This window comes from Actinomyces minihominis, assembly GCF_900187855.1.
GTDB classification, from domain to species: Bacteria; Actinomycetota; Actinomycetes; order Actinomycetales; family Actinomycetaceae; genus Scrofimicrobium; species Scrofimicrobium minihominis.
Genome location: NZ_FYEG01000010.1, coordinates 1 through 48,465, shown reverse-complemented (window position 1 = coordinate 48,465; position 48,465 = coordinate 1). Strand labels below are relative to the sequence as shown.

General features: G+C 58.7%; 42 protein-coding genes and 1 rRNA gene. 29 read left to right on the top strand and 14 right to left on the bottom strand.

The window, feature by feature from the left end; genetic code table 11:
- Window positions 1-114 (top strand): 5S ribosomal RNA (gene rrf / locus CS903_RS08680); the annotation flags it as partial.
- 82 nt (window positions 115-196) lie between these two features.
- Here rrf and CS903_RS08675 read toward each other — a convergent pair.
- On the bottom strand, window positions 197-448 hold the full coding sequence (locus CS903_RS08675; protein ID WP_207203802.1) for a GlsB/YeaQ/YmgE family stress response membrane protein: 252 nt from the start codon (window positions 446-448) through the stop codon (window positions 197-199).
- Between the two features lie 332 nt (window positions 449-780).
- Between CS903_RS08675 and eda the strand changes: the two genes are divergently transcribed.
- Entirely contained in the window at window positions 781-1,419 is a 639-nt protein-coding gene (gene eda, locus CS903_RS08670) for a bifunctional 4-hydroxy-2-oxoglutarate aldolase/2-dehydro-3-deoxy-phosphogluconate aldolase (protein ID WP_099333159.1), read from the top strand.
- A 16-nt stretch (window positions 1,420-1,435) separates the two neighbouring features.
- Here eda and CS903_RS08665 read toward each other — a convergent pair whose 3' ends face one another.
- Window positions 1,436-2,869, bottom strand: coding sequence for an alpha,alpha-trehalose-phosphate synthase (UDP-forming) (locus tag CS903_RS08665; RefSeq protein WP_099333158.1), 1,434 nt, complete (start codon window positions 2,867-2,869; stop codon window positions 1,436-1,438).
- Between the two features lie 115 nt (window positions 2,870-2,984).
- Here CS903_RS08665 and otsB point away from each other — a divergent pair, with 115 nt between their 5' ends.
- The 3 genes from otsB to CS903_RS08650 all read left to right on the top strand — a co-directional run bounded on the left by otsB (window position 2,985) and on the right by CS903_RS08650 (window position 5,495).
- Entirely contained in the window at window positions 2,985-3,875 is an 891-nt protein-coding gene (otsB, locus tag CS903_RS08660; protein ID WP_099333157.1) for a trehalose-phosphatase, read from the top strand.
- A 148-nt stretch (window positions 3,876-4,023) separates the two neighbouring features.
- Complete coding sequence (locus tag CS903_RS08655; RefSeq protein WP_099333156.1) at window positions 4,024-4,992, top strand: NYN domain-containing protein; 969 nt, start codon at window positions 4,024-4,026, stop codon at window positions 4,990-4,992.
- A gap of 92 nt (window positions 4,993-5,084) precedes the next feature.
- The gene (locus CS903_RS08650) at window positions 5,085-5,495 is read left to right on the top strand and encodes a DUF6941 family protein (protein ID WP_099333155.1); all 411 of its coding nucleotides are present in this window, start codon (window positions 5,085-5,087) and stop codon (window positions 5,493-5,495) included.
- A 69-nt stretch (window positions 5,496-5,564) separates the two neighbouring features.
- On the opposite strand, the gene CS903_RS08645 is transcribed toward CS903_RS08650, so the two are convergent.
- Entirely contained in the window at window positions 5,565-7,370 is a 1,806-nt protein-coding gene (locus CS903_RS08645) for an oleate hydratase (protein WP_099333154.1), read from the bottom strand.
- A 476-nt stretch (window positions 7,371-7,846) separates the two neighbouring features.
- On the opposite strand from CS903_RS08645, the gene CS903_RS08640 reads away from it, so the two are divergent.
- The 17 genes from CS903_RS08640 (at window position 7,847) to CS903_RS08565 (ending at window position 30,582) form a co-directional block, all read left to right on the top strand.
- Entirely contained in the window at window positions 7,847-12,985 is a 5,139-nt protein-coding gene (locus CS903_RS08640; protein WP_164996722.1) for a 5'-nucleotidase C-terminal domain-containing protein, read from the top strand.
- A 174-nt stretch (window positions 12,986-13,159) separates the two neighbouring features.
- Window positions 13,160-13,567, top strand: a complete 408-nt coding sequence (locus CS903_RS08635) for a hypothetical protein (RefSeq protein WP_129587642.1) — start codon at window positions 13,160-13,162, stop codon at window positions 13,565-13,567.
- A gap of 88 nt (window positions 13,568-13,655) precedes the next feature.
- Window positions 13,656-16,247, top strand: coding sequence for an HAD-IIA family hydrolase (locus CS903_RS08630; protein ID WP_164996721.1), 2,592 nt, complete (start codon window positions 13,656-13,658; stop codon window positions 16,245-16,247).
- Window positions 16,237-16,362 (top strand): hypothetical protein, encoded by a 126-nt coding sequence (locus tag CS903_RS09630; RefSeq protein ID WP_277984884.1) that lies wholly within the window; start codon window positions 16,237-16,239, stop codon window positions 16,360-16,362. Before CS903_RS08630 ends, CS903_RS09630 begins: the two co-directional genes overlap by 11 nt.
- Complete coding sequence (locus tag CS903_RS08625) at window positions 16,359-17,219, top strand: TlyA family RNA methyltransferase (protein WP_099333150.1); 861 nt, start codon at window positions 16,359-16,361, stop codon at window positions 17,217-17,219. Before CS903_RS09630 ends, CS903_RS08625 begins: the two co-directional genes overlap by 4 nt.
- A gap of 5 nt (window positions 17,220-17,224) precedes the next feature.
- Entirely contained in the window at window positions 17,225-18,136 is a 912-nt protein-coding gene (locus CS903_RS08620) for an NAD kinase (RefSeq protein ID WP_099333149.1), read from the top strand.
- On the top strand, window positions 18,090-19,805 hold the full coding sequence (gene recN, locus CS903_RS08615) for a DNA repair protein RecN (RefSeq protein ID WP_099333148.1): 1,716 nt from the start codon (window positions 18,090-18,092) through the stop codon (window positions 19,803-19,805). Before CS903_RS08620 ends, recN begins: the two co-directional genes overlap by 47 nt.
- Window positions 19,802-20,989, top strand: a complete 1,188-nt coding sequence (gene steA, locus CS903_RS08610; RefSeq protein WP_099333147.1) for a putative cytokinetic ring protein SteA — start codon at window positions 19,802-19,804, stop codon at window positions 20,987-20,989. Before recN ends, steA begins: the two co-directional genes overlap by 4 nt.
- Window positions 20,989-21,918: a copper transporter gene (locus CS903_RS08605; protein WP_099333146.1), complete on the top strand. Its 930-nt coding sequence runs from the start codon at window positions 20,989-20,991 to the stop codon at window positions 21,916-21,918. Before steA ends, CS903_RS08605 begins: the two co-directional genes overlap by 1 nt.
- 122 nt (window positions 21,919-22,040) lie before the next feature.
- Complete coding sequence (pyrG, locus tag CS903_RS08600; RefSeq protein WP_099333145.1) at window positions 22,041-23,753, top strand: CTP synthase; 1,713 nt, start codon at window positions 22,041-22,043, stop codon at window positions 23,751-23,753.
- Window positions 23,754-23,929: 176 nt separating this feature from the next.
- Window positions 23,930-24,628 (top strand): helix-turn-helix transcriptional regulator, encoded by a 699-nt coding sequence (locus CS903_RS08595; protein WP_099333167.1) that lies wholly within the window; start codon window positions 23,930-23,932, stop codon window positions 24,626-24,628.
- 169 nt (window positions 24,629-24,797) lie between these two features.
- Entirely contained in the window at window positions 24,798-26,204 is a 1,407-nt protein-coding gene (gene sufB, locus CS903_RS08590) for a Fe-S cluster assembly protein SufB (RefSeq protein ID WP_099333166.1), read from the top strand.
- Between the two features lies 1 nt (window position 26,205).
- Window positions 26,206-27,381, top strand: a complete 1,176-nt coding sequence (sufD, locus tag CS903_RS08585; protein ID WP_099333144.1) for a Fe-S cluster assembly protein SufD — start codon at window positions 26,206-26,208, stop codon at window positions 27,379-27,381.
- Window positions 27,382-27,421: 40 nt separating this feature from the next.
- Window positions 27,422-28,192, top strand: coding sequence for a Fe-S cluster assembly ATPase SufC (sufC, locus tag CS903_RS08580; RefSeq protein WP_099333143.1), 771 nt, complete (start codon window positions 27,422-27,424; stop codon window positions 28,190-28,192).
- Between the two features lie 84 nt (window positions 28,193-28,276).
- Window positions 28,277-29,641, top strand: coding sequence for a SufS family cysteine desulfurase (locus CS903_RS08575; RefSeq protein WP_099333142.1), 1,365 nt, complete (start codon window positions 28,277-28,279; stop codon window positions 29,639-29,641).
- Entirely contained in the window at window positions 29,638-30,123 is a 486-nt protein-coding gene (gene sufU / locus CS903_RS08570) for a Fe-S cluster assembly sulfur transfer protein SufU (RefSeq protein ID WP_099333141.1), read from the top strand. Before CS903_RS08575 ends, sufU begins: the two co-directional genes overlap by 4 nt.
- 12 nt (window positions 30,124-30,135) lie before the next feature.
- Window positions 30,136-30,582, top strand: a complete 447-nt coding sequence (locus CS903_RS08565; RefSeq protein ID WP_370737662.1) for a metal-sulfur cluster assembly factor — start codon at window positions 30,136-30,138, stop codon at window positions 30,580-30,582.
- On the opposite strand, the gene tgt is transcribed toward CS903_RS08565, so the two are convergent.
- Together tgt and CS903_RS08555 are read right to left on the bottom strand one after the other, a co-directional pair.
- The gene (gene tgt / locus CS903_RS08560) at window positions 30,556-31,995 is read right to left on the bottom strand and encodes a tRNA guanosine(34) transglycosylase Tgt (RefSeq protein WP_370737663.1); all 1,440 of its coding nucleotides are present in this window, start codon (window positions 31,993-31,995) and stop codon (window positions 30,556-30,558) included. The genes CS903_RS08565 and tgt overlap by 27 nt on opposite strands.
- Complete coding sequence (locus CS903_RS08555; protein WP_242491823.1) at window positions 31,985-32,656, bottom strand: queuosine precursor transporter; 672 nt, start codon at window positions 32,654-32,656, stop codon at window positions 31,985-31,987. The genes tgt and CS903_RS08555 overlap by 11 nt, the downstream gene beginning before the upstream one ends.
- A 56-nt stretch (window positions 32,657-32,712) precedes the next feature.
- Here CS903_RS08555 and CS903_RS08550 point away from each other — a divergent pair, with 56 nt between their 5' ends.
- Complete coding sequence (locus CS903_RS08550; protein WP_099333139.1) at window positions 32,713-34,323, top strand: ABC-F family ATP-binding cassette domain-containing protein; 1,611 nt, start codon at window positions 32,713-32,715, stop codon at window positions 34,321-34,323.
- Here CS903_RS08550 and CS903_RS09470 read toward each other — a convergent pair.
- The gene (locus tag CS903_RS09470) at window positions 34,320-34,631 is read right to left on the bottom strand and encodes a hypothetical protein (RefSeq protein WP_207203800.1); all 312 of its coding nucleotides are present in this window, start codon (window positions 34,629-34,631) and stop codon (window positions 34,320-34,322) included. The genes CS903_RS08550 and CS903_RS09470 overlap by 4 nt on opposite strands.
- A gap of 11 nt (window positions 34,632-34,642) precedes the next feature.
- Between CS903_RS09470 and CS903_RS08540 the strand changes: the two genes are divergently transcribed.
- Entirely contained in the window at window positions 34,643-35,191 is a 549-nt protein-coding gene (locus CS903_RS08540; RefSeq protein WP_099333138.1) for a SixA phosphatase family protein, read from the top strand.
- A 41-nt stretch (window positions 35,192-35,232) separates the two neighbouring features.
- On the opposite strand, the gene serB is transcribed toward CS903_RS08540, so the two are convergent.
- Window positions 35,233-36,084: a phosphoserine phosphatase SerB gene (gene serB, locus CS903_RS08535; protein ID WP_099333137.1), complete on the bottom strand. Its 852-nt coding sequence runs from the start codon at window positions 36,082-36,084 to the stop codon at window positions 35,233-35,235.
- Window positions 36,085-36,111: 27 nt separating this feature from the next.
- Window positions 36,112-37,347, bottom strand: a complete 1,236-nt coding sequence (glgC, locus tag CS903_RS08530) for a glucose-1-phosphate adenylyltransferase (protein WP_099333136.1) — start codon at window positions 37,345-37,347, stop codon at window positions 36,112-36,114.
- A 185-nt stretch (window positions 37,348-37,532) separates the two neighbouring features.
- Here glgC and glgA point away from each other — a divergent pair, with 185 nt between their 5' ends.
- The 4 genes from glgA (at window position 37,533) to CS903_RS08510 (ending at window position 41,051) form a co-directional block, all read left to right on the top strand.
- Entirely contained in the window at window positions 37,533-38,756 is a 1,224-nt protein-coding gene (gene glgA / locus CS903_RS08525; RefSeq protein WP_099333163.1) for a glycogen synthase, read from the top strand.
- Window positions 38,757-38,771: 15 nt separating this feature from the next.
- Entirely contained in the window at window positions 38,772-39,554 is a 783-nt protein-coding gene (locus CS903_RS08520; protein ID WP_099333162.1) for an ABC transporter ATP-binding protein, read from the top strand.
- A gap of 62 nt (window positions 39,555-39,616) precedes the next feature.
- Complete coding sequence (locus CS903_RS08515) at window positions 39,617-40,087, top strand: NfeD family protein (RefSeq protein ID WP_099333135.1); 471 nt, start codon at window positions 39,617-39,619, stop codon at window positions 40,085-40,087.
- Between the two features lie 73 nt (window positions 40,088-40,160).
- Complete coding sequence (locus CS903_RS08510) at window positions 40,161-41,051, top strand: SPFH domain-containing protein (RefSeq protein ID WP_099333134.1); 891 nt, start codon at window positions 40,161-40,163, stop codon at window positions 41,049-41,051.
- Between the two features lie 25 nt (window positions 41,052-41,076).
- Here the strand turns inward: CS903_RS08510 and CS903_RS08505 are convergent, their stop codons facing one another.
- The 5 genes from CS903_RS08505 to CS903_RS08485 all read right to left on the bottom strand — a co-directional run bounded on the left by CS903_RS08505 (window position 41,077) and on the right by CS903_RS08485 (window position 45,900).
- A complete protein-coding gene (locus CS903_RS08505) occupies window positions 41,077-41,868 on the bottom strand; it encodes an amino acid ABC transporter ATP-binding protein (protein WP_277984883.1) in 792 nt (263 codons plus the stop codon).
- Window positions 41,865-42,806, bottom strand: a complete 942-nt coding sequence (locus CS903_RS08500; protein WP_099333133.1) for an amino acid ABC transporter permease — start codon at window positions 42,804-42,806, stop codon at window positions 41,865-41,867. The genes CS903_RS08505 and CS903_RS08500 overlap by 4 nt, the downstream gene beginning before the upstream one ends.
- Before the next feature lie 14 nt (window positions 42,807-42,820).
- Complete coding sequence (locus tag CS903_RS08495; RefSeq protein WP_099333132.1) at window positions 42,821-43,750, bottom strand: ABC transporter substrate-binding protein; 930 nt, start codon at window positions 43,748-43,750, stop codon at window positions 42,821-42,823.
- A 188-nt stretch (window positions 43,751-43,938) separates the two neighbouring features.
- A complete protein-coding gene (locus tag CS903_RS08490) occupies window positions 43,939-44,646 on the bottom strand; it encodes a DUF4191 domain-containing protein (protein ID WP_099333131.1) in 708 nt (235 codons plus the stop codon).
- A gap of 24 nt (window positions 44,647-44,670) precedes the next feature.
- Complete coding sequence (locus CS903_RS08485) at window positions 44,671-45,900, bottom strand: MFS transporter (RefSeq protein WP_129587641.1); 1,230 nt, start codon at window positions 45,898-45,900, stop codon at window positions 44,671-44,673.
- A gap of 271 nt (window positions 45,901-46,171) precedes the next feature.
- Between CS903_RS08485 and CS903_RS08480 the strand changes: the two genes are divergently transcribed.
- Window positions 46,172-47,260: a hypothetical protein gene (locus CS903_RS08480; protein ID WP_099333129.1), complete on the top strand. Its 1,089-nt coding sequence runs from the start codon at window positions 46,172-46,174 to the stop codon at window positions 47,258-47,260.
- Between the two features lie 63 nt (window positions 47,261-47,323).
- Here the strand turns inward: CS903_RS08480 and sucB are convergent.
- Window positions 47,324-48,465: 2-oxoglutarate dehydrogenase, E2 component, dihydrolipoamide succinyltransferase (gene sucB, locus CS903_RS08475; RefSeq protein ID WP_099333128.1), on the bottom strand; the 1,142-nt coding region annotated here is incomplete at its 5' end.

The window sequence follows — 48,465 nt, the reverse complement described above, 5'->3', positions numbered from 1 at the left end:
GGGGGGCATAGCGTAAGGGAAACGCCCAGTACCATTCCGAACCTGGAAGCTAAGCCTTACAGCGGCGAAGATACTCCACTCCATAGGGTGCGGGAAAATAGCACCCCCCCGCAAATCAACCAAAAAGTAAGGTCCCAAGACTTCTAAAAGTCTTGGGACCTTACTTGTTTAAGCCGCAGGTTGACCTGGGCGGCGACTATCCGCGCTTCGAAGTTAAGGCGCCGTAGATCAGGAGCACGATAATTGAGCCGGCGATCGCAAGTAGCCAGGTTTGGATAGAAAAGAAGTTTTCTAGGGGTGCGTTGAAGAGCACTGATCCCAACCATCCGCCAAGGAGTGCACCGATCACTCCAAGGATTAGGGTTAGGAACCAACCGGCCCCTTGACGTCCTGGAAGTATCATCTGGGCTATTGCTCCGGCGATCAGTCCGAGTAGAAGAAATGCCAAAAATCCCATTGTGGGTCCCTTCTCGAGTCACTGCGTTTGCTTAGGGGTCCGTCTACGGAAGGCTACTTTCCGTGCCTTCTCTTCTCACTGCCTTTCGCGTGTCGAGCAGGTACAAGCGGAGGTCCTTCGCCGAATCCGCATGTGACCTAGGTCCCTTTCATGGTAGGCAGGTTTCGTTCCTTCGTGCAAGAAACAGTAAGGAAGGCTAGTCATTAGACGGTTGGGTTCAAGGTTCGACCTTCGGAATAGTCGGCGTCGAGTTGTCGGGGTATTCTGAGTGGCAGCAGATCGTCCAACACTCGTTGTCACATGCGGGTTACCGAAGGAAGTTCATGTCCATCTTGGATTTGTTGTCAGAAACCCTGATTGTTCCCATCGTTGTTCTTCACAAACCCGAGAATGCTGCTCGACTTGGGGACGCCCTCGTTGAGGGCGGCCTGCCACAAGCAGAGATTGCGTTTCGTAGTGATGGGGCGTCGGAGATAGTCCGTACGCTTGCCTCCAGGGGGGACATGCTGGTTGGTGCGGGGACCGTGGTCACCGTAGATCAGGTTGATGCTGCTGTAGAGGCAGGCGCTCAGTACATTGCCTCACCCGGAGTGAGCCTGCCTGTCCTCGAACGTGCGGCGGAACTCGGCATTCCGGCGATTCCCGGTGCAGCTACTGCGACCGAGGTGATCTCCGTGTTGGACCTGGGCTACTCCACCATAAAGCTTTTCCCTGCAGCAGCTATGGGAGGCGTCTCCGGAGTCAAGCTACTGGGAGAGGCATTCCCGGGCGTGGACTTTATCCCAGCGGGCGGGGTGGGTGCTGCCCATATCAGGGACTACCTCAGTCTTCGTTCGGTGCTCTGCGTCGGAGGATCATGGATGGTGCCCGGCCAGGCGCTCGGCCGTGAAGACTTCAAAGAGGTGCGCGATCGCTCAGCTCACGCAGTAAGACTCGCAAAGTCAGCCAAGCGCAAGCGCTAGTTCTGGGGGAGCGACACTAGGCTTCGTGCTCCGCAGACTGATCCGGCTTCGAGGTCTCCTCGAGTTGGGTGAGGAAGTTGGTGGCCCAGTCCTGAACAGTGTTGTTCCAGACCTGGCGCTGCATAGCCCTCCAACGTTTGGAGCGTTCAGCGTACGGATCATTGATGGCCTGCATGATCGTGGCTTTGAGGCCATCGAGGTCGTAAGGGTTGACCAGGTAGGCACGCTTCAGCTCGCGGGCTGCTCCGGCAAACTCAGAGAGCACCAGTGCTCCTGACCTGCCGGGGTGGCAGGCAATATACTCCTTGGCCACCAGGTTCATCCCGTCCCGGAGCGGGGTCACCAGCATCACTGAGGCGATTCGGTACATGGCCGCCATCGTTGCCCTCGGGAAACCTGCGTGGCGGTACGAGATTGCAGGACGACCTACACCGCCAACTGATGAGTTGATGCGTCCCACCATAAGGTCAATTTCGTCTCGCAGTACGCGGTACTGTTCGACGTCCTCCCGAGAAGGCGTTGCAACCTGCAGGAACACGGTTTCCTCGGGATCTAGTTCTCCCGATTCAAAGAGCTCTCCTACGGCCTGGATTCTCTGCTTGATCCCCTTCGTGTAGTCGAGGCGATCTACTCCGAGAATAATTGTCTTTGGATGACCTAACTGCTCCAGAAGCTCCTCGGACTCATCCTTGACAATATCTGACTGGGCGAGGGCGTGAAATCCTTCCACATCGATTGAGATGGGGAAGGCGCGCGCGGTGCAGGTGTGGCTGCCACCAAGCACGACGCGATTGCGTTCTACTCGATGCTCGGTCCTCTTCCTCACGAGGCGCAGAAAGTTCTTTGCGCCACCCGGTGTTTGGAATCCAACCAAATCTGCTCCCAACAGCCCGTTGATGAGTTGAGTTCGCCAGGGGATCTGTTCAAACAGCTCGACGGGTGGAAAGGGAATATGCAGGAAGAAGCCGATCTTCAGATCGGGGCGTAGCTCGCGGAGAATCTGCGGCACTAGTTGAAGCTGGTAGTCCTGAATCCAGACGGTAGCACCCGGTGCAGCAACCTCTGCGGTTACCTTTGCGAAACGGTGGTTGACCTTTTGGTAGGACTCCCACCACTCGCGGTGAAACTCTGGGAATGCGACTGCATCGTGGTAGAGCGGCCAGAGCGTCGCATTGGAGAATCCCTCGTAGTAGCGAGTGATTTCCTCGGCGCTCAGTTCGACGGGAACAATGTCGTAGCCCTCGTGTCTGAAGGGCTTGACTGTTTCATCTGGCGCGCCAATCCAGCCCACCCATGCGCCACCCGTTTGGCGCATCAGTGGTTCCAGGGCCGTCACCAGGCCTCCGGGTGCCGTCTGCCAAGATGACTGCCCCTTCTCATCCGTGACCCTGTTTACCGGCAGTCGGTTTGCCACAACCACGAAACTGGCGTTGGCCATCGACTTTGGCATCTTGCCTCCTAGATAGCTTTCACTCAAACGGTAACTCTTTGGGCGTGTGAACGCTATTAGACGTTTCGCCATGGAGGCTTTTTACCACATGGATGGGACCCGGTAGGGTTGAGCCATGACGGATCAGTGGACGGCTCGAACATCCGCCGGCGCAACATTCTCTCGCGCGATCAGGCGCGATCCGGCTCAGGCGCTACTGGTCTTTGACTTTGACGGGACCCTGTCCCACATTGTCTCTGATCCATCCCAAGCCCGAATGGTTGAGGCCTCAGCTGAAGCCATGAAGCGCCTCGCAAAGGCCAAGGTCCAAATGGCCATCATCTCGGGTCGTCCCGTATCAAGTCTCATCGAGCTCGCAGACGCCTACGATCGGCGCGGGTTGGCGAATGCGCATCTCTTTGGACAGTACGGGGCTGAGTACTTGAACATGACCACGGGGGAGTTTTCCAAACCCAATCCCAAACCGGAGATCATCAAAGCTCGGACAGATCTGGCAGCCCTCTCCCGGGTTTTCCCTGGATCCCATGTGGAGGACAAAGGCCTGGCCGTTGCTCTCCATGTTCGCAACACTGAGCACCCTGACTCTGTCTACGTAGCAGTTGAAGACGAGTGTCGAGAGATCGCTGGACGCTATGGACTGACGGTCGAACCCGGTCGTTACGTATGGGAACTACGGGGAGCCAGCGTCAACAAGGGGGATGCCCTACGTGAGCTTATCAGTGAACTCAAACCCGCCGCCGTGATGTTTGCGGGGGACGACTTGGGTGACATCGCTGCTTTCGAGGCTCTTTCCGAGATCAAACTCCATGGTGGGCCTGGGTCCAGCGAACTTCGGAGCACCTGCGCAGTCGTCTCAGCTTCCCCGGAGGCTCCGGATCTCATCAACTACGCGGATATTCTCTGCAAGGGGCCGGATGGTGTTGCAGCTTGGCTTGGATGGCTTGCCAGTGAGGTAACACGGAGATCACCTCGGGACACCGGGCTCGACCTCGAGCAGAACCTCTAATTCCCGACCAACCCCTGGTGAGTCGGATCGGCGCCACTCCAACCTCAAGCAGACGCGATGGGCAAACACCCCTAGACTGATCCAGCATGGCGATGGGGCCGGACCGGGCAGTGTCGCCCGGACGCGTTGGTAGAGAGGTGGTTATTCTATGAGGTCGAAGACAGCAATCTTCGTGGACGCGGGCTACCTTATTGCCGCAATGGCAAGCCGTCTGACCGGGTCATCCCTCCGCAGGGGAATCACAGTGAACTACCAGCAGGTGGTGGACTCTCTGGTCGATCTCGTTGATAGGGAGAGTGGTCTTCCTCTGCTGCGGGTCTACTGGTACGACGCGGCGCGAAACGGCGTGTTGGACACAAATCAAGAAGCCATTGCTGCACTTCCCAGGGTCAAGGTACGGCTTGGAAGAACAGGCGTTGACGGCGAACAGAAGGGGGTTGACCTGCGGATTGGGCTCGACATGGTCGGGCACTCACGTGATGGCGTGGTCGACTCCATTTATCTGGTCTCCGGTGACGATGATCTGACCGAGGCCGTTGAGGAAGCCCAGGCCAAGGGGGTGCAGGTAACGGTTCTGGCAGTCCCCGACTCCACGGGTAAAGCCCACGGAGTGAGCAGGCACCTGACCCGCGCTGCTGATGGAGTGTTAGTGCTGGATGGTGAGCACCTGGATACCTGTGCCAAGCCTTCGATGGTCGCTTTCATGCCGACTCCGGGCGCCCCAATGAAGTCCAAGTCCAAGGACCTGCCGAGATCGCCAAGTCCTGCTGACCTGGCGTCTCGAGTGGCGGGACCGGCCCCGGCGCCGACTTCAACCATCGTCTACAGCAGCGGATCTCGATCACCCAGGTATGTGGATTCGACATATTCGGTGGGGGAGGACGAGCTCCAAAGAAAGATTGAGTCAGTAGTAGAGAAGGCCTACCTGGCATGGTCTTCGTCCTATCCGGTTGCTCAGAGGCGTGAAAAACTGGCATTGAAACCGATGGTGCCCAGTGATCTCGACCGTGCAATGCTGCTAGACCTTGCCGACGCTCTTGACAACTACAATCTGGGTGATGACATCCGCGTCCGCCTCCGCTCGGAGCTATGGCGGTTAGTGGATGAGGAGGGCTAGGTCCTTCGGTGCAGGTCAAACACTCGCGAGGGGGTCTTGGCCGGTAGGCTTAGAAATGGAACTGGCACGTAATCTCAGGGAAGAGGGCGACGATGCGACTGGCCATGGCAGTACTGGCAGATAGTGCGAATGTTCGGGAGGGCATGCTGAATGTCCTCTCGGCGGGTATTAGCGAAATGTGGCGTAAAGAGTTCCCAGCCCCCATGGGTGCGGTGATGCCTTTGCTGATCGAGCTCTCCGAGCACGACGAGTTTGACGTCCTGGTTGTGGAGGCACGACTGATCCGTCGCGGTGAGAGTGGAAACGACGAGCAAGTTGCGTCTATGTCTGGCCAAATCAAGCGTCAGGGAGAGCCAGGCCCGACCACCAACGTGCCTTCGGTACTGGGGTGGAACGACACGATGTTGCCTTCGCCCGGAGAGTACTACGTGCGGGTAAACGTAGGCGGTGTGGTTTGGACCGATGTGCCGTTTAGGGCGCACAAGCTTCCTGCCGGAGGATAGAAAAAGCAGATGAAGAGGTGGCCAGTTCAAAACTGACCACCTCTTCATCTTGACGGCTTCGGATGCTGACTAGACTCCCTTGGCGCGGACGGCTTCGCTCGGCTCAGGAATATCACCTACGGCTTTAATGACACCGTACTGGGCCATCATCTTCCCCAACTCGTTGCCCTCAATGAACTCGCGGATGAACTTTGGCACCGGGTATGGTTTGCGGTCCCGCATGTAGGCGGCGGCCTTCAGCAACTGACGAACGTCGTAAACAGAGTTGAAGACTTCCGGCACACCACGGTCGACCTCGAGGAGGGTGTAAACGGCGACCATTGCGGTGCGTACCGAGTACTCCGTTGTGAAGATCGTGTCCCGTGAACATTCTGCGAACTGTCCAATGAATGCGAAGTTCGTGACGCCCTCGGGGACAACCTGGGGTCGGTCCGTTCCATTCCGCGGCAGGAAAAACGCCGTGATGAAGGGCATCATGCAGGGGTTGCAAATGAGGGACTCTTCTCGCGAGAGCTCATCGATCTCTTCGATGGGAACGCCCATCTGGAAGAGCCATTCCTGAGCAATCTCGCGTCCCGTGCAGTCGCGCATCGGCTTCTTGATGAAGTCGCCCTCACGGTCTGTGAACAGCCCATAGACCCAAACGACGGTCTGGTCGTCGGGCTGGTTGCAGAACTGGGGTTGGCGATTGACAGTCCACGACATGAGCCAACCAGAGTCCTTACAGGTGACGATGCCACCCGTGACAGTCTTGCCGGTGTTTGTGGGGCGCTCGCAAATCTTCTCGATGTACTTGCGAATCCGGTCGTCCTTCACGGTAACTGTTGCGGACTCCCACTGGGATTCGTTGGTCTTGGTGCAGAAGTTGTCGGGGTTGCCAAATGAGGGATCCTGGGCAGCTATCTTGCGCCACAACCACCAGGAGCCGCCCTCGTGGATCTCCGGGTCAAACTTGGCAGGCGTACCCATGTCTCCCCAGGAACTGTTCTCTACCAGTGAGCCGTTGGTGACGAAAACAAGGTCATCGTCTGTGAGGTCGAGGACCACCTCTTCACCGCCGCGAAGGTAGGTGAGCGTCTTGGCGCGCTTAACGCCCTCGACGTCGTTAATCTCGAACTGAACATCGGTGACTTTTGAGTCATTCTGGAAGGTTACGCCTGAGTCGCGGAGCCACTTCTTGGCGGGGAGTACCAGCGACTCATACTGGTTGTACTTGGTGAACTTTAGGGCTGACATGTCTGGCAGGCCTGCGATGTCGTGGATGAAGCGTGCGAGGTAAAGCTTCATTTCGAGCGCCGAGTGCCACTGTTCAAAGGCGAACATCGTGCGCCAGTAAAGCCAGAAGTTCGACTCGAGGAAGTCCTTGCCCATGACCTCTTCGATGCGCTTGTCGTAAAGCTTCTCGGGAAGGGCGAGGACGAGATCCATGATGTCCTTCATAGCCTCCATGGAAAGGCCAAACTTACCTTCGAGTCCAGCGTCCTCCCCCTGGTTGATGGTCACGCGACGCTTTGTGAAGTTCGGGTCCTCTTTATTGAGCCAGTAGAACTCATCGAGTACGGAGCCATCGACCTCCAGGGAAGGGACGGAACGGTACAGATCCCAGAGGCATTCGAAATGGGCTTCCATTTCACGACCGCCGCGAAGCAGCCAACCCGTGAGCTCATTACCTGCTCCGTCCAGGGCTCCACCATCAACCTTGGAGGCCTCCAAGATTGTGATCTGCTCTGGGTTCAACTGGCCATCGCGGACCAAAAAGCCCGCTGCTGCAAGCCCTGCGAGTCCTGAGCCGACGATCCAAGCTCTCTTGTTTTCTGCGCCAACCGGTTTCTTGGGTCGTGCAAATGCCTCGTAGTTCCCACTGGAGTAGTACATGGGGTCCTCTCTTGTGTCTTGAGAAACTGTTATGCCAATGGTCTCAGAGTTCGCCGGGTCGCACTTGGTGATCACGCCGGGTCGCACTTGGTGATCAATTGAAGGGCGGAAGAATCGCACGTATGTTCACCCTGGCTCCACCCGCTGAACCCAGCGGTGCCTGAAGTGCAAAAAGAGGGTAAAAGGTGCAGCGTTGGGCCGCTGAGTGGTTCGCCTTCATGTTGCAGTCACACCATGAAACGGGATAGGTTTGGCCCACCAAACATGCCCTTTTTTGGGTATCAGTCTGGAAGGTCAGGTGTTTCGATGGAAACGTCAAGACGCCCGACACAGTCAGCTACGACAAAGTTGTAGAAGTCTGCGGGCGTAATGCCTGCACTGTCGAAGGAGACAGAATGCGATTAGTTTCGCGATGGTCCTCCGTTATAGCGGCAACGGCCCTTGTGGGTACGTCTTTTACCCTGGCCGTCCCCGCTATGGCAGAGGAACTGCCTGTCGACGACCAACAGGTCGTTGTGACAGAAACCGTCGATGAGACGGTGTCAGAGGAAAGTACCGATAGCGGAAGCCTCGGGGAAGAAGCTTCCACAGAAGAAGAAGTAAGTAGCGAGGATGTTGCTGAGGAGGCCGTAGAAGAGGTTACGGAACCTGCAGCTGAAGAGGTTGCTCCTCCAGTTGACCCCGATCACGATGTTCGTCGACTTGCAGGTAAGGATCGTTACGGAACCAACCTTGCAGTGAACGAAGCTCTTGGTTATGCCAAGGGGGGCACCGTCATTGTTGCGACCGGCGCTAACTACGCTGACGCACTGAGTGCTGCGCCCGCCGCAGCCAGCAGGGATGGCGCATTGTTCCTGACCTCCAAGGGTTCGCTTTCCAGTGCAACTCTTGCTGAGATCAAGAAACTTGAGCCAAGGCGCGTTTACGTTATTGGCGGCACTGGTGCAATCTCCTCGAAGGTAGTTACCCAGCTTCGTGATGCCACGGATGTCTTCCCGTTGCGTCTTGCAGGCGCTGATCGCTATGAGACCAGTGCGAAGGTCTTCCAGCACTTCTTCTCCGGAAGCACCGTTCCCACTGCCTTTGTGGCAACGGGTCAGGACTTCCCTGATGCGCTGTCGGCTTCGGCTGCCGCAGGAGCACTTGGTGGTCCGGTCCTCCTCGTGAATGGAACCACCGGTAAGAACCTGATGTCAGAGTCAACAGCTCTGCTGAAGCGCCTTGGGACTGAGAACATCTTAATCACGGGCGGTCAAGGTGCTGTTAACAGCACGATCGAGGCCAACCTGTCGAAGGCATTCCCGAACGTTGAGCGGCTTCAGGGTAAGGATCGTTACGCCACCAACATGGCGGTCAACGTCTACCTGAACAAGCATGCAGGTTCGGTGCCGATGACCGGCGTCTGGATCGCAACCGGAAAGAACTTCCCGGATGCGTTGACTGCAGCTCCCGCTGCGGGTGACATGACCCAGCGCCTCGTCCTCACCAACGGTGTTTGCATTCCGAAGCCTGTAGTTTCCAAGTGGATCAATGGTCCCGGTTCACAGGTCGAGATGACGACCCTGGTCGGTGGGCTAGGGGTTCTCCCCGAAGCACTCATGGCTCTGCCCGAGTGTGGCGGCACAGTTGGTACCACCACTGAGGTAACGCTGCTGAACATCAACGATTTCCATGGTCGTATTGATGGAACGCTGAACGCTGATGACAGTGCCCTAACAGCCAGCTCAACCGTCAACTTTGGTTACACGGTTGACTCGTTGCGTAATGCTGCTGGTTGGGATAATTCGTTGTTCCTTTCCGCTGGTGACAATGTTGGTGCAACCCTGTTTGCATCGGCACTGGCCCAGGATCAACCGACCATCGACCTGCTCAATGCACTTGGCCTGGAGGCTTCGGCCGTGGGTAACCATGAGTTCGATGCCGGTTGGGCGGACCTTCGTGATCGCCTGACATCTGAGTTCAACGGTGTTCTGCTGGGCGCCAACGTTTACAAGGAAGGGACGACTCGTCCTCTTCTGCCCGAGTACGCGATGCTTGATGCTGCTGGCCTGAAGGTCGCAGTTATCGGTGTTGTTACTGAGGACACTCCGACACTGGTCAACCCGGCCAATGTCGCAGGTGTGACTTTCGGTGATCCGGTTGAGGCTGTACAGCGAGTCGCTGCCAAGCTGGAGGCGCTGCCCCTGGCTGAGCGTCCCGATGTCATCGTGGCTGAGTACCACGAAGGCGCGGCGGGTGTCAATGCTGATACGACCCTGGAAAGCAAGATTGCTGCCGGTGGTATCTTCGCCAAGATTGCGCTTGATACCCCTGCTTCAGTTGATGTGATCTTCAATGGTCACACCCACCAGGAGTACACCTGGAACGGCCCGATCCCGGGAACCGATGGAACCCGTCCGATTGTTTCCACCGGTTCCTACGGCGCAAACGTGGGCAACGTCGTCCTGACTGTCGACACTGCAACCAGCACTGTTGACAGCTACACGATGGAGCTTGTGAACACAAAGTCCTTCGCAGCCGGTACCACGATTGATTCCATGATTGCAGCGAGCCCCGTGCTGGCTGAGGTTTATGGGATCACGCTTGAGGCTTTGCAGGTTGCAAAGATTGAGGGTGAGGTTCCGGTTGGTCAGATTACGCAGACTCTGTCGCGTGATTACACCAAGGGTGTTTATGTTGAGGGCAAGTGGCAGAAGGGTGATTCCGGAGCGGCTAATAACCGTGATGGTGAGTCCCCGATGGGTACGCTTGTTGGCAACATGCTCCGTGATGGTCAGATGGCGCAGCTTCCGAAGGCACCTGATTTTGGTGTGACTAACCCGGGTGGTCTGCGTACGGACTTCGATTACGGCACTGATGGTGTTTTGACTGTTGCTGAGGCTCGTGCGGTTCTTCCGTTCAATAACAACCTGTCGGTTGTTGAGATGACGGGTGAGCAGATTGTGACGATGTTGGAGCAGCAGTGGCAGAGGGATGCGGCGGGTAATGTTCCTTCGCGTTCTTACTTGCAGTTGGGTCTGTCTGACAATGTTTCGTACACCTACCATGAGATTGATGATCCGGCTCAGCCTGGCTTCAAGCTTGGTGTCATTGATTCGGTGACTATTGATGGTGTGGCTTTGGATCCTGCGGCTACCTACAACGTGGGTACGTTTGAGTTCCTGGCTGCTGGTGGCGATAACTTCTGGGTCTTCAAGGAGGGTGTTGTTACTGATACCGGCCTGGTTGACTGGGAGTCATGGTTGGCTTACCTGTCGGCAGCATCCGGCAAGACCGGAGATGTGTTCACATCTCCCATTGCTCCGGATTACACCCGACGCGGCGTAGCTGTCGAGGGTCTTCCGGAAACATTCGGCTACGGCGATGAAGTTACTCTGACTTTCCGTAACATGGATGTTCATGCTGTTGGGGCCCCGGCTAACACCAAGTTGGATGTCACTCTTGGTGGTGTTTCGGTAGGTTCATTCGATATTACGAATGAGATGCTGGCAAACGGTAACTGGACTGACAAGGCAGTCGTGACCTTCACGGTTCCCGCGGATGTCCCAGCCGAAGGCGAGTTGGTTGCCACGGCCGCACCGACCGGCACCGAGGTGGTGATCCCATACAAGGCCGGCCTGGGAGCTGGAAAGACCGAGCTGACGCTGCTGAACATCAACGACTTCCACGGTCGTATTGATGGAACTCTGAACGCTGATGACAGCGCACTGACCGGAAGTCTCACCATGGACTTCGCCTATACGGTTGATTCGCTGCGTAACGATGCTGGTTGGGATAATTCGTTGTTCCTTTCCGCTGGTGACAATGTTGGGGCGACCCTGTTTGCATCGGCACTGGCAAAGGATCAGCCGACCATCGATATTCTCAACTCGCTTGGCTTGGAGGCTTCGGCCGTGGGCAACCACGAGTTCGATGCCGGTTGGGCCGATATCGAGGGACGTCTGACGTCTGAGTTCGACGGTGTTCTGCTGGGCGCCAACGTCTACAAGAAGGACACGACTACACCGGCGCTGCCTGAGTACGCGATGCTTGATGCTGCCGGCCTGAAGGTCGCAGTTATCGGTGTTGTTACTGAGGACACTCCGACACTGGTCAACCCGGCCAATGTCGCAGGTGTGAGCTTCGGTGATCCGGTTGCGGCCGTGCAGCGTGTTGCAGCTAAGCTCGAAGCTCTTCCGGAAGCGGAGCGTCCCGATGTCATCGTGGCTGAGTACCACGAAGGCGCGGCGGGTGTCAATGCTGATACGACCCTGGAAAGCAAGATTGCTGCCGGTGGTATCTTCGCCAAGATTGCGCTTGATACCCCTGCTTCAGTTGATGTGATCTTCAATGGTCACACCCACCAGGAGTACACCTGGAACGGCCCGATCCCGGGAACCGATGGAACCCGTCCGATTGTTTCCACCGGTTCCTACGGCGCAAACGTGGGCAACGTCGTCCTGACTGTCGACACTGCAACCAGCACTGTTGACAGCTACACGATGGAGCTTGTGAACACAAAGTCCTTCGCAGCCGGTACCACGATTGATTCCATGATTGCAGCGAGCCCCGTGCTGGCTGAGGTTTATGGGATCACGCTTGAGGCTTTGCAGGTTGCAAAGATTGAGGGTGAGGTTCCGGTTGGTCAGATTACGCAGACTCTGTCGCGTGATTACACCAAGGGTGTTTATGTTGAGGGCAAGTGGCAGAAGGGTGATTCCGGAGCGGCTAATAACCGTGATGGTGAGTCCCCGATGGGTACGCTTGTTGGCAACATGCTCCGTGATGGTCAGATGGCGCAGCTTCCGAAGGCACCTGATTTTGGTGTGACTAACCCGGGTGGTCTGCGTACGGACTTCGATTACGGCACTGATGGTGTTTTGACTGTTGCTGAGGCTCGTGCGGTTCTTCCGTTCAATAACAACCTGTCGGTTGTTGAGATGACGGGTGAGCAGATTGTGACGATGTTGGAGCAGCAGTGGCAGAGGGATGCGGCGGGTAATGTTCCTTCGCGTTCTTACTTGCAGTTGGGTCTGTCTGACAATGTTTCGTACACCTACCATGAGATTGATGATCCGGCTCAGCCTGGCTTCAAGCTTGGTGTCATTGATTCGGTGACTATTGATGGTGTGGCTTTGGATCCTGCGGCTACCTACAACGTGGGTACGTTTGAGTTCCTGGCTGCTGGTGGCGATAACTTCTGGGTCTTCAAGGAGGGTGTTGTTACTGATACCGGCCTGGTTGACTGGGAGTCATGGTTGGCTTACCTGTCGGCAGCATCCGGCAAGACCGAAGAGGGCGCAGCAGTAACCTTCTCCACACCGATCGCACCGGACTTCGCACGTCGCGGAGTTGCTGTTGAAGGCGTCCCTGCAGATGGATTTGTTGCGGGTGAGGAAGTTACTCTGACTTTCCGTAACATGGATGTTCATGCTGTTGGGGCCCCGGCTAACACCAAGTTGGATGTCACTCTTGGTGGTGTTCCGGTTGGTTCATTCGATATTACGAATGAGATGCTGGCAAACGGTAACTGGACTGACAAGGCAGTCGTGACCTTCACGGTTCCCGCTGGATACACAGAGGGAGCTCTTGTTGCCACGGCCGTCCCAACCAACACCGAGGCGGTCATCTACTAGGAAATCAGCTGCAGAAGGCAGATTGATTAACTCGTAGTAAACCTCAGACCGGCGGTCAGACTCGAAAGGGTCTGGCCGCCGGTTTCTCATTGAAGGCTGTGGTTCCTTGACTATGGATGGCCTGATCAAGGCGACTAAGATCAGTTTGAGAAGGCGCTTCTAGGAGGAGTTTCAATGGTGACCACCCGTGTGACGACAGGATCTATCAAACGTCGGGGAGCGCTGCCTATGTCAGTGGCAGCGGGGGTCGTCCTCCTTGCTGCATGTTCAGGCGGAAACGGATCAGGTAGCGCGTGTGTGGGGACGTGGAACATGCAGTCCCTTGAAGCCGGTAATCAGTCACTGACAGCAGAACAGCTGGCGAACTTTAAAGACTCCGACCTTGGGTTCACCCTCATAATGGAGACGGATGGAACCGCAATGTTCCACATTGCAGGTAATGAGGCGCCAGGAACATGGGAACCCACCAACGATGGATGCAGCATCGACATAGATGGAGACATTAATCAGGCTTCGCTTGAGGGAGACTCATTGATTCTTGAGATGGATGAATCTACGGCGACGTTCACAAAGGAGCCGTAAGACACGAAATCATCAGGTTTCGTTGGTTTATGCGCGGGTAGACTTGCGCCAGTTGACTTTTAAGAGATCAGTGGAAGAAAGAGGCGCCGTGGCGTACGAAGATCGCGATGACCGTCAGGATCGCTCCCGAGGCGATTACCGAAGTAAATCAGGCAGCCGTGATCGGCAGGGTGGTGAGCGTAAGTCCTATGGGGACCGCAACCGTAATCAGGGTGAGCGTAAGTCCTATGGGGATCGCAAGCCTTACGGCGATCGGAACCAGGGTGAGCGTAAATCCTATGGGGACCGCGATCGGAACCAGGGTGAGCGTAAGCCTTACGGCGATCGTGATCGTAATCAGGGTGAGCGTAGGTCCTACGGGGATCGCGATCGTAACCAGGGTGATCGCAAGCCTTACGGGGATCGTAAGCCTTATGGTGATCGCAAGCCATATGGTGACCGTAACCAGGGCGACCGCAAGTCCTACGGTGGGGATCGCCGCGCCAATCGCCGTGATGACAGGGGCGGGCGCGAGGAACAGCCGCGTTTCGCTGGCCAGCGCTCCGACGGTCGTAAGCAGAATCGAGGCAATGATCGGTTCGGCGACAAGAAGCGCCCTCGTCCCCACCAGGCAGAGTATCGCTCCGCCGATCCTGACGAACCCGTAATCCCAGCGGGTGTTGTTGCTGACGAGATTGGCGAGGACGTACTACGTGCCCTCGACACACTTGCTGGCGCCAACAAGGAGATTGTTGCTCGCCACCTCGTGATGGCCGGGCAGCTGATTGAGATTGATCCGGACAAGGCATACGAGCACGCTCAGGCCGCCGTAAAGCGCGCTGGACGCGTCGATGTTGTCCGGGAGGCCGCCGCACTTACCGCCTATGCAACAGACCGCTACGAAGAGGCCCTTCGTGAGGTTCGTGCTGTGCGCCGCATGCGAGGGGATGAGTCCCTGCGTGCCATTGAAGCTGACTGTGAGCGTGGCCTCGGGCGTCCCGAGAAGGCCCTCGAGGTCGTTGACGCGGCTGACACCTCGAAGATGCCCCTGGACGAACAGGTTGAGCTCGTCCTAGTTTCGGCTGGTGCCCGACAGGACCTGGGCCAAACCGAAGCTGCGTTGATCATTATTGAGGAAGCGCTCGCGGTTGTCCCAGTTGAGGGGGAGGACTTCGCGCGCGGACGCCTCATGAGCATGCAGGCAGATCTGCTTCGCGCCCTAGATCGTAATGATGAGGCCGATGCTGTGGAAGCAGCCATTCCAGAGGCTGAAGAGGTCATGGAAATCACCGACCTCAGCGAAATGCTTGATGCGGATGTCGACCATACCCGAACCCCACTTCGCGGCAGCAGCAAACCGATTGTGGAGATGTACGATTCGCTGATCTTGGATCTGGATGGGGTTTGCTTCGAAGGAACCAGCCCGATCCCACACGCAGAAACTGTCCTCAACGAGGTCGCTGATGCAGGTCTGAATCTTGCTTACGCAACGAACAACGCCTCTCGTTCGACTACTGAGGTAGCTGAGAAGCTGACCGGTTTCGGAATTCCGGCTGACGAAGCCCACATCATGACTTCGGCAATGGACGCCATGTACATGCTTCGCAACGACCTCGAAGAGGGGAAGACCATTCTGGTGGTCGGATCCCAATCACTTGAGGACCTGGTTGTTCGCGTCGGATTCGTTTCGGTTCGCGATGCCCAGGGTGACGTTGACGCCGTAATCATCGGCTATGACGCCAGCGTTGGTTGGGCTCAGCTCTCTGAGGCTGCGTATGCGATTAACAAGGGTGCGCGTTTCTACGCAACCAACCTTGACTCCACGCTCCCAACCGAACGCGGTATGGCACTTGGTAATGGCTCTCTGGTGGCTGCGGTGTCTCGTGCAACCAACAGGCGCGCCGAAGCGAGTGGCAAGCCCCACCCGGAGATCTTGCTTCGAGCTGCAGCCAAGGTGAATGCTCAGACTCCGCTGGCTGTTGGCGACAGGCTCGAGACCGATATTGCAGCTGCCTTTGCCGCACGGATCCCGTCGTTCCATGTTCTTACCGGGGTCAGCTCCGCAGCCGACGTTGTGGCAGCGAAGCGTGGCGAGCGTCCGGACTACCTGTCGCTCGACCTACGCGGACTGCAGGAGCTGCACCCGCAGCCCAAACACCACCGCGATGGGACCTGGACTGCCGGTGTCTCGCAGCCTGTGTCATTCACTCGCTGGGGATACCTGGTCATTGATGGCATCGAGATGAGAGCCGATGGGGACCCGATAACCATTAATCTTGATACCTACCGTGCAGCAGCTGCCGCGGGTTGGGAGGCGACCGACCTCGACCGCAAGGTTAGGGTTCCGAAGCTAGTTGTCGTTGACAACGATGACCCGACGGGTGTTGTCACTGAACCGAATTTCGCCGAACCGGCTGAAGAGGTTGAGGTCGAGGGAGAAGTGGCATCCGAAACGGGACGCGACGAAGAAGCAGCAGATCTCAATGTGATTGAGGTTGACTCTGATGCGTCTGCCGAACTTGACGAGCTTCTTGCAGGTGAGGTCTCTGAAGATCCCGTGAACGAGGACGAAGGGATTTCCAGCGAGGAGGTAGAAGTCATCGCGGAAGCTGAGGAACTGGTGGATGAAGCTGCCGATCTAGAGGATGCTGGTGTGCCAGATGCCGAAGTTGCGGACGAGGTTAGCTCGAGTGACGACTGAGGCTGCTGAGGCAGTTGCAACCAAGGAGATCGAGAGCCTGAACCTCGAGCTCGGAGAGCTGCGTGGCCTGGAGAAGGAGCTGCGCGACCAGCTGGCCTCCATGAAGGTGCAATGACCAGGCGTCGCCTTGATGCAGAGTTGGTGCGCCGCCATCTCGTGGACTCACGAACGGCGGCGCAGCAGCTTATCTCTGCCGGCAGGGTGACGGTCGGTGGCCTCAAAGCCACAAAGGCTGCCACCCAGGTTGAGGAGGCTGCAGCGATCGAAGTGGTCCCGGCGCCTGAAGAGGACTGGGTATCACGGGGGGCCCACAAGCTCATCGGTGCGCTGGACGCATTTGCTGGTTATCTTCCCCCTATTGAGGGGCAGTGGTGCCTGGATGCGGGGGCCTCGACAGGGGGCTTCACCGAGGTTCTCCTCAGTCGGGGGGCCGAGGGCGTGGCGGCAGTTGATGTCGGCTACGGTCAGCTTGCTTGGAAGCTTCGTGAGGATTCCCGCGTACTCGTCCTCGAACGTACGAACATTCGTCACCTGGAGCCCGAGCAGGTGCTGTCCCCAGAGGGGTTGGCGCCAACACTCGTGGTCTCCGACCTCTCCTTCATTTCCCTGACCAAGGTGATTGAGAACCTTGCCCACTGCGCTCCGGGAGCACTTCAGGTGCTGATGGTGAAACCTCAGTTTGAGGTCGGTAAGGGACGCGTCGGCAGCGGGGGAGTTGTTCGCGATCCGGCCCTGCGCACTGAAGCCGTGCAGCAGGTTGCAGATTTTGCAGCGACGGTGGGGCTGGGAACGGTCGCTGTGGCACCGTCTCCGCTTCCTGGGCCGGCCGGCAACGTCGAGTACTTTTTACTTCTTGCCCCCCTGTCCACAGGGGCGGCGACCGGGCACGACCTCGATGTCTTGGTTGGCGATAGGCTTGCGGAGGCCATCTCTACGGCTGTTGCAACTGGTCCTCAAACTGGGATTGAGTAGGTGTCATGAAGATCCTCCTGGTCCGTCATCGTCATCGGCCCGAGGTGCAGAGGGCGACTCGGCGCATTTATCGGCGCGCCGGTGAACTTGGTGTTGAGGTCATTGATGTGGCGGATCTTGTGGATAGCGAGGATGACTTCGAAAAACTCGTCCTCGAGGATAAGCCTGATCTGATCCTGACTCTGGGCGGTGATGGGACCCTACTGAGTGCCGCCGAGATTGCTTACCGCGAGGACGTGCCTCTGCTGGGAATCAACTTCGGACACATGGGGTTTCTGACCGAAACAACAGCGGACTCGGTGGTCAGGGTTCTACGTCAGGTTGCATCCGGAGATTTTGGGACTGACACCAGGATGACTCTGTCGGTCCGAATTGTTCGTCCCGACGGCAGCATCCATGAGGATTGGGCGCTCAATGATGCGGTGATCCTTCACTCCGACAACGCCCATCCCGCTGACTTTGCTTTCGCAGTCGATGGTCAGGTGGTGTCCACGTACGCTGCCGACGGGATCATTCTGGCCACTCCAACAGGATCCACTGCCTACGCTTTTTCTTCTGGCGGGCCGGTGGTGTGGCCGGAGACCCAGGCAATCGTAATGGCGCCACTGGCAGCCCACGGACTCTTTACCCGCCCCCTCGTGGTTGCTCCGTCCTCGCACCTGGAGGTGGGGGTCCTGGCTTCAAACCGGGTGGCTCCAACTGTTTGGCTCGATGGGCGCCGCGAAGTCCAAGCCCCGGCTGGTTCGCGCGTTGAAGTGACGATGGGGAAACGACCAATCAAGCTTGTGCGCCTCGATGACATGCCGTTTGCCAAACGTCTGGTCACGAAGTTCAACCTGCCCGTGACGGGGTGGCGTGCAGAGACGGTTCATGACGAGGGCGATGACGCCTCGGGAAGCCCCGGCCATGCTGAATGAGCTGAGAATTTCCGGCTTGGCGCTCCTGGAGGACTGCGAACTTGAACTAATCCCCGGTCTTACGGCCATTACGGGCGAAACCGGGGCCGGGAAGACCATGCTGCTGACAGCTTTGCGGTTGCTCACGGGTGGCCGGGCTGAGCCACGCATTATTAAGTCAGACCGCGATCGAACCGAAGTTGATGCGGTGATGAGTGTTCCGCGCCAGGTTGCCGAAACCCTTGAAGAGGGCGGGTTTGCAATCGAGGACGGGGAGGCATCTTTCTCGCGGACAGTCATGTCCTCGCGCTCCCGAGCAGCTGTGTGTGGCCGACCTGTCCCCGCGAAGATCCTTCAAGAGACGGCAGGGGGACTAATCACGATTCACGGCCAGGCTGACCAGTGGCGTCTCCGGTCCCCGCACTACCAACTTGAGGTCCTCGATTCTTTTTCCCCGGCACCACACGCGGACCTTCTTGCTGACTATAGGTCGAAGTTTGAGGCGGTGAAGGTACTTCGCGATCGCACCCTGGAACTGGAAGAGAACAGGGATCGCCTTGAGGCAGAGCTGAGGTACCTGCGTGACGTCACTGCTGAGGTTGCGGCACTTGACCCGGCAGTTGATGAGGAAGACCAGCTTGATTCGGCCATCGACCGCCTCTCCAATGTTGAGGCTCTGAGAAGCGCTGCATCGTCGGCACTCACCATGCTCTCTGATGGTGATGACTCATACGGTCGCCGGGGGATTGCGGACCAACTGGGATCGGTAGCGGAGGCCTTGGTTCGCGCATCGAACCTTGATGAGGGTCTGCAGCAGTACACAGAGCGGGCCCGCTCACTTGATGCCGAGGCCGGCGCCCTGGTGACAGACCTCCGGGACTATCTTGAGGACCTCCTCGACGATCCCGATGAACTCGCTCGCCTTCACGAGCGCCGCGCAACACTGACGGAACTGTGTCGAGGACGCGCGCGTGACGCCGCTGAACTGCTGGCGTGGCAGGAGACAGCCAAGGTCCGCATTGCGGCGCTCGAAGGTGAAGAGGGCGACCCACAGGTTGCCAGAGAGGCCCTGCGGAAGGCCGAAACTGAGTTGTCCGAGGCCGCAGAGCTACTCTCAAAGTCACGGCGTCAGTCCGCTCAACGGCTGGGGGAGCTGGTGGATACCGAGCTCGCTGGCCTTGCTCTTGCCAACGCCAGGTTTATCGTTGACGTCACGCCTATCGAGCCAACCGCAAGCGGCGCCGACAGGGTCCAGATGCTTCTCCAGCCCCACCCCTCTGCTTCCGCCACTCCACTTGGGGAAGGTGCCTCAGGCGGGGAGTTATCACGCATCATGCTGGCCCTGGAAGTGGTTCTGGCTGCTGATGAGACTCCGCAGACCATGGTGTTTGACGAGGTCGACGCCGGTATCGGTGGGCTGACAGCGAACCAGGTCGGAGGACGTCTCAAGCAGCTCGCACAGTTTCATCAGGTCATCGTGGTTACACACCTGGCCCAGGTGGCAGCGCTTGCAGACCGCAACTTTGTCGTGGAAAAGAACGACGGAAACGCTCGGGTTCGCCTAGTTGAGGGTGAGGACAGAACCGATGAGATTGTCCGAATGCTAGGCGGAGACGACGGGGGTGGCGCGGCGCGCCGACACGCCCTCGAACTGGAAAATCAAGGTGGCATGGGACAATTGACGACGTGAAAAAGACTGACTCTAGACCGGTTTCAGCTCTGGCTGCCGTGGCGGACCGCCAGGGACGGTTCAATCGACCACCTGCTCGCGGCAGTATCCTCATCATTGATGCCCCTGACTTAGATTTTGAGTCGGCGCACGTCCTCGCGGCCTATCGCCCGAGGATGGTCCTCAACGCAGCCAAGAGCTCGACGGGTCGCGCACTAGGTATGGGTGGCAGTGTCCTCCTCGGCGTGGGTGTCCCACTGATCGACGACCTGGGCAGCGATCTCCTTGACATTCGCGATGGTGAAACCGTCACCGTCCAGGGTGAAGACGTCTTCACGGGTGACATGCTGGTGGCTTCTGGGCGCCGTGTTACCCAGCAGAACGTAGCGGTCGAGGACGATGAAGCCCGCGAGAGACTGGTAAGCCGGGTTGAGGCTTACGCTCTGTCGTCGGCCCGTGACTTTGGGTCTGAGCAAGCCCTCATTGTTGATGGTGTAGGTCTACCGGCACCCCGCGTCAAGATGAGGGGAAAGATCGTCCTTGTTGCCACCCCGACCACGAATCTGGTCCCGGTCAAAAAGGAGCTGCACCAGTTCCTCGGTGATCACCACCCGGTCATAATTGCGGCTGGCTCCGGAGCCGCGGCCCTTGCCGCGGTGGGATTGAAACCGACCGTCATGGTCGGAGATCCCAGGGACACGGATCCGTCGGCTTTGAAAAAGGTGCGGCAGGTTCTGGTCCCCACCAGGGGAGAGGAGGTCTCTGCCCGGGGACTACTCAAGCGGCACTCAATCGACTTTGATGCTGTTCCAACCGGCCTGTCTGCGACCGATGTGGCCCTGTTGTTCGCGGCCCAGAGCGGCGCGGCGGTTGTGGTGGACTGCTCGGGTTCCCGCTCCCTCGCACAGTTCTTTGATCAGAGCGGCCTGCACACCACCGGGGACATCATGGTGACAACCAAGCTGCGCGACCGACTGATCTCGCTCGACGCTCTTTTGGCGTCGTACCGTCCTCGCCTTTCGGGTTGGTGGTTGGGCCTGCTCCTGCTGGTGGCAGTGGTTGCACTGGCTGCCGCGATCCTCGTTACCCCATGGGGTGCGGGGCTGATCGGTCTCTCAACCGCCGGCCTCGTTGTTCCTACAGTGTTTCCACTAACTTCCAGTCTTCCTACTCGGTATGCTGCTAACCCTTGGAGGGCGTGCTAATGGTCAACTTTCGCTATCACCTGGTCTCACTGATCGCGGTGTTCCTTGCCCTGGCCATCGGGGTTGTTCTCGGTGCCGGACCGCTCCAGAACTCAATCAACGGCTTTGGGAAAGACGAGGCCGCAGTAGCTTCAGTCTCAGAGCTCCAAGAGGCCCTGGTGGCGGCACAGGCCGACGCGGAAGCGGGCAGCCTGGTTGCTGACGCCCTGGCCAACGAAGTACTTCCCGGCACGCTGACCGGTCAGAAGGTTGCTCTGGTGGCGCTTCCCGACACCGCGACCGCCGATCTAGATTCGGTATCCGCAATGCTGACACTGGCCGGCGCAGAGGTACTGGGACCGGTCGAAGTGACAGCCGAGTTCGTGTCGCAGCAGTCGAACACCTACCGTGAAACCCTGGCCTCGCCGGTTTCAGCCCACCTTTCGAAGCGTCCCGCGGATGCCTCACCCTCAACGGTCCTGGCGACCGGACTGGTCGAAGCTCTCACCCAGAGTACGACTGAGGCGGAGTTGATCAGTAGCATGCTAACTGACGAAGCTACGCCCCTGGTCATCAAAGAGTCAATGCCCGGTGAGGCCGCTGACGCCCTGATGCTGGTTGGCCCAGGCGCTGGCGTTTCCGCAGTGGTTTCCGAGGAGGTGCAGTCGGGGGAGAACGCGGGCGAACTCCCTCCGCTGACCCGTGAGGCATGGATTTCACTGGGGATTGCGTTCGGGGGTGCAGAGGTCCCGGCAGTTGCGGTTGGCCAGGCAGCAGGAGCTGAACAGTTCATCGCGGTCCTTCGTGAGGCGGGGTCACCACTTGCAACCGCAGACCGCGGCGGCAGCGCACAGGGCAGCCTGAACGGTGTGCTGATCATCGCAGCCAACACGGGCGGAGCGTTCGGTACCCAGCTTGGAGCAACCACGGTTTTGGCGCCCCTGCCCTGACCAATCAAGCAATAGAAGAGTGTCGCATCCACCCGGATTACGGCACTCTTCGCCATTGGAGTGACCGAGTGGTCTGAGACCGTGGTGAGAAACGACCGGTGAGTTGGGTAGAATGAGGGTCCATGGTCAATGACTCTGTGCGCCCGACCAATGGGCTCTCCTCTGTAAGTAATCACATCACCAAGCAGATTTTCGTCACCGGGGGAGTCGTCTCCTCCCTGGGTAAGGGACTGACAGCATCGTCGCTGGGCATGTTGCTTCGCGCGCGTGGCTTAAACGTCGTCATGCAGAAGCTTGACCCCTATCTGAACGTTGATCCCGGCCTCATGGATCCGTTCCAGCACGGAGAGGTCTTCGTGACAGAGGATGGCTCCGAAACCGACCTCGACATCGGTCATTACGAGCGGTTCCTCAACATTTCCCTCTCCGGCGGTGCGAATGCCACTACGGGTAAGGTCTACTCATCCGTCCTCGCCAATGATCGACGTGGGCACTACGGGGGCGAAACCGTTCAGGTGATCCCCCACGTCACCAATGAGATCGCCAGACGCATGCGAATCCAGGCGCATCCCACGGACGGAAGCGCTGCCCCCGACGTCATCATCACTGAGATCGGGGGGACCGTCGGTGATATCGAGGAAGCACCGTTTCTCGAGGCCGCGCGGCAGGTGAGGCGTGAGCTGGGACGGGACAACTGCATGTTCATCCACGTCTCTCTGCTCCCGTATGTTTCGGCAGCGGGAGAGATCAAAACCAAGCCCACCCAGCACTCCGTAGCCACACTGCGCTCAGTCGGTATTCAGCCGGATATGCTCGTGCTGCGTACCGAGGTCGAAGTACCTGACTCAATTAAGCGCAAAGTGTCAATGATGTGCGACGTTGAGCCCGAGGGTGTGATCATCTGTCCGGATGCCTCGTCGCTGTACGCGGTGCCCAAGGTTCTGCACCGTCAGGGAATGGACGCCTTCGTTGTACGCCGCCTGGATCTGCTGTTCCACGATGTTGACTGGACTCGCTGGGATGACCTGCTTCGCCGCGTCAACTCTCCTCTTCACCAGGTCGAGGTCGCCATTGTTGGAAAGTACACCGAGCTGCCTGACGCGTACCTCTCCGCCACGGAGGCCCTCAAGGCAGGTGGCTTTGCCAATGACTGCAGAGTCAAGACCCGCTGGGTTCGCTCAGGTACGTGTGCCACACCTGAGTCGGCGGCAAAGGCCCTCGAGGAGGTCGATGGCATCCTCCTTCCGGGAACCTTCGGCAACGAGCAGATCGAGGGGGTACTCGGGGCGCTGGAGTACGCGGAGGAGGCTGGGGTACCGGTACTCGGTATCGGACTCGGTGCGCAGTGCATGGTGATCAAGGCGGCTGAGGGGGTGGAGTCCTTGGCTGATGTACCGCTCTCGGGAGACGCTGAAACGAGCCCGCTGATTATCGAGAATCAGGTTGTGGTCACGCAGGCCGAGGACGGCACGAACCGTAAGAGCGGGATGAGGGTCGGCGCCTACCCGGCGCAGCTTGTGAAGGGTTCACGCGTCGAAGAGGTCTACGGGTCGACAGAGATCAGCGAGCGCCACCACCAGAGTGCGGAGATCAACCGAGAACACGAGGATGCGCTCGCCTCGGTAGGTCTGCGGTTCAGCGGATTTTCGCCGGATGGGAAGCTGGTGGAGTTCGTTGAAATGGATGAGGCCGTTCACCCGTTCTACCTGGGAACTCAGGCGCGTCCAGAGTTCAAGTCGCGTCCAACGAGCCCCCACCCGCTCTTCGTCGAGTTTGTGAAAGCCGCCATACGGCATGAAGACTCGCAGGAGGGCGGAGGCAAGCGCGCCCAGTAACTCCGAGGAGCCCGAGGAGTCTGTGAGGCAGATCGTCCTCATCATCCACCCATAGTGACGTTTTGCCAATGGCAGTGTTTCCAAAATCGGCTAGACTGTTATCGGCCTACCCCGGCTGATGGAAGTTGGCCGAGGGCGGCGACATCTTTACCGCAAAAGACGCGAACGGGGGCGTGATGGAAGAGAGTTCGGTTACCGGAACTCGCCAGATGGTTCGCAACCTAATCGTTGAGAATGGTCCGGTCACAGCAGGTGCAATCGCGCGGTTCCTTGACCTGACAACGGCGGCCGTTCGACGTCACATCACCTCTTTGGAAGAGTCGGGACAGATTCGTGAACACGAGGTTCCGACCATGGGCAAGCGCGGTCGAGGGCGGCCCGCACGTCACTACGTTGCAACGGACGGTGGTCGCGAACGCCTAGAGGATGGCTACATGGAACTGGCGTCGAAGGCGCTCACCTACATGGCCAAAACCGCGGGGCCCGAACAGATCGAGGGTTTTGCGGCAGCGCGTTCTCGCGAACTTGAGAGGCGCTACGCACCAGTGGTTCGCGCAGCGGGCAAGGATCCCCGTCTTCGTGCCGAGGCCCTTGCGGCAGCCCTGACAGAGGACGGCTACGCGGCAAGCATTCGTTCGATTGGACGGGGAGACTTTGCGATCCAGTTGTGCCAGGGGCACTGCCCGATCGAACAGGTCGCCGCGGACTTCCCACAGATGTGTGACGCCGAACTTTCGGCTTTTAGTCGAATCCTTGATGTTCATGTGCAGAGGTTGTCGACGCTGGCACAGGGCGGCCATGTCTGCACCACGCATGTTCCCATTGGGCTGCCATCTTCCAGGACCGGTAAGAGGGCGGCGTTGAGGCAGGTGTGACTCGCCGGTGGCTACTCAGGACCGGCCAGAGATCAACCCAGTTGGTGATCTGTGGAAGACGGGAAGACGCCGCGCAATGTCGAGACGTTCAGCATAACTTTGTAAGTAATGGTCAGAAAAGAAGGAATTTATGACGCAGTCAATCGAGGCTCCAGCCCCGAAGACGTCAATGTCAGATGACGAGATCATCGAGTCAATTGGCGCGTACGAGTACGGCTGGCGTGACAGCGATGATTACTCCAAGGGACTCCCGAAGGGTATCAACGCTGACATTGTCCGCTTCATTTCGAACACTAAGGGTGAACCGGAATGGATGCTTGAACGGCGTTTGAAGGCGTTCGACTTCTTCGAGCGCAAGCCGATGCCGACCTGGGGTCCCGACCTCAGCAGCATCGACTTCGACTCCTACAAGTACTATGTCCGACCCACTGACCGCCAGGTGCAGTCGTGGGAGGACCTGCCCGAGGAAATCAAGAACACCTATGACCGTCTTGGTATTCCCGAGGCTGAGAAGAAGCGGCTCGTTGCAGGTGTAGCGGCTCAGTATGAGTCCGAGGTCGTCTACCAGCAGATTCAGGAGGATCTTGAGGCGCAGGGTGTTGTCTTCCTTGATACCGACAGCGGCCTACGTGATTACCCGGAGATCTTTGAGAAGTTCTTTGGTAAGGCTGTTCCGGCAGGGGATAACAAGTTTGCCTCGCTGAACACCGCGACCTGGTCGGGGGGCTCATTCGTCTATGTTCCGCCGGGCGTCCACGTTGAGATTCCGCTTCAGGCCTACTTCCGTATCAACACTGAGGCAATGGGCCAGTTTGAACGCACGCTTATCATTGCGGATGAAGGCTCCTACGTTCACTACGTTGAGGGTTGCACTGCTCCCATTTACGACACCAACTCGCTGCACTCCGCGGTGGTTGAGATCTTCGTGATGAAGGATGCTCGTGTCCGCTACACCACCATCCAGAACTGGTCGAACAACGTCCTCAACCTGGTTACTCAGCGCGCTATCGTCGAAGAGGGCGGCACCATGGAGTGGGTGGATGGCAACATCGGTTCGGCCATCACCATGAAGTACCCGGCGTGCTACCTGATGGGTGAGAACGCACGGGGAGAGACCCTGTCAATCGGTTTTGCTGGAACCGGGCAGCACCAGGACACCGGCGCCAAGATGGTCCACATGGCCCCAAAGACGTCCTCGTCAATCGTTGCGAAGTCGGTTTCACGTGGTGGTGGGCGCACCTCTTACCGCGGGTTGGTAGAGGTGCACTCGCGTGCCACCAAGTCCAAGTCGAATGTCCTCTGTGATGCGCTTCTTGTCGACAAGATTTCCCGCACCGACACCTATCCCTACGTGGATGTTCGTACCGAGGACGTCGAAATGGGTCACGAGGCGACTGTCTCCAAGGTGAATGAGGAGCAGCTGTTCTACCTGATGAGCCGAGGACTCGATGAGACCGAAGCCATGGCAACAATTGTGCGGGGCTTCATCGAGCCCATCGCCAAGCACCTGCCCATGGAGTACGCCCTCGAACTAAACCGCCTTATCGAACTGCAGATGGAAGGGTCCGTCGGCTGATATGACCGCACAGAAGCAAACTAGCAACATCCTGGAACCCTCCAAGGTTTCACGCGCCAACCGCCTCAAGTCCTTCAAGGCCGCCGATTTCGGTGTTCCCAAGGGCCGTGAGGAAGACTGGCGCTTCACCCCGATGCGTCGCATTCGCCAGATGTTTGAAGCGGAAGGCTACGCGGGCACTCCGCAGGTAGAGATCCAGGCCCCAGCGAGCGTCATTGTGGCAACGGTGTCGCGAACGGAACTCGACGAACCTGTCGTCCTCGCCCCCGAGGACTACCCGTCCGCACTGGCATGGGAGAAGTTCGAGGAGACCACCGAGGTTGTGATTCCTCGCGAGGTTGAGCTTGACGAGCCCGTCTACCTCACGGTGACCGCCGGCGCAGAGCTTAAGGCCGGACGAATCGTCGTTCGGGCCGAAGCAATGTCGAAGGGTACAGTCGTCATCCTTCACAACGGACCTGCCATGTACAACGAAACCGTTGAGGTCGAGGCCGGGGAAGGTGCGAACCTAACGGTCGTTGCGGTTCATGAGTGGGACAGGGATGCTCTCCACACGGCCTCACACAGGGTTCGTGCCTCGCGAGACTCGAACCTGCACCATATGGTCGTCACCCTTGGCGGCGATACGGTTCGCATCAATGTCGACACCGATATGACGGGACCCGGAGCGAACGTCAAGCTGAATGGCTTGTACTTTGTGGACAAGGGCCAGCACATGGAACACCGGATCTTTACCCACCACACCGCCCCCGACTGCTTCTCACGGGTCGCCTACAAGGGTGCGCTGCAGGGTAAAGACGCGCGTTCGGTATGGATTGGCGACTGCCTCATCGGAGTCGATGCTGATAACACTGACACCTACGAACTGAACCGCAACCTCATCCTCACAGAAGGTGCGAAGGCTGACTCCGTTCCCAACCTTGAGATTGAGAACGGTGAGATCGAAGGTGCGGGCCACGCCTCTGCAACCGGTCGTTTTGACGATGAGCAGCTCTTCTACCTGATGAGCCGTGGTGTACCTGAGCTCGAGGCGAGGCGCCTCGTTGTTCGCGGTTTCTTCGCCGAGGTGCTCCAAGAGATCGGGATCCGAGAGCTGGAGGATCGTCTGATCAACCAGATCGAGCAAGAGCTTAAGGACTACGGCTACGCCATGGATCAGACCGCTGATTCAGAGTAGCCCGCTCACATACTTTTGATTGACTGAAAAGACAGGGAAAATGAACGAAGCAAAAGAACTGGTCATCAGGAACCTTCACGTCACCGTTGGTACCCCCGACGGGCCGAAGCAGATCCTCAAGGGTGTTGACCTGACCATCAAGCCGGGTGAGATTCACGCGATTATGGGCCCGAACGGTTCCGGTAAATCGACGCTGGCCTACGCGCTGGCGGGTCACCCGAACTACGAGATCACCGAGGGTGAGGTGTTCCTCGACGGGGAAGACATCCTTGAGATGAGCGTTGACGAGCGTGCCAAGGCGGGGCTGTTCCTCGCCATGCAGTACCCGGTCGAGGTTTCCGGTGTCTCGGTTTCCAACCTGCTGCGTACCGCCAAGACCGCCATTGATGGCAAGGCCCCCGGCCTGCGCCACTGGGTCAAGGAGGTCAAGGGCACTATGGAAAACCTGCGCATGCCAGCCGAGTTTGCCGAGCGTGATGTGAACGTGGGCTTCTCCGGTGGTGAGAAGAAGCGCCTGGAGATCCTGCAGATGGAGCTCCTTGAGCCCTCGTACGCGATCCTTGATGAGACCGACTCGGGTCTGGATGTCGATGCCCTGCGCATCGTTTCCGAGGGCGTTAACCGCGCCCACCGCAGGGATCACATGGGCATCCTGCTGATTACCCACTACACCCGCATCCTGCGCTACATCAAGCCGGACTTCGTTCACGTCTTCGTGGACGGCCGGATTGCTGAACAGGGTGGTCCTGAGCTGGCAGACAAGCTCGAGGAAGAGGGCTACGACAGCTACCTTCCCGTGGATGTTGCCTAGCCACTGGCGTGACTTATGGGGGCGGGCAGTAACGGGCGTTACGGTCCGCCCCCAAATACGACAGGAACAGAGGAAGTCGAGAAGATGAACGAAACTGCTGATTTGACAGCTGAGGAACTCACCGCGATCCGAGGCGACTTCCCCGCGCTTGAAAAAGTCGGTAGGGGAGGGCGCCCCATCGTCTACCTTGATTCCGGAGCAACCAGCCAGAAGCCTGCTGTCGTAATTGACGCCGAGTCTGAGTTCTACCGGGATTTCAACGGTGCGGTTCACCGCAACACCCATCTCCTGGGTGACGAGGCGACCGTCCATTTTGAGGATGCTCGTGAGACTCTGGCCGACTTCATCGGGGCCGAGGTAGACGAGATCGTCTGGACCAAGAACGCCACGGAAGCACTCAACCTGGTGGCATCTGCATTCAGCAATGCCTCCGCTGGGATAGGTGCCGATGGCGCCCGAGCCACAGGAGACACAACCCTCGGAGATCTGAGCGGGCGTTTCCGATTGGAGGGCGGGGACCGCATCGTGGTCACCCGCGCGGAACACCACTCCAACCTGGTCCCGTGGCAGCAGGTTGCAGAAAAGACGGGAGCCACTCTCTCCTGGCTGGACCTTACCCCTGACGGCCGCATCGACCTTGAGTCGCTGCACGTGATTGATGCCAACACCAAGGTGGTGGCATTCACGCATGCCTCAAATGTCACGGGCGCGATCTCTCCGGTTACTGAGATTGTCGAAGCTGCTCGGAAGGTCGGGGCGATCACCGTCCTCGACACCTGTCAGTCCAGCGCCCACATGCCCGTTGACGTTCGAGAGTTGGGCGTCGACTTTGCGGTTTTCTCTTCGCATAAGATGCTCGGCCCAACCGGGATAGGCGCACTGTGGGGACGTTTCGAACTACTTGAAGCCATGCCCCCGGTTCTCACCGGAGGCTCGGTGGTAGCAGACGTGACTATGAGTGAGACAAAGTATCTTCCTCCGCCCGCCAAGTTCGAAGCTGGCTCTCAGCCGGTGGCACAGGCAGTGGCCTGGGGGGTTGCACTCCGTTACCTCAGCGAAATCGGTATGGAGAAGATTGCCCGCCATGAGGCAGAGATGACCGAACTTCTCTTGGAACGGATCTCTGAGATCGAAGGTATCCGAGTTCTCGGGCCAACTGACAACACGGATCGTCTCGGGGTGGTGGCATTTGATGTGGAGGGTGTTCACCCCCACGATGTTGGCCAGGTCCTTGATTTTGAAGACGTTGCAGTCCGGGTGGGTCACCACTGTGCGATTCCGCTGCACAGGTTCTTTGGCGTGAAAGCTTCCTCAAGGGCGACGATTGCACTCACCACCACCGGTGAAGAAATCGACCAGTTCATTACCGGCCTCAAAAAGGTCCGAGAGTACTTTGGGCTTGCGGAAACGCAGAAACCAACCATGATAGGAAACGGAGAAGTGCAGTGAGCGGTCTAGATGCTCTCTACCAGCAGGTGATCCTCGATCAAGCACGGCAGAGGACCGGAGCGGGTTCAGTTGAGGACTTCGAGTACACCTCCTTTCAAGCTAATCCCACCTGCGGTGACGAGGTCACCCTGGGGGTCAAGATCGATGACTCAGGTCAAGTTGAAGATTTGGCCTGGGACGGCAGCGGCTGCTCCATCTCGCAGGCATCCCTATCAATCATGAGTGAGATGCTTGAAGGAGAAGACCTCGCGGTTATTCGGCGTAAGTACGCCGCTATGGAAGAAATGATGCACTCTCGGGGTAGGGGGGTCAGCGACGACGTCCTTGACCAGCTTGAGGATGCAGCAGCCCTCGAGGGCACTTCCAAGTTTGCCAACCGAGTCAAGTGCTCTCTGCTGGGATGGTATGCCCTGCGTGATGCACTAGCGAAGGCCGGAATCAATATTGCTGAGGCCGACGGTCCGGCCTCAGACTCTGAATGAGACGGAGAAGAAATGACGCAGAACAACGTGGCTCACAATCCGATGGCGGCTCGCCCGCTCCCAGAGGAAGAACCACCGGCGCAGCAGTTCAAACCTTTTGAACCGCAGAAGCCCATGGGGCACGGTGAGATTGCAATCTTCGAGAACGGCGCCTTCCCCGCCGAGGACGTTATTGAGTCACTCAAGGATGTCATCGATCCTGAGCTTGGGATTAACATCGTTGACCTCGGACTCCTCTACGGAGTCAGGATCAATGAGGACAACTCCATTGATCTGGATATGACCCTAACTTCCGCCGCATGCCCACTGACCGATGTCATTGAGCGTCAGGTTGCCATGGTCCTTGGTTCCTACACCGATGACGTGCGTCTCCAGTGGGTTTGGTTGCCGCCATGGGGTCCCGAGTGCATCACCACCGACGGCCGAGATCAGCTACGAGCCATTGGGTTCAACATTTAAGGATCTCCCGTAAAAGTTCCCCAGCATTTCCTCGCGGAACTCGCTGAGGTTCCCTTCGATTAGGGCCTCGCGGATGGCGTCAACCAGGCGGACAGTGAACCACTCGTTGTGGATGGTCGCAAGGGTTGACGCCAAAATCTCTTTGGCCTTGAAGAGGTGACGCACGTACGCCTTCGTGAAGTTCTGGCAGGTGTAGCAGCCGCAGCCTTCAACCAGGGGTGAGAAGTCACGTGCGAAGCGGGCATTTGTCAGGTTGAACCGTCCTGTCGGAGTGTAGATGGCAGCATTTCGTGCCACCCGGGAGGGGTTCACGCAGTCAAATGTGTCGATCCCAGCCTCCACGGCGACAAAGAGGTCGAAAGGCTCTGAGATCCCCAGCAGGTGACGTCCCTTGTTCTCAGGCAGCTCGGCTGTAGCCCAGGAAACGATCTCACCGAGTCGGTCCTTGCGCAGCGCACCTCCGATCCCGAAACCGTCAAACATCTGGCCGTCCTCTTCCATCTCCCCCAGGGTTCGGGCTGCCCTGATGCGCAGGTCCTGGTAGTCAGCGCCCTGCACCACCCCCCAGAGCTGCTGGTAGGGCCGATGGGTCCGAGTCTCAGTCTGAGCCCTGTGCTCGATCAGACACCGCCTTGCCCACGCCTCAGTGCGGTCCAGTGACTCCAGCTGGTAGGAACGCGGGTGCGACAGCGAGGTGAGCTCATCGAAGGCAAACATGATGTCAGCTCCGAGCTGATGCTGAATGCTAATCGAGATCTCAGGGTTGAAGCGATGCTTTGAGCCATCGATGTGAGAGGAGAAAACAACACCGTCTTCATCAACAACTGCCTTGGAGAGCTTGACGGCCTCCCGCTGGCGCTTGACCAACTCCGGGGCGACAGGGCCCGCATCAACCCCGCTGTGGGCTGATGCTCCGGAGCTGGACATATCACCACCGGCAAACTCAGCGGTGAGTACCTTCTTAAAACCGGCCCCCATTGAGAGAACCTGAAAGCCACCCGAGTCTGTGAATGTTGGGCCTGGCCAGTGCATAAAGCTGCCAAATCCACCGGCCTCGTCGACTATGCCTGACCCGGGTTGCAGGTAGAGGTGGTAGGCATTCGCGAGGACTGCCTGCGCCCCGGTTCCCGCAATCTGTTCGGGAACTAACCCCTTAACATCGGCCTTGGTCCCCACAGGAATGAACGCTGGAGTTTTGATATCACCGTGAGCAGTGTGAATAACTCCGGCCCTACCCAACCCGCGGCCCTCCTCGGAGCGGGCCTGAATATCGAAACCCCTGTCCCTCTGGTACGGGGTGGGGCGGCGGTCCTCAACTGTTTCTGCCTCCGGGTTGGGGAAGGGGTCCAGTGGCTTGGGCCAGTGGGTTGACGGGGCATCTCCGACCGGTTTCGTAATCCATTCAGGCAAGATCGGTCCTTTCACTTCGGCGCTGCAGCAGCCGAATCACACTGTAGGAGACCGGAAGTAAAACGATCTCGAAAATAATCTTGTAGGTGAAACCAACAAGGACATAGTTCCAGAAACTTGCGCCGGTCAGGACCCCATAGAACGCGATGGTGCAGAAGACCAGGGTGTCCGCGCTCTCACCAACCACACTGGATCCGAGGAGGCGAACCCAGAGCCTCTTCTCTCCGAACCTCTGTTTGATCTTGACGAGGACGTAGGCATTCAGAAGCTGCCCCACCAGATAGGCCATCAGGGAGGCGGCAACGATCCTCGGTACGAAGCCGAGTACGGCCTCGAACGCCTGTTGGTTCTTGTAGGCATCTGCGGGTGGGAGTATCTGAACCAGCAGAAAGACAACAGCCGCAAGCGCGGAGGCCACAAACCCCAGGAGGATGACGAATCGGGTCTTGGCGAATCCGTATATCTCAGCCAGGACATCACCGAGTACGTATGTGAATGGAAAGAGAAGTGCCCCGCCATCAAAGATGAGTGTCGTCGGACCAAGGCTCAGTCCAAAGAGCTTTGTGGCAGCTATGTTCGATATGAGTAGAAGCGCAACGAAGCTAACCGCAATGGTTGTGTAGGCGCTGGCGCTAGGCTGGGTTGTTGGAGAGTTGCTTGTCACGCGTTCCATTGTGCCTGCTCGGCGGGGCAGCGGTCAGCCTCGGTTAGACTTCCCTGGTGATTAGTGTCCAGGATTTTGACCTTCGTATCGGCCCACGCGAGCTGATCCATCAGGTTTCGTTCGCCGTTGGTCCAGGCGCCAAGGTTGGCCTGGTTGGCCGTAATGGTGCGGGAAAGACAACCATGATGCGCCTGCTCGCCGGTGTGGCTGATGAGGGTGCTGCAGAGTTCAATGGCAGGATCAACCGCGGGGGCGCCATCGGCTACCTGCCGCAGGACACGAGTGAGGGTGACAGAGATCAAACGGCCCACGAGCGGATTATCTCTGTGCGGGGGATCGATGCGCTCCTGAAACGCATCCAGAAGGCTGAGCATGAGATGGCGACCCTCGAGGGGGAACGGCAGATCAAGGCTATGGAACGTTATGTTCGGCTGGATCACGAGTTCACCCAGAAGGGGGGGTGGGCCGCCAATGGTCAGGCCGCCCAGATTGCCTCCGCCCTCAAATTGGATGAGCGGATTCTTGGGCAGCCCCTTCACACTCTGTCCGGTGGGCAGCGCAGACGGGTTGAACTGGCCCGAGTGCTCTTTTCCGAGGCCGAGACACTACTGCTGGATGAGCCCACCAACCACCTTGACCACGACTCAATCATCTGGCTCAGGGACTGGCTCAAGGGGTACTCCGGCGCCCTTGTCGTGATCAGCCATGACGTCAACCTGGTCCGCGATGTCGTCAACCAGGTCTTCTACCTGGATGCGAACCGCGCGGAGCTTGAGGTGTACCGCATGGGGTGGGATGCCTACTTGAAAACCCGGGCTGAGGATGAGAGGCGACGACGCAAGGAGCGCCAGAATGCGCTGCGCAAGGCAGAGGTCCTGCAGGCTCAAGGCGAGAAGATGCGGGCCAAGGCAACCAAGGCGGTTGCCGCTCAGCAGATGCTTCGCCGAGCGGCCGAGCTGAGGGAGGCTGCCGGGACCGAACGTGCTGAAGAGAAGGTTGCCCGCTTGCGGTTCCCTGATCCAGCTCCCTGTGGTCGGGTGCCACTGACAGCCCAGCACCTTTCTAAGTCCTACGGCTCTCTTGAGGTCTTCACTGATGTTGACCTCGCGATCGATAGGGGCGCAAAGGTGGTCGTCCTCGGAGAGAACGGGGCCGGTAAGACAACGCTTCTACGGATCCTTGCGGGCTTGGAGGTTCCTGACCTAGGTGAGGTGACTCCGGGATACGGTTTGAAGCTGGGGTACTACGCCCAGGAGCACGAGACCCTTGACCCGACGCAGTCAGTTGAAGAGAACATGCGGGCGGCAGCTCCGGAACTTGATGATACGCGCCTGCGTTCGGTGCTCGGACAGTTCCTTTTCTCTGCAGATGATATCGGCAAGCCTGTTTCCGTTCTTTCGGGAGGTGAGAAGACGCGTCTAGCGTTGGCCGCCCTGGTTGTTTCTGCGGCTAACGTTCTCCTCCTCGATGAACCTACTAACAACCTGGATCCCGCTTCCCGTGAGGAGGTTCTGGGGGCTCTGGATTCGTATGAGGGCGCCGTCGTCCTCGTCAGCCATGACCCGGGTGCGGTGGAGGCTCTACATCCGGAGCGGGTTCTGCTTCTACCCGATGGGGATGAGGACCTGTGGGATGACGACTATCTGGAGCTGGTTGAGGTCCGTTAGCCCCGGTGTACGCCAGTTGACTTGGCCTCGCCGCCCTCTCGGCCGTCCTCGGATGAAAGGAAGGCTGCCAGGGTCCGGGTGGACTGGGGAAAATCTCGGTAGGCGAGGTACTTCTCCAGGGTGATTCGGTGTTCGTCACATGCTAGCCAGTGCTTGGCTCGCCCAAAGGGCAGGGTTGGGTTGGACCAGGTAATTGCAAAGGTGGCGGGGCGCTCGCAACCTCGGTTTGAGCAAACTAGATCTTTCGGTCCGCGGCGCAGAGCCATCAACACTCCCTTATCCAGGCATTCGACTTCGTTCCCTGACATAGAATATCCGCATGTCTACTCACAAGGTCACTATCGCCCGCCACGCCAAAGCCGCCGCGTACTCTCCGGGCACGGATGCTCAGCGCCCCCTCACTGATGAGGGACGGGCCCAAGCCCAGGAGTTGGGGCGTCGCCTAGCGGACTCACTGCGCAGTGTTGATACCGTCTTTGTCTCGCCGGCTGTTCGCGCCCAGCAGACTTGGGAGAACATGGCTCAGGGGGCTGGGCTCACTCCGGAAATGATGCCCAGGGTGCAGACTGACGAGGTAATCTACAGCGGTTCTCCCATGCAGATCATGGAGGCCGTTCGTTTTGGGTCGACTGGGACCTCTTCACTGGTGGTTGGGCATGAACCTACAGTGTCGGCAACCGCCGTCCTCCTTGTTAAAGAGGGGCAGGCAACCGAGGTAGAAAATGGTATGCCAACGGGATCAGCCGTTGTGGTTGAGTGGGATCGGAACTGGAAGGAATGGCATTCGCACTGTGCCGCGGTCGCCGATTTCATTCATGTGCGCCACAACGACATTCCTCCACTACCTTTCACCAACCCACTGGCCTGATAGGTAGGTGCAAGGGAGTATCCCGAGGTTCAGTGAAGGACCTAGAGGGTTCTCCCGAGCAACCCGACCACCGCGTCCAGACGGCGGATGTTGAGCTGGCTTGAGACAGCCTGGCGAACTGCCGGTTTGGCGCAGAACGCTATGCCGAGTCCGGCGGCCTTGAGCATACGGATGTCGTTTGAGCCGTCGCCGACTGCGACAACGCGGTCGGCTCTGCCCTGAGACCACTGCTTGACGCACTGCTCCTTGGTCCGGTCGTTAACGACAGGACCGACGGTGCGCCCCGTGAGGAGTTCACCTTCGACCTCGAGTCGGTTGGCGAGGAGGTAGTCGACTCCCAGCTGCTGCACGAGGGGGCGAAGGATCTCTTCGAACCCCCCGGAGACGACCCCGAACTGGGCTCCGACCGAGTGGGTCCAAGTGATCAGCTCAGCTGCTCCGGATGCCAGGGTGAGCTGGCTGCCAACCTCCTCAAAAGCCGAGGTGGGAAGACCCTGCAGCAGGGCGACACGCCTTCTCAGCGAGTCGTCGAAGCCCATCTCGCCGCGCATGGCTGACTCGGTGATTTTGCTGACCTGGTCGAAAACACCGGCCAGCCGCGCCAGTTCATCAATGGCTTCTTCGTGAAACAGGGTGGAGTCGGCGTCAGTGAGGACGAGGAGAGGAGGGTTCAGCGCTAGGTTTGCGCTGAGATGAGAGAACCCCACCGGTTCGGCCTCTGTGATCACCCGGTTGGTGGACCACCAGCCAGGTCCGGTTGCCAGCGGCCCTTCACCGCCCGGCGCAGGGCTGCCTTCGTAAAGTACCCAGGCGCCAGGAGATGACGAAACGGCCGTCCCGACCTCTTCCGCACGGTGGGGAGGAGGGGGGACGACCGTTTCGAATGAACTCATAGCAACAAGGCTACGCAGTCTGGATGGCTAGGCGCGGACGATGGCATCCTTCGGGACAACCGTGATTCCGGATTCGGTGACCGTGAAACCGCGGCTCCGGTCCAGTTCATGGTCGAAACCGACCGAGGCGTTCTCTTCGACCACGACATTCTTGTCAAGAATGGCGCGGTGGACCCGAGCCCGGCGGTTAATCACCGCACTGTTGAGGATGACGGAGTCCGAAACCTGGGCCCAGGAGTGAACGGCAACCTTGGGTGACAGCACCGACCTCGTCACTTCCGCACCTGAAACGATGACTGCCTCTGACACCAGGGAGTCGACGGCGTGACCCATTCGCGAGCCCATATCGCCGTGAACAAACTTGGCGGGGGGCAGCGGATCCGTCTGTGTGAGGAGGGGCCAGTCGTAGTTGTAGAGGTTGAAAATCGGGTGGATGCTGATGAGGTCGAGGTTGGCATCGTAGTAGGCGTCAACCGTGCCGACATCACGCCAGTAGTCGCGGTCACGCTCGGTTGATCCGGGGACGATGTTGTCCTTGAAGTCATAGACCGCGCACTCTCCGCGTTCAACAAAGTAGGGGACGATGTCCCCGCCCATGTCGTGCTTGGAGTCTGGGTTCGCAGCATCCTTGCGGAGCGCTTCGATCAGGGCCTTGGTATCGAAAACGTAGTTACCCATGGAGGCGAGGACGACACTGGGGTCATCGTCAAGACCCTCGGCATTCTTAGGCTTCTCGAGGAACTCCTCGACGACACCATCCTTCTCTTTGATAACCCCGAACTGGTCAGCCAGCTCAATGGGTTGGCGGATACCAGCAACTGTCGCAGGCATGCCGGAGGCGATGTGGTAGTCCACCATCTGGCTGAAGTCCATCCGGTAGATGTTGTCCGCCCCCGTGATGACGATGTAGTCGGGTCGTTCGTCATAGACGACGTTGAGCGACTGGTAGATCGCATCGGCTGAACCTAGGTACCAGTGCGGCCCGCGACGCTGCTGAGCCGGCATAGGTGCGACGAAGTTCCCAAGCAACCCCGACATGCGCCAGGTGCGCGCGATGTGGGTATCAAGGGAGTGAGATTTGTACTGGGTCAGCACGACGATCTTGAGATAGCCGGAGTTGACCATGTTTGAGAGGGAAAAATCGATCAGGCGGTAATTGCCGCCGAAGGGAACCGCGGGCTTAGCGCGGTCCTCAGTAAGGGGCATCAGACGTTTGCCTTCGCCACCAGCCAACACAATTGCCAGAGTTCGCTTCATTGCCATGCCCTCAATGTTACAGACTTCGACGCTCACGGATGGGGACTTGTTTACTTCATCAAGCGAAGGGGTGAGTTAGCCGGGGGAGCGAGCGGGTGGTGGGTGCCTTTCTGCTCCGGTTCGCCGCGGCGGTTGGTATCCTTGATTCAGCCCAACGGCGTGTCCCGGCCCCGGAATTAAGGACCTTTTCAATGCGCGTAGATCTGCTGACCCGCGAGTACCCACCTTTTGTCTACGGGGGTGCCGGGGTTCATGTTGAGGAGCTGGCTCGAGTTCTGCGGAACCTGGTCGACCTCCGAGTTGAGGCCTTTGATGGCCCTCGATCGCCGGGTGAGGTCGGCTCGGAACCGGGCGTGATTGGTTACGCCAACCTGCCGGAGCTAGCGGGGGCTAATCCTGCGATTCAGACCCTGGGCGTCAACTTGCGAATGATTGAGGGAGCCGACGGCGCCGACCTCGTTCATGCGCACACCTGGTATGCCTGCATGGCCGGGTACCTGGCGAAACTTCTCTACGGCATCCCCCTGGTGGTCTCTGCGCACTCACTTGAGCCCCTTCGTCCCTGGAAGGTTGAACAGCTGGGAGGGGGCTACCGTGTTTCCTCCTTTGTCGAACGCACGGCATACGAGAACGCGGATGCCATCATCGCTGTTTCCAATGGCATGCGGGACGACATCCTCAAGGCATACCCTGCGGTTTCTCCAGACAGGGTCCATGTCATTCACAACGGCATCGACCTCAACAAGTGGCACCGACCCGTCGGGGAAGAGGCTGAGGAGCGGGCTGTGAAGATTCGCGAAAAGCACGGGATGGACCCGAACCGTCCGACCGTTGTCTTCGTGGGCCGGATCACCCGCCAGAAGGGACTTCCCGGGTTCCTCCGGGCCTGTGAGCTGCTTCCAGAGAATGTTCAGATCGTCCTGCTTGCGGGTGCGCCGGATACCCCAGAGATTGCGGCGGAGGTCGACGGGCTAATCAGGAACCTCCAGGCCAAGCGCACCGGAGTAATCAACATATCAACCATGCTTCCGAACGAAGAGGTCAAGGCGATCCTGGCCGGATCTGACGTGTTTGCAACGCCCTCGATCTATGAACCGCTCGGGATCGTCAACCTTGAGGCGATGGCCATGGAGCTCCCTGTAGTGGGCACCGCCACTGGTGGAATTCCCGATGTGATTGTCGACGGTGAGACGGGGTACCTTGTTCCTATAGAACAGATGCAGGACGGAACGGGAACCCCGCTCAATCCTGAAAAGTTTGAGGCCGATTTTGCTCAGCGTTTGACCGATGTGCTTGAGAATCCGGAACTTGCTCGAAAGATGGGTAAGGCGGGACTTGAGCGGGCCCGGGATAAGTTCTCGTGGCATGCCATTGGTGAGCAGACGGTGGAACTGTACAAAACACTAGTGAACTAGGTGGTCCTGCCAGTTATGCAACCCCTTATCGATCTCCAGGGAGTTTCCCTGAGGCGCGGTCGTGCAGAAATCTTGAGAGACGTTACCTTCACGGTTAACCCGGGGGAGAACTGGGTCATCCTTGGACCCAACGGTGCGGGGAAAACGACTCTCGCAAGGCTTGTTGCGGCTCGAGACTACCCGTCCGCGGGAACCGCAAATGTGCTCGGCAGTGACACTTCTGGTGAGGAAGCCACCTATCTTGCGTCCCGCGTGGGGGTTGCCTCCGCGGATACCCGTGAGCGCATCTCGGCTTCTGACATTGTTGAGGACGTAGTTCTTTCGGCTGGTTGGGGGCAGACGGTTCAGTTTGGGGAAGAGTACGAGGACGATGATCGTTCTCGTGCCCGCGATCTCCTAGCCGCCCTGGGTGTTGGCGAACTGGCACAGCGAAGGTTCGGGACCCTTTCTGAGGGCGAGCGCCAGCGTGTTTCGATTGCTCGTGCACTGATGCCGGATCCCGAGGTCGTCATCCTGGATGAACCGACGGCGGGCCTAGACCTGGGAGCACGCGAGACCCTGGTGATGGCGCTGACTGAGATCATGGCTGCCCCCAAGGCCCCGGCGATTATCCTCATCACCCACGAGATCGAAGAGATCTCGCCCGGATTTACCCATGCTGCGCTCATCAAAGATGGAACCGTAGCCGCGGCCGGGCCGATCGGGGAGGTGCTGACCAACGAGAACCTTTCTTCCGCATTTGGTCTGCCTCTTGAGGTAACGAATGAGGACGGTAGGTGGTGGGCTCGCGCTCGCTAGTATCTGGCCGACATTCACCACTGTAGACTTGGATCACACAGCGGAGCTCTACGGGGGAAGTAATGGCCTGGTTAATCTGGATTGGTGCGGCGCTTCTCCTTGGAATCATTGAGCTGCTCACGGTCGATCTTTTCTTCCTGACACTTGCCCTCGCGGCGGTTGCCGGTGGGGTTGCCGCCGCATTCGGGGTCAATCTCTGGGTGCAGATTGGTGTTTTCGTCGGGGTGTCGATCCTGCTCCTGGTGTTTGTGCGACCGTGGGCGCGCAACCTTCTCCAGCGGTCCACCCCGGATATTGCCACGAACGCGCAGGGACTGGTTGGAAAGCGGGCAGTAGTGACTGCTCCGCTGGTCGGTTCTGACGGCCGAGTTCGCCTTGATGGGGGGATCTGGTCGGCCCGAAGCCGGGACGGGAAGGTGTTCCCCGTGGGAAGCCAGGTCACCGTGGTGCAGATCGACGGTGCAACGGCGGTTGTCGCCTCAACTGATGAGGTTGTGACCACCCCGAGTGATCGCCAGCCACCCGTGGACTAGAAGGCGCGCCAAGTATCCCACTTGACACCACAGCGAAGGACTAGCCCCCGAAGGGGCGGAACGGAAGTAGAAGATGGACTCAGGTACTTTGCTAACAGTGCTGATTGTGCTGTTGGTTCTGCTGGTAATCGTGGTTGTCGTTCGTTCGATTCAGGTTGTGCCGCAGTCGCGCGCGTTGGTGGTGGAGCGCCTCGGCAAGTTCCACTCGGTGATGTACGCGGGATTGCACCTGCTAGTTCCGTTTGTCGACCGGATTGCGGCAAGGGTTGATCTGCGCGAACAGGTGACAACTTTTGAACCACAGCCTGTGATCACCGCGGACAACGTTGTAGTCTCCATCGATTCGGTGATCTACTACCAGGTCAATGATCCGATGGCTGCGACCTACGAGATTGCTGATTACATCAGGGCAATTGAGCAGCTCACCATCACGACCCTGCGAAATGTTATTGGTTCGATGGACCTGGAACAGACTCTGACCAGCCGTGATGAGATCAATGCGTCCCTGCGTGGCGTCCTCGATGAAGCCACGGGTAAGTGGGGTATCCGCATTAACCGGGTTGAGTTGAAGTCGATTGATCCCCCTCCCACCATCCAGCAGGCCATGGAGCAGCAGCTGCGGGCCGACCGGGATAAGCGCGCCACGATCCTTCAGGCCGAAGGCGTGCGGCAGTCGCAGATTCTGCGTGCTGAAGGTGAGAAGCAATCGGCGATTCTGCAGGCTCAGGGTGCTGCCGAAGCCGCTGTCACCCGGGCAAATGGTGAGGCCCAGGCGATCGACACTGTTTTCACAGCCATCCACGAGGGGCGGCCGACCCCGGATCTGCTCTCCTATGAGTACCTGCGGGTCCTACCGAACATCGCCAATGGCACGGCCTCGAAGATCTGGGTACTCCCGACTGAGCTTACCGCCGCCCTCAATGCGGTCACCGAGGGGTTTGGTGGTAAGTCTGACGGTAAGTAGTCCAGGGGACCCCGCCGGTAATCGACTAGAGAACCTTGGAGAAGAACTCTTTCGTTCGTTCTTCCTGGGGGTTGTCGATCACCTCGGCGGGGGTTCCCTGTTCCACGATGACTCCGTCGTCCATGAAGACGACGTGATCCGCCACTTCGCGTGCAAAGCCGACCTCGTGGGTGACCACGATCATGGTCATTCCGGACTTCGCGAGGTCTTGAATGACCGCTAGGACTTCACCGACCAGCTCTGGGTCCAGGGCAGAGGTGGGTTCATCGAAGAGCATCAACTCGGGGTCCATAGCTAGGGCGCGAGCTATTGCGACCCGCTGCTGCTGGCCGCCGGAGAGCTGGCTGGGGTAGTGGTCGGCCCGATCCGATAGTCCAACACGCTCAAGAAGCTCTAGGGCGCGGGTACGGGCTTTGCTCTTCGGGACCTTCTTGACATTCACTGGGGCTTCCATGACGTTGCCGAGGGCGGTGCGGTGCGGGAAGAGGTTGAAGCGTTGAAAGACCATGCCGACCCGGCTGCGTTGCTTCGCAATCGTCCTATCCGGAAGTCGGTGCAGGATCTCGTGGCCATCTGAGCCCCGGGTGATCCTCAGTCCCGTGAGGTCACCATCCACCCAGATTCGTCCGGCAGAGATGGTTTCCAGCTGGTTGATGCAACGCAGGAACGTCGATTTTCCGGATCCGGATGGTCCAAGGAGAACGCATACCTGACCGGGCATGACCGTGAGATCAACGCCTTTGAGGACGTGCAGGTCCCCAAAGAATTTGTGAACATCCTTGGCCTCGACCATAGGAGCTACTGGTGTTTCGGTCATGGTGTCACATCCAGGAATAGGTTCGACTGGTTCGGATCGGCCTCTTCAATCGACTTTTGCTTGGAATCGGCCTTGGTGCGGCCTGAGTCAGAGCTGAAGCCGCGACCGTAGTGCTTTTCGATGCGGTGCTGGACCACCATCAGGATCGAGGTGATCAGCAGGTACCAGATGGCAGCTGCGACCAGCAGGGGAACTGGTGCAAATAGACGCTGTCCGATGTGAGCTGCCTGGTAGGTGAGCTCCAGCGTAAAGGGAATGGCAGAAACCAGGGAGGTGGTCTTCAGCATGGAGATGGTTTCGTTTCCAAGCGGAGGCATGATGACGCGCATCGCCTGGGGGAGGATGATCCGGGACATGATCTGTCCCGGCGACATTCCGAGGGCTTCTGCGGCTTCGGTCTGTCCCTTGTCAACAGAGTTGATGCCGGCCCGGATGATCTCAGCCAGGTAGGCCCCCTCGTTGAACCCAAGACCGAGTATGGCCATCCACAGGGGGGTGATCAGCGTCAGCGTGTCGAAGTGTGCGAACTCGTACCCGAAGGGGATACCAATCGAAAGCTGGGGGTAGAGGACGGGGAGCAGGGACCAGAAGATCAACTGTGTGTAGATCGGAGTTCCGCGGAAGAACCAGATGTAGAAAGTGGCGACGTAGCGCAGAATCGGGTTCTTCGACTGCCGCATGACTGCCATCGTTACCGCAAGGATGGTGCCCAGCACCATGGCTGCAACGGTGAGGAGCAGCGTGTACATCACGCCGGTGAGGATTGACTTAGAGAAGAGCCATTCCCAGACCATGGGCCACTGGAAGGCGGGGTTGGTGATGAGGGCGTTGATCGCCATCGCTACCAGAACGGCTACAACAGCGGCACCGGCCCAACGGCCCGGCCGGGGAACCGGCCGGGCGTGGATCAGGTCAACCGCTCCTTTTTGGGGAGTCATTTGAAAGTGGAGTCCTAGACTGTGGGGTTAACTTTGGCCTGCTTCAAGGCGGATCCCTCGGCGCCGTAGACGGCGAGGATCTGATCGAGGTAGCCCTGATCCATCAGGTGCTGCATGGCGGCCTGAACCGCGGCGGTGAGCTGCTCATCTGCCTTGGCGATGGCAATGCCCTGGGGAGCCGACTCGATTACGTCGCCGACCTCTTCGATCTGACCGTTGGACTGGACAATGGCGTAGCCGATTACGGGAGCGTCAGCGAAGGTGGCGTCATACTGGCCGCCAACAACCTTGGTAGTGATGTCAGGCTGGTGAACCAGAGGCTTGATGTCAATCTTTGCCTTACCTTCGGCCTCACACTCAGCCGAGAGGATCCCTGCGAGTTCCTGCTGGTAAGTTCCCTCTTGAACCCCGATCACGAAGCCACAGGGGTCTTCGGGAGTGAAGTTCTTCGGGTTGCCCTTTGCGACTCCGAAGGAGGAGCCGACCTCAAGGTACGAGACCATGTTGACCTGCTCGAGGCGTTCGGGCGTGATGGTGAAAGATGATGCGCCGACGTCGAACTTGCTTCCAAGTGCGGGAATGATGGTTGAGAAGTCAGCCGTCTTCGTGACGCCTTTTTCGAGGCCCATCACAGCGGCTAGGGCCTGAACAATGTCAATGTCGTATCCGTAGGGGGTCACGGCGTCCTCCATGAGGAACTCAGCTGGCGGGTAGTCAGTTGAAGCGCCGTTGGTGAGGACATTGGCGGTCACCAGGGTATCGGGGACCATGGCGGCAATGTCAGCCACTGCCTCGATCTGGGAGATGTCAAAACCCTCGCTACCGGACTGCTCGCCCCCCGGGGCCGCATCCGATCCCTCGGTGGTCGGAGCAGGATCTGAGCAGGCTGCAAGAACCAGGGCAGCCGCGGCAGCAGTCGCTGCGAATGAAATCAGTTTGCGCATTGGGGGTCTCCGTGAAGTCGATACTGAATCTTGTCTTCTTTCATATGAAAGTATGCATCATGCTGGATAATATCCATAACTTGATCTCAGGATTTGGCTGTGGAACCCACCACGCTTCACGGTGGAGACGTGAAGGCGATCCGTCCTCGTTAAACAGAAAAGGCGTGCACTTAGCACGCCCAGTCTGGTTAGCCGCGAAGGGCTTTTCGGTTTGCCCGCATGTTGTTCGGGTCAACCCCCTTGGGAATGGGGATTGCCTTGTGCCCGAGGGCGTTGAGGCGGTTTGCCACAGCGGGAACTTCCTGTTTGGTGAGGTGCTTCTTAAGCCCTTTGAGGTGTCGGTTCAACTTCGCGAGGGGGACCTGTCCCTCTTCATGGCCGACCTCTACGAAAATGATGGGAACGTTGGCCACTGCGCGGCTGAGGCGTCGCTTCTCAGCGATGAGAAGAGCGCGAACCCGACTGGATGGTCCCTCGGAGATGAGAACGATGCCGGGACGTCCCACCAGGCGCCAAACGATGTCCTGGGACTTGTTCGCCGCAACGGGCTCTTCCTCAACGATCCAGCCACGACGAATCTGACTGATCACCGCGTAAACGGAGCCAATACGACCATCCAGCTGTCGGTACATGGCCGGGCGAATCAGGTAGGCGAGAAGGACCATGTCGATGGTTCCCGCCAGGAGGATCCCTGTTATCGGCAGGAAAATTGCCCGGTTCCAGAGGATTCCAAAGACGATACCGAGGCCGATGAGGACGACGGGGATCGCGATTAGAGCTATCCCGATCCACGGGTAGGTCCTCTTTACAACCTTGTATGCGTCGATCAGGGTGTGGTAGAAACGCTGCTTCTTTGGGGCGCCAGCAGGTTTGGGCGACTTGTCTTTCTTAGCCATGATGATGCCAATCCTACAAGGTGATTAGTGGGCTGCGACCCTCGGGAGCTGATCCTTTTTAATCCGCAGGGTGAATCCGATGACAGCGACCGTCAAAATGGCCACGGCGGCGAAAACGAAGGTGAGGTGAGAGCCGGAGGCTTCAGCAATCCGCCCTCCAGTAGCTGAACCAATGGACACCCCGATCGTGACTGAAGAGGACAGAAGCGTCATCGCAACCGCGATTCCACCCGGAGGGGCCAGGCGTTCTGCCACCGTAAAGGCTGTGACCAGGGTCGGACCGATGAAGATACCAGTCGCAAGGAACCACAGAGCAGTAGCCGGAAGGCTCTGCGCCCCGGAAGTCATCATCGTTAGTGCCGCTACCGCAAGGCCGAAGACAATGAACCGGTCGGAAAGCTTGAAGCGGTCGGGTAGGGCTACTACCAGGAGTGCCATGATGCCTGAAGATACGCCCATGGAAGCATAGACAAGGCCCGCGGAGCCGACACTGCCAAGCTCTTCGGCGCGGACCGTTATCCCAGCCTGGGTCGAACCAAAGAAGGTACCGAGGGCGATGAGCGCCACGATCGCGGGAGCAATGGACACGAGGATGCGGCCTATGGTGGGACGCTTGGACTCAGGTGCCAGTCCACCGTCTCCTTCAAGGGGCTTCACAGGTGCTGTCAACGCGAAGGGGATACCGGCTAGCGCCCAGATAATGAAAGAGAGGAGCAGGGGAGCGGCGGGGGCAGCGGCTGTGGCTGCAATGCCAACGAATGCTGGCCCCAGGACAAAGACAAACTCGTCAACTGTGGACTCGTAGGAAAAGGCTGCGGTGAGGCGCTTCGGGTTCGGGTGCATTCCGACCCACCGGGCCCGGGTAAATGAACCCACAGGCACCCCCGTCATGCCCGCAAGTAAACAGATCAGGTAGATCAGCGGCGTGGCCGGCACATTGATTGCCGCCAGGAAGAGGGCGAGGATGGCTAGGGCATTGACGGGGGCAATGATCATGAGGACTCGGCGCTGACCCCAGATATCGGCCGCTCGCCCCACCAGGGGCGAGCACACTGCAACCGCAACGGAGAAGAAGGCAGTTGCCAGTCCACCGACCGCGATATCACCGGTCGCAGCGGTGAAAGCAGTCATGATCCCCAAGGGGAGCATGGCATAGGGAATTCGGGCCAAAGCTGCAGCAACCATCTTTCCAGCCCCGAAAGCAGAGGGAAGTTCACGGTAGCTGCGCATGGCGCTAAAGGGGTTCTGAGACAAGGAGAGTTCCTGAGATGAGTGCTATCCCGCCGGGGCCGCGTCATTAAGAATGGTCGGCGCAGCGGGAGGGCGCTCGAAGGCGCCGTGCCCATTCTAGCGGGGGAGCCAGAAAGCTCTAACCAGCAGTCATGTGAGGTTACTTGAAGGCTTCGTCCCCAGGGCAACCAGGAGGTACCTATCCACAGGAGGAGCAGATGGAACGGCGTGGTTGGTAGTCGCCGACGAAACTGGGGGTGCTGGTAGACAGCAAGGCGCATGAGGAGGAAGGGAGGTGACCCGTGAACCGTATGCAGCAACCCCTGCCGGAGTTATTTGGAAGCGGACACTCCTACCTGACAGTAGTCAGCCGGCAGGGGATGCTGCAGCTTACGAACTGCAGTTTCCCGTGGCTCCCACCGTTCAAGCAGCGGGGGCCAGGGGTGTTGAGCAGACCTGGGCCGGCCTTGCAAACCTAGAGGTTCCTGAAAGTGCCCCGTTCCGGGTGGCTCCGATCTTTTTGAAAGGTGGCCGCACCCCCCACATCCAAGTGCCCGGGGGTCTCCTCCGACAGATAACTGACACCGAGATGACGCGCTGGGGCCCAGACCTCGGTGTCACCCTGGGATCTGTGGGCCTTGGCTCGAAGCAGGTTGGTTCGGCTGCGCTGGTTGAACGCCCGGGGAAACCCCCGGTGCTTTTGCTTTCGGCCGTTCCGTTCAAGGCTCATGGTTGGGGGCCGCTGCCCGAGGTTCTTTCCGATCTACCGGCTAGAGATGGAGCAGATGACGCAGAGGTGGGCGTGGAAACGATACCTCTACCAACACTCATGGGGCAGATTGGGGGGTTGGTTCGACGTCACTCGGGCAGGGAGCGCCGCTCCGCTCCGAGACGTGGAGCATTGGTTTTTACTACATTCATCACCGGCCTCCTTCTTGCCGCAATGGTCTCTGTCCAGCAGGCATCCTGGTGGGGCGACAGAGACCCGGCTCCACAGCCTCCAGTTGAGGGGCAAGAGCACCCGGTTGCTTGCCCTTCGCTTGAGGAGACAGCTGATATGGCGAGGACCCTGCTGGAGAAGCGGGGTGTAGCGCTTGCGGAGAACCAGTTGGTTCCCCTCCTCCAAGCTGAAGCCTGGAGTCTCGTCCTACTCGATTTGGTGGAAGTAGCCCGAAGAAATCAGGACCATGTTGTCGTCGAACCACCCATCTACCTGGTTGAAGTGAACTCGCAGCGCTGCGGGAACGGAAGGGTTCTGGCTCTGACCACGGTGGCCGCCGTGCTTGACTCGGGGAGGGCCCTTCCGGCCGTTCTACTGGAACTTGAACTGCAGGTTAGTCCCCCGCGAATCCTGGGGGTGCGTGAGGGGCCAACCCGAGGTTAACAGGGAACTGGCTGCCCCGATTGGGACAGCCAGTTCATAAAGGGTCAAACCCGGGGTGATGCTTTAGCCAAGCTGCAGGTCTTCAAGGAAGTTACCTGCTTCAAGGCGCTTCTTCACCGAGGTGAGGAAGCGGGAGGCGTCAGCACCATCAACGAGCCTGTGATCGTAGGAGATCGACAGGTACACCATTGAGCGCAGCGCTACGGACTCAATGCCATTGGCTTTGATAACCATCGGGCGCTTCACAATCGTGCCAACCCCCATGATGCCGACCTCGGGCATGTTTAGTACCGGGGTGTCAAACAGTGCTCCACCGGAACCGGTGTTGGTAATGGTGAAGGTGGAACCGGAGAGCATATCCGGGCCGATTGAACCATCACGAACAGCGGCAGCCGCCTGGTTAATACCTTCGGCGATCTGAGGTATCGACATGTCGCCGACGTTCTTCAGGACCGGAACCATGAGGCCCTTGGGTGAGTCAACTGCAATCCCGATATTCTCGTGGTCGAAGTACTCAACCTGGTTGCCATTGATGGTGGCGTTGAGCTTTGGATGCGCCGCAAGAGCCTCGGTAGCAGCCTTGACAAAGAATGGCAGGAAGGTGAGTCGGGTGCCGTGCACCTTCTCGAACTGGTCCTTGTACTTGGCGCGGAGGTTCCAGATCTCGGTAACATCCACCTCGAAAACAGTGGTGAGCTGTGCCGCAGTCTGCAGCGAGTCCACCATGCGTCGAGCAATGACCTGGCGCAGACGCGACATCTTCTCAGTGGTGCCCCGCAGTGCGGCCGCCTCTTCTGAGATCTCAATCCTGCCGGAACCCGCTGCAGCCACAGGTGTTGCCGAAGCTACCGGTGTGGCGGTCAGGGCTTCAGCAGCCGCGATGACGTCTTCCTTGCGGATACGTCCGCCTATGCCGGTGCCGGTGACAGCGGCGAGGTCGATACCCTTATCCTTTGCGAGCTTGCGAACGATGGGGGTGACATAACCGGCGGCAGCCGGTGCACCTGGAGCCGGGGGAACTACCGTTCCGGTCGAAGCTGCACGAGCAAGTGCCTCAGCGGGGGCTGCCGGTGCCGGCGCGGTTACCGGGGGAGCCGGGGGAGCCGGTGGTGCCGGAGGCATGGGTGGCGGGCTCTTATACACATCTAGATGTGTATAAGACACATCGGCCAGCAGGGTTCGAAGAAGGTCCTCGGTCGCTACTC

Excerpts from the sequence above, each read along its gene's own strand:
- eda (WP_099333159.1), top strand. The coding sequence starts at position 781 with ATGTCCATCTTGGATTTGTTGTCAGAAACCCTGATTGTTCCCATCGTT.
- CS903_RS08665 (WP_099333158.1), bottom strand. The coding sequence starts at position 2,869 with ATGCCAAAGTCGATGGCCAACGCCAGTTTCGTGGTTGTGGCAAACCGA.
- otsB (WP_099333157.1), top strand. The coding sequence starts at position 2,985 with ATGACGGATCAGTGGACGGCTCGAACATCCGCCGGCGCAACATTCTCT.
- CS903_RS08655 (WP_099333156.1), top strand. The coding sequence starts at position 4,024 with ATGAGGTCGAAGACAGCAATCTTCGTGGACGCGGGCTACCTTATTGCC.
- CS903_RS08650 (WP_099333155.1), top strand. The coding sequence starts at position 5,085 with ATGCGACTGGCCATGGCAGTACTGGCAGATAGTGCGAATGTTCGGGAG.
- CS903_RS08645 (WP_099333154.1), bottom strand. The coding sequence starts at position 7,370 with ATGTACTACTCCAGTGGGAACTACGAGGCATTTGCACGACCCAAGAAA.
- CS903_RS08640 (WP_164996722.1), top strand. The coding sequence starts at position 7,847 with ATGGCAGAGGAACTGCCTGTCGACGACCAACAGGTCGTTGTGACAGAA.
- CS903_RS08635 (WP_129587642.1), top strand. The coding sequence starts at position 13,160 with ATGGTGACCACCCGTGTGACGACAGGATCTATCAAACGTCGGGGAGCG.
- CS903_RS08625 (WP_099333150.1), top strand. The coding sequence starts at position 16,359 with ATGACCAGGCGTCGCCTTGATGCAGAGTTGGTGCGCCGCCATCTCGTG.
- CS903_RS08620 (WP_099333149.1), top strand. The coding sequence starts at position 17,225 with ATGAAGATCCTCCTGGTCCGTCATCGTCATCGGCCCGAGGTGCAGAGG.
- recN (WP_099333148.1), top strand. The coding sequence starts at position 18,090 with ATGACGAGGGCGATGACGCCTCGGGAAGCCCCGGCCATGCTGAATGAG.
- CS903_RS08605 (WP_099333146.1), top strand. The coding sequence starts at position 20,989 with ATGGTCAACTTTCGCTATCACCTGGTCTCACTGATCGCGGTGTTCCTT.
- pyrG (WP_099333145.1), top strand. The coding sequence starts at position 22,041 with ATGGTCAATGACTCTGTGCGCCCGACCAATGGGCTCTCCTCTGTAAGT.
- CS903_RS08595 (WP_099333167.1), top strand. The coding sequence starts at position 23,930 with ATGGAAGAGAGTTCGGTTACCGGAACTCGCCAGATGGTTCGCAACCTA.
- sufB (WP_099333166.1), top strand. The coding sequence starts at position 24,798 with ATGTCAGATGACGAGATCATCGAGTCAATTGGCGCGTACGAGTACGGC.
- sufD (WP_099333144.1), top strand. The coding sequence starts at position 26,206 with ATGACCGCACAGAAGCAAACTAGCAACATCCTGGAACCCTCCAAGGTT.
- sufC (WP_099333143.1), top strand. The coding sequence starts at position 27,422 with ATGAACGAAGCAAAAGAACTGGTCATCAGGAACCTTCACGTCACCGTT.
- CS903_RS08575 (WP_099333142.1), top strand. The coding sequence starts at position 28,277 with ATGAACGAAACTGCTGATTTGACAGCTGAGGAACTCACCGCGATCCGA.
- CS903_RS08565 (WP_370737662.1), top strand. The coding sequence starts at position 30,136 with ATGACGCAGAACAACGTGGCTCACAATCCGATGGCGGCTCGCCCGCTC.
- CS903_RS09470 (WP_207203800.1), bottom strand. The coding sequence starts at position 34,631 with ATGTCAGGGAACGAAGTCGAATGCCTGGATAAGGGAGTGTTGATGGCT.
- CS903_RS08540 (WP_099333138.1), top strand. The coding sequence starts at position 34,643 with ATGTCTACTCACAAGGTCACTATCGCCCGCCACGCCAAAGCCGCCGCG.
- serB (WP_099333137.1), bottom strand. The coding sequence starts at position 36,084 with ATGAGTTCATTCGAAACGGTCGTCCCCCCTCCTCCCCACCGTGCGGAA.
- glgC (WP_099333136.1), bottom strand. The coding sequence starts at position 37,347 with ATGGCAATGAAGCGAACTCTGGCAATTGTGTTGGCTGGTGGCGAAGGC.
- glgA (WP_099333163.1), top strand. The coding sequence starts at position 37,533 with ATGCGCGTAGATCTGCTGACCCGCGAGTACCCACCTTTTGTCTACGGG.
- CS903_RS08520 (WP_099333162.1), top strand. The coding sequence starts at position 38,772 with ATGCAACCCCTTATCGATCTCCAGGGAGTTTCCCTGAGGCGCGGTCGT.
- CS903_RS08515 (WP_099333135.1), top strand. The coding sequence starts at position 39,617 with ATGGCCTGGTTAATCTGGATTGGTGCGGCGCTTCTCCTTGGAATCATT.
- CS903_RS08510 (WP_099333134.1), top strand. The coding sequence starts at position 40,161 with ATGGACTCAGGTACTTTGCTAACAGTGCTGATTGTGCTGTTGGTTCTG.
- CS903_RS08505 (WP_277984883.1), bottom strand. The coding sequence starts at position 41,868 with ATGACCGAAACACCAGTAGCTCCTATGGTCGAGGCCAAGGATGTTCAC.
- CS903_RS08500 (WP_099333133.1), bottom strand. The coding sequence starts at position 42,806 with ATGACTCCCCAAAAAGGAGCGGTTGACCTGATCCACGCCCGGCCGGTT.
- CS903_RS08495 (WP_099333132.1), bottom strand. The coding sequence starts at position 43,750 with ATGCGCAAACTGATTTCATTCGCAGCGACTGCTGCCGCGGCTGCCCTG.
- CS903_RS08490 (WP_099333131.1), bottom strand. The coding sequence starts at position 44,646 with ATGGCTAAGAAAGACAAGTCGCCCAAACCTGCTGGCGCCCCAAAGAAG.